Here is a 57,671-nt window from a genome sequence, read left to right on the forward strand (position 1 = left end):
TATCAATAAAAAAAATATTCCATTAACGCAAACTGCTCATAAAGAGATATATGATCCTGAGAGAGGCTTTAGGGCAAAAGAGCATAGAAATAAAGCCGAGGCTAATATAAGTTTTGAAATAAGACAAAACCCTGATGACTTGTCTTATTTGGAAATGAAATCTTTGGCTTATTTGTCTTCCACGATAATAGCGAATCAACAGGAACAACAAAGATTGCAACAAGATGCGAAAGAGTACAAACCGATCAGAGATGCTTTAGCACATACATCGCTACTTACATCTGTTGCCAAAAATAAACTTAACTCCACATATGAAAACATAAAAGCTAAAATTAAAAGTTTTTTGGCCATACCATAAAATGAACGTTCGATAAATGGAATTACAGAACATTGAAATCTCAAACAAGAACGGAGGCTTTTCGGCCTCCGTTTTTTGTTTGTAGCATGTTGCTAATTCAGCTGGATCAGTTCTGTGATTTTACGTTCATCGGGGGCGACGGTCGTTTTAACGACTCCCGTGGAATGGTCGATTTCTATCACGACACTGCGCCCGTCGGAATTGCGAACGCCGTTTATTATATACGCATTATATCCCAATGAAATACCAAGTTGGACATACTGGCCAATAGATGAATCGTCGTATTGCACTTCCGAGTAAGTCAGTGTTTCGAAATCGTACTTTTGAATTGTCCGGGTAGTGGTATTTAAATAGAACAGCGTGTTATTAATCATTCTCTCTTCTAAAGGATGCTCCCCGTATGACACTTCCGGTTCCGGGAATTGAGTCGGGGTAACGATACGCATGCTTTTGTCAGAACGATCACAAACTAATAATTCGACATTCTCCGGTGAATATCGACCGCCATGCGTAAGAATAAAATGGTTTTTACAACTGATGGCAGCACTATACCACCAAGAGCTTACATATCTGTTCTCTGCCCATATTTTACTATGGGTATATTCATTGTTAAGCGTCACCGGCGGAGTCGTAGAAAAATTGACATCCCTAATTCCTAATGTAATGGTCGATACACATTCAACGATTGTTGGATCACGTATGACAGTATGACATTCAAATAATTTTACCTGATTACCGTCTTGAAATAGAGTGCTCTCAGAATGTTCATGACGATCTTCATAATAACCCGGGGGCGTATAGAACTGGATGCTTTCGAAGCCTCCGTTCGGATAAAATACAGTTCCATAAACGGGATACCTAAATGTATTATCTGATATTGCGGGCAGGCCACTTAAATTACCGCTAAGTAATACATCGGTTTGATCAGTAAGCATGAATTGAGTTGCCCCAGTTCCGTTCGGAGTGATTTGCCGCAGATAAGTTTGTCCGTCTTTGGCTTCCACTTTACTAATAATCCCCGAAGAACTGCAAACGAACAGATCGCCGTTATGGTCTACTTTGGCGGTGTATTTCGAGTTTGTCGCAGGGAATTTGTCTTGCTCGCTATATGGTATATGAAATACCGCACCGTCTTTTCGCCGGATCAAGAAATTAGGACTGCCGACGTAATGCGGGAGATGGATGCTTTGTCCTTGCTCATCCCGAAAATCACAGTCATGGAATAACATATATTGTCCGCCGTCATAACTGGAAATCGTTTGCGGTACGACTTTCACATCGCTGCGGGCTTGCAGGCTATTACCGTTGTTATCATACGTGAAATAGAATACGACAGCAGTCATATTTCCGTTTTCGTCCACTTTGAAAACATCCGAAGGAGCCCCCGTGGACTTACTAACCGGACTTTCCGAAAGTACCAGATATTTGGCACCCGTCAGATCGACCCGACTCCAGCGCAGATTTTGAGTTTGATTACCGGGATCGTCTTTTGAGCAGGATGACAATAATGAGCCACCAAACAATAAAATAAGAAATAATCTTTTCATGTGATTTTTTGTTTTACGGTAAAATTATTGGTGTATTTCTTAAATTGTCTCACCTTCATTTAGCCGCATAAAAAACGCGGGCTAAACTGTATTTGCTTCCTCGGTATCGCCAAACACCTTGCAGACAAATAAGTAAAGCCCACGTCGTGAAACGTGAGCACTAACTTTACTCTTGTCTGCTTCAAATTGGCGATTTTAGGAAGCAAGAATAAAAGCTAACGCTTTGAATATGTATTATAAAACTTTTCTCTGTTTATTTCATTCGGTAACGGTTTCGATTACGCCTTAAAGATATAAAAACTTTTCGATCCGATCAGTACGGTCGTAATAACAGCAACTTGTATGTCCGGATTTTCCGGGCCGGGAGCTGATCAGTAACGACTACCCACAGAAAGCCGTTCAGCCGATCCCATTTAAGGGTACCCCCTCCGCAGGTGTGTGGATCATGCCTTGTTGCGGGAATGAACAAGATGTTGCCGGGATTTGCATCAGCCAATATTTCACGGTAGCTCTTTCCTCGTCCGTAATTGCCTTCACGAATTACACCCGAATCACCCTTACATAGCTGGGTGCTTACACGCATGTTTACACAACCGTCCGAAAAATCTCCTTTTTCTTCGGGTTGCACGTCTAAAGTATTTTTACAAATACGACAATCCGCCTGTAAAAATAGAGGTTTCCCGACGGAATGGTTTTGTAAGCTGTTTTCAGGTATTTTCGCGGTACAGAAAGAATAGTAAAATATATCCAGATATTACGCAGTGCCGGAATTTATAAGGCCCAGCGGCTGTTTTTTCGGCGAATCCGATTTATTTCTTCCAAACGGGAAAATTCTATATCGTGGAGCCATGTCCGAATCTGGTCGGACAAATGTACCTTAACCTCACGCGGTATTTTGCGTATCGGATACCACTTGTATCCTCCGGCAGTCGGTTTCTTTCCGGCGCAACACAGATAGATACTCGCTTCGGGAATACCCGTGTCCGACGCCGCGGTTGCGATATTGCGGAACATTCTTGCTGACTGGCTTTGCACACGGGTACGGACTCCCCGGAGCGCGGGTACGGCAATAACATAATCACGCAGAACGGATTTATCTTTTAATTGGCGGACACTTCTGCGATAACGTTCCCTGTCGGTACGGTGGCATTCCCTCAACGTGGCCCAACGTAAATTTTCCGCGCGGTTATCGTACGGGATTTGGTTGATGTGATAAATGTAATTGCATTTTCTCTTTCTCGGCAGGAAAGTTTCGGCTACGATCCGGCATACTTTACGGTATGAGGGTTTACCCCATTGATCGTACAGGCATACATGGGTACGGTTATTCGGATTGATAAGCCGTATGCCGCTGCGAAGACTTCTGATCTTTCCCATATTCGATACCTGATACAGTCCTTCGTATCCTTGTATATCTTTCCATTGTTCTGTTGTATTATGTTCTTTCATCTTAGGAATCTCCTTTATTGAAGTATGGAAACAAGTGTTTTTGCACAGCTATCATTTTTATTATCAGACGGAAAGCTTCGGAAATTTTGCCCGGAATTTACGTCGTAGCTCTCGCTCGTATTTATTGTTTATCAAAGGCAGGTAATTTTTCAACGTCTTGCGTCTGTCGGCTAACTCTTTGGTATAGCGTGCAGGATACTCGTTTTTAACCACGGCCGAATATAGGTCGAAGTCTTCAGAGAGTGCAAAAGTGACCTTTTGCACTTGCTCCATAGTTAATTTGGAACAATCTCCAGGCAATTTATTGAAAACGGTCGATTCGAACATATCTTCCATTTGGGACAGTAACTTTGCTTTAAATCTTTCATCCAATAATGTTGCGCCCGTTACCGTTCCCCACCCAAGTCGTTTTAACGCCTTACTTTTAAAACGCACTTCGAAGCGCACTAAGTTTTTGGGAACGGCTTTAGCTACCTCCCGCGGTTCGTGACTGCTATGGCTACTTTCAAAAGTTTTATCATATACTTTGATGTCATAGTCACAGTAATAACATTTCCGACCGTGGGGCTGATAAGTGTTTTTCAAAGGTGCTAACAGAATATAACGATTCTTCCCATAGCGATTAAATAAATCCCAATAATTTCGCGGGTCGTACCGTACTGTAAGATTGATTCCCAATTCAAGACTGGTGATTCGAAACCTTTCCAATGGGACTCCGATAAATTCAGAAAGGCACTGCAAGTGCCAAATAGCTTCGCTGCATGTAAAATCGCCGTAATTATTGCCTTTCGCAGATTTCTGTATTGACCCGCGGATGTGCATCATTGTCGGTGTCGGGAAAGTCAGGGTCAGAACACCTATCTTCAGTTTTAGCTTAGGATTCCACAGGTGGCCGACTCCGTATTCGAATAGATGCCGCTCAAACTCGGCCGGAAGAGCATCGAATGAAAACCCTTCTACAATAGCATGACAACGGTCAAACATAACTACAACCGGCTATTTGTCTCTTGGAATGCGGGATTATAGTTGTCGTGCAGGAATCGCTCGACATCGGCGGCCTTATACCGAATGGTGGCCCCGACCTGTGAAAACGCTATGCGGCCTTCGTCGCGGTAGCGTTGCAACGTCCGTCTGCTGACCTTCAACAGATCGCAGACTTCTGTGTTCGTTAAATACCGCTCCTGTATTGGAGACGGGTTTACCTGTTTGTGAAGTCCTTCCCGGATTTCATCGAGTTTGACCAAAATCTGGTCGTACTCCTGCTTCGCAATAATGATTGCTTCCATGTTTACTTGGATTTAGAATTAAACATGGTGCAAGAATATAGCGAAAAAATCAGATACTTGTTCGTTACGAATAAAATACCTGTGTAAGTATTTGTTATTTAGGTTGTTATGTTCTAATTTTCTTCGTAGTGCAATTTTACAGCGAATCGCTATCTCTGCAATAGGCTATCAATGAGTCTATTAACTTGTGTAAAAAACGCGCTTTTTTATCTTCTTGTCCTTTAATCTCCTTGCGAGCTTTAATACTTTCGATATAATTGTAAATATCTTTTATGACAAAGTTAAACGTATGAGCCATAGCGGATATTAATGCTTTTTCATCCTTGATGGCGGAATCATCATACTTTAAAATGTTTTCAGTCTTAGCCCCTGTTTCATATTCTACCTTATACTCCATTTTATATAATGCCAAGATTAACTCGACAAATTGCACAGGACCCCCATTCCACGAAACAGACATTTTATCGTTTTTACGGTGTGCCATATATGCAATTCGTGCATCACTGAGTAATGCAAGCGATGTATAATAGAAAGTGCTTTCATCATTAGCGAAACGTATGATATCATCCTTATGGGTTGTCATTACTCGGTTCACGTTATCTAACCATGCAACAGGATCGGATTGTTTGGAAGCCTGATACATGATAAACACCTTTCTGTAAGGATATTCAACTAACCATAATGTGCCCAATACAAGATTAATGTACATTAAGTTTTCCGTGTCCTCATCCAGCTTCATTTCCGTGGGGAAAAGTTCCTCTAAATCGTCTCGATATAAATCAAAAGCATTGCGGTCTTTATCATTTGGATATGAAATAATTCGCTCGTCAAATTTGATCGTGCAATGTTCCAATACCAAGGAGTTAGGGAATTCCTTTTCTCGTTCCATAGAAAATATTTTATTCTCATCAATTCGTTTATGCTGTGACATAATACAGCGTTTTTAAATTCAATCAAATGCTTCGGACATGGCTTTATCCAAGTCCTCATTTGCAATATTAAGATAAATCTGTGTGGTCTTCAAGGAATTGTGCGTTAAAATTCTGGACAGTTGGTAGAGTCCCATTTTGCGGCGGACTGACCGCACAGCGAATGTATGGCGGCTCGTGTGAAAATGGATATTTTTATCGATTCCGGCCTGCGCGGCGATTTTTTTGAGCAGGCGGTTGATGTAGGCCGTGCGCCGTTCGATCTCTTTTCGTAACTCGATGCCGGTATCGGCGGTGCGGATGAACGGAAAAACATAATCCGACGGTTTGTTATCCGGCATTTTATAACGTTGTAAAATGGCTTGCGCTTTGGACGGTAACAGAATATTCAGGCCCGATTTGGTTTTCTCCGTCGTAAGCGATAACCGTTCCCCCTCGACATTGCCCCATTTCAAACGCAACGCATCGCCGATACGGATTCCGGCGGCGTAACAAACGAACACATACAAATCCCGAACGTACCCGATCAGAGAACCTTCGGGATAGGACAAGGTTTCGATCCGTTCTAACTCTTCTTCGGTCAGGTATTCGACATCCGGCGTATCCCATTTGAACTTGAATTTCGGAAACGGATTCTGATCCGGTTGTACGATCTCCTCCCGGATCGCATCGTAAAACAGTTTGCGGATCAGTTTCAGATTGCTCAGGGCGGTATTGTTCGTATTTCCTTTGGTTACGGTCATATAGCGGTAATAGTCTTTCAGAAACGTTACGTCTATATCTCCGAAATAGAGTTCCCGCCCGGCGTATTCGTTCAGGTTACGCAGTAACGTCCGGTAGGTTTTGTAGGTCGTATACTTTTCTGCGGTATTGATGGACTTTAAATAATCTTCCGCATATTGGGTGAAGCTGGCGTGGTTGAATCGGGAAACCGCCCGTTTGACGGCTTGGGGATTATACGGCTTCGCACCGCCCGCCACATCGAGCAGATAATTCTGAACTTCGAGTTTCTGCGCCGCGATCAGGTTGTTGATCCGGGTCGAATTGGGCACCCGTTTCGACTTCCGGACTTTTTCGGCGACAGCATCCCAATCGTCGGGATGAATATAAATGCCTAATGCTTTGAATGCCGATTCGCGGTTGTTGGTGCTTCTCAGATACAGAGGGGCCAGCCCTTTTGCATTGATTTTGTCGATTCTCAGAATGGCTTTTACACTACTCATAACTCAATCTTTTTTAATTGTTTAACCGTTCGAAAGGTATAACAATGGGTATAACAAATTCGTCACTGGCAGGCTTTCCGAGACTTCGGATACGCCCTGCGAAAATTCGTATACGATTGAATTACGGGCAAATAGACTAAATCACTGACAATGAATGCTATAAGTTAATAACTGGTGGGTCAACAGAAAGGAAGCTCTTTTCAGGGCTTCCTTTTTTTGTACCTGGGTGGAATCAGGATTTTTCTCGTGTCCGTAAAAGGCCGCAGGGATCGCTGTAAACGATCCCTGCGGTTCCCCGAAAAAGGTTAAGTTTGGGTTAAGTGAAGTTGGGTTTATTTCGTTTCGACCAGGAATACCGATTGCGAAGGCTCCACGCGGAGTCTTACCAGGCTGACCCGGTCTTTTCCTTTTTTGGCATATTCCGGTTGTAAAGCGGTGACTTCGCCGGTATGCGGATTCCAGAGTTCGTAGCGTTTTTTGCCGCGCAGCGCGACGGCGGAATCGAACGCTTTCCCGTTGAGGTTCGCAAAATAATAAATGTCTTTTCCGGCGCGCTCTTTATGGATGTAGCGCATCGGTACGATACCTTCGGGAAATTCCACGTCGAACGTTTCCGACGGACGGGCCAGCGCGTTGCGCAATGCATCGGCACCGGGCTTGGCGAGGAAAACGACGCGGCCTCCCGCCGGATTCGTATGGGGCTCGCCGCTGCTGCGCAGCTTTTCCGGCAGCAGTTTGTCCATCAGGGCTACGACCTGCGCGTCTGCATTCGGCTCGGTCGACTTGACCGGCAATTGCGTTGTGAAGATCACCTGGCCGCCGGCTTCGAAGAAGGTCAATATTTTGGCTAGATTCGCGACGCTGATCGTCTTCGACGACGGAACGATCAGCGTGCGGAACGTGTTGTATTGTTTCGTGTTGGCCAGTGTCAGACCGTTCTTGTCGACTCGGCAGGCGTCCTGCAGCACTTCCGGGTGCAGAAACTGGAAATCGCGGCCGAGTTCGTTGGTCAGCCGCTGGCTGATCTGCACGTAATCCATGTCGGGGATCTTCACGCCTCCCGCGTAAGCTCCCAGCGGTCCGTCGAAGTAGTGCTCCCCCTGCATCGTTTCGATCGGATACAGCATCGCGACGTCGGTGACGAAGCGGTCGTCGTTGCGCAGCAGCATGTTCAGCCGCGCCAGGAAAGTGTTGAATTCGTACAGTCCCTGGTTGTACAGCCTGTTTCGGTGGGACAGCTCGGGCTCGAACGTAACGTCCCGGTCGTTGAACCATACCGCGTGCGGGATCAGCATGTTGATCCCCTTTGAGTATTGATCCATCGCTACGTTGTAGAGGGTGTCCCACGGGATGTTACCCATCGCTCCGTAGGTTTCCGACATGACCAGCGAATGATCCCAGTTGTAGGCCGCCGAGCTGACTATTTTGTAGAATTTCTCGGCCGGCCGGTCGCCTCCGATTTTGTCGATTCCCGGAACATCCTGGTATTTGAAGCATTTCATCAGGTCGGCGGAAGTTCCGACCGGGTTTTCGATCTCTTCGTTATCCTGATGTCCGGTCGCAACGATGCCGTGCGCTTTGCTCCACTCGCTGACCGCTTTCGGATAAGCCGCTGCGTAAAGCTCGGCCCGCAGACCGAACAGGGCGTTCCGCGCGGCCTGCGTTTCCGGGCCGATGTCGTACCAGAGCGCCGGATAGTACAGCGCCGGGCTGGAGCCGTATTTTTTTATGTAGGTCTCGTTGAATGTCGGCGTCCAGCAACGGGCCTGCGCGCGGTAGAGCGTCGGTTCGTCGAAAAACGTCGATGTGATCGTCGTCCCGAAAAATTCGGGCATCCGTTTGTAGTAAGCCTCGTGCGTCATCGAAATGTAGGCTTTGGCCGCCTCTTCGCTCAGATAATCCATGTTCGGATCGTCGTCCGCGACGCAGACGAACTGCATGATTTTCCAGTTCCCTTCGGGTACTTTCCAGACGATGGTTTCCTCGGTGATGTTGCCCGACAGGTCGATCCGTTCTTTCGTGTCGGCGTTCATGGCCACGGCGGCCATCAGTTGACCCGTTTTACTGACCGGGCTGACGTAGGTGGCCCCGCCCCGGGTTTCTTCTTCGATTTTGTCGAGCCGCTTCATCGTGAGGTTCGGGAAGCGGTTCCGAAACCGGGGAACTCCGTCCGCGTTGATCGCTCCGCCGCTGCCGCTCGGGAATCCGTATTCGTCGTACAGCGAGAGGGTCAGCCCCAGTTCGGCGGCCTTTTCGACGGCGTATTTATAACGTTCGAAATACTCTTCGGTCAGGTACTTGGGCGTCAGATTGGGGCCGAACGGCAAAATCGCCAATCCTCCGTAGCCGCATTTTTCCAGAAAGCCGGGCATTTGGGCGTCGATACCTTCTTTGGTAATGTCGGTATTGTTCCAGAACCACAGCGGATCGGGACGGAATTTCGTAGGGGGAGTTTTGAATTCGGACGGCTCCTGCGCCACGGCCGTAACGCAAAAAAACAGGCACAATAGGCTCAGACGAAAGGTTCTCATAAGATCGTATTTTTAGGATAATGCAAAATAAACGGATAAAAACGGGTCGAAGGTGCTATTTTTGACATTATAAGTCGATTTTTTGTTTTCGAAAAAGCAAACTTTCAATCGCGCGCGGTGTCAAAACTATCGTTTTTTAACGGGACTGGTAAAATGGTCGTGAAAAATAATGTTTGAAATTGTAAAAATAAACTCGGAAAAAATTTTTTATTTATGACTGAATTATTATCTTTGTTACGTATCTACACGCGTTTTACAGCCAGTTATCTATAAATTAAGGTGTAGAGGACTGGAAAATAGGATGGGTGAAGTGCGTCTTCCGGTGAAGAAGAGGCGATGGAGAAAGCGGGGCGGAGACGGATATTTTCCTTGGCGATTTTGGAAACCCGTGGGATTACGTGTTGGCCGCGAGGGATATGCGGCATTTGGTGAACGGAACGGAATAACCGGAAAACTATTGACTTAACGATTAACGCGACTCTATGAATAAACCTCGACCTTGGCTGTATTGGGCGGTATTGTCGGTTTTGTGTCTGCTGGGCGTGTCCTGCTGTAAACAACAGCAAAAGGACCCGTTTCGGTACAAGGTCGCGATCATCGGCAATCCGTCGAATCCTGATATCCGGTACGACGAGTCCCAGATGCAGGCCATCAAGGATCTGGGGTATAATACGTTGCAGTTGAACATCGCCTGGGGAGCCCGTCCGGCCGACGAACCGCTGAATCTGGAGGATATCCTTTATGTCGACGGAATCGGCAGCCGGGAAAAAGCCGATCAGCGTTTGCAGGCTATCAAAGAACGGGCTCGGATCGCCAAAAAATGGGGATTCCGGACGTTGTTCCATTTCGGCGCCCCGAGAGTCGATTCGCTGTATAAGATCCTGACGCCGGATCTGATCGACATCGCCACCGAAAAAAACAGCATTCAGAAAAAAGAGATCGTCGACAAATACGTTTCGTTGTTGAAAAGGCTGAAGCAAGAGGTTCCCGAGCTGGACGATATCGAAGTTTATACGTTCGATCAAGACGCATGGGTCGCCAACGAGTTCGGAAACGGCCCGACCGACCGGGATATCCCGTTGCACGAACGTATTCCCGCCTTTCTACAAGCTTTGACCGGAGCCTGGGCCGAAGTGAGTCCGGACGGGATGGTCTGGTGGGAACCGTGGGAAATTTCCGCGGGACAGATCTATGCCTGCATTCCGTCGCTTCCGACTCGGAACTTCGGGATGTTTCTGCATTCCAACATAGCGGAAGTACAACTGAGCCGGCCGGTGGATGTCTGGTTTAAAAATACGGTGCAGCTTTGCGCCGAACGCGGCATTCCGGTAGTCGGTGAAATTTTTATGGCCAGCGCTAACGAGGAGTTGCAGCCGCTGACGCATATCGCCGCGCCGCGTCTGGTCGCCGAAGAGTTGGATGCCGTGGGAAATGTCCCGAATATCCAGGGCGTAAAAGAGTATTTCGGACTTACTCCCGACCGTTACGATCCGAATCAGTTGATGGCCGGGATCAAACTGCATGACCTGGCTGTGCCGAACGAACAGGCGTTGGCGGAGTTGGCCGAGCCGTTCGGAACGGCTGCCGCGGATGTGCTTTCCGCTTGGGAAGCCAGCGCGACGGGACTTGCCGTGTTCCCGTGGGACGCTACATGGCGTTTCCGGTTGTTGACCGAGAATCCGGCCGGGATCGAAGTGTACCATCGCTGGGACATCGCCCATATCGAAGGGGCCGTAGCTCCTTCTCCGAGTTGGAAATCGACGCGCCGGAGTTTGTTTATGACCACCGAGAGCGAATCGCTCGACCCGTGGTTCTTCGAAGATATCGAACTGCGCTGTGAGACGAGTTCCGAAAAATTGCTGGCGGCGGCCGATCTTTACCGGAAAGCGCAACAGCAGGTGAACGACGAACCTTACGCCGCTTATTTGGCGGAAAATATAAAGGATATCGAAGTGCTCGAACAGATGATTACCGCTATCCGGTGCTACTGCCGCGAAGCGAATCTGGCTCACTTGATGCGCAAGCATGTCGTCGAAGGGAATCCTATTCCGCAGGCTTTGATCGATCGTTTCGAGGCGATTATGCAGGTGGATATCGCCAATCAGGCGAAAGGGTTCGCCGAAAACCGGTCGGGCAATACGCCGGCCGCGGAAATGCTCAAGCTTTTCCGGAAAGATCCGGCCGGATGGGTTACGGCTTACTTACATTACCGATAACGAAAACGAAAACGAATACTAAAATTTAAATGTTCATTAATCAGTTTTAATTATGAAAAAGTTAACTTACATTGCACAGTTGTCGGCAGTTGCGCTGCTGCTGGTACAGATGAGTAGCTGTGATAGTATGCCCGATCCGAGTCCGATCTCGGATAAGTATGCCCGCCCGGAAGAGGTGGTCGAAACGGGGATACCTGTCATTACCGATGGCGGGGCGGTAATCTACTCTCCTACGAACGACAATTTCCGTTATGCGGCTTCGATGATCGCAAATTCGGACGGTACGATGAGCGCATGGTATTCCACTCCGGGGGGACTGAACGGAAGTATGCCGGCGCGTACGAAACTGAACGGCAGCGGCGACGGCGGCGGCGCCAAGGGCTGGCATGGCGAAGGGGGCAACGGAGCGATTTACTATATGTTCGATCAATCGTTTTACGGTTGGGCGGTACACTGTCCGAACTGGGATAATCCGAATTCGTCGATGCGTTTCTCTCTTTACAACTGGGATACGAATTACCAGACGACCCTGACCGGTACGCCGATCGCAACCTACGAATTCGTGCATTACGACCAGGCCGGCGAAGCCGGTTGGCTGGAACTCAACGCCGATAACGGAGGTTATACCGAAGCGACCGGAAGTCTTAAATTCCCGATGGGGGCTTATCTGCTGTATATGGAGAGAACCGAAGGTACTCCGGGCGCCTGGGGCGGAGCCACGGCTAATGGCATGATCTGCTGGGTGAACGGAAGCGAAACATCCGGTATAACAGGGCACGAGAACTCCGTTCAATATACGGCTCCCGGCGACGTCGGATACTCGTCTCAGATTCGTTATTACAGCGCACCTACCGCTTCGATCAATGCCGTATGGTCTGAGGACGAAGTGATTGCGGTAGCTCCGACCAAGGATAAGGCGGATAAATACTATGCCAAGGATCCGTCGGTCGTGAAAGTCGGGGATTACTATTACATGGCCTATACCGGGTCGGCTACGCTGGACGAAAGCCTGGACAACAACGTGTTTGTTGCCCGGAGTGCGACGATCAACGGAAAAGACTGGGAAAAATGGAACGGTTCGTCGTGGGGAGGAGATCCGGCTCCTGCGGTCGATGCCGAGCTTTCGGCAACCGAAACGTTCTTCGGAGCCGGAGAACCGAGCCTGGTCGTGAAGGGAGATCAGATCTATCTGTACTACACGTACAGCGACAATGAACAGAAAATTTACAACGTTCGGCTGATGACGGCTGCCGCCAGCGATCCGAACTGGCCGGCATCTATGACCGATCAGGGCGAAGTAATCGACCGCACGGCCTTCAAAGGGCTGAACATCGATGGTTGCAGCGTAAGATATATCGAAGATCAGGATTGTTTTCAAGCCGTACACGGCGTGAATATCGCGGATGTGAACAGTTATTCGGTCGTATGGGTTTCGAAAGACGGCGTCTCGGGATGGGAACAGAAAGGCGTGCTTTCGAACAATATCCGCGTACGCGCCAAATATGCCCGTTTCATCTGCAACGAGCAGAGCCATATTACGTCGACGACTCCCCGCCTGATGATTTATCAGAATGGCGGACAGTATTCCAAGACGGCATGGCCGACCAGGATGGTGCCTTATTCTTTCGTGGAATAAAACCTGACGGTATTATAGCGGGGAGCAATTAATGGAGTGCACCGGTTGCTCCCCGTTTTTCAAAGGAAATTTGAATTTTTAACAAATAACTGTTTTATTATAATACCTAAAAACTATGAGAAAATTGTTCTATTTGATAGCTTGTCTATCACTTACCGGTCTCTTGGGTGCATGCAACGATGACAAGGAGAATGGTGACGGCGGCGAGCTTTCTTTCAAGTTTCCTCTGACTGAGTACGAATCAGCGAAAATCGGAGGGAAGAAAGTAATCGGTTTTTCGACCGTGGGAGATTGGACTGCTGAAGTGAAATACAAAGTGGCTCCTGCAACCGAGGACGACGAATGGCTGGAGATTTCTCCGAAAAGCGGGAATGCGGGCCATTGGTTCCTGACGCTCAACCTTAACGAGAATCCGGATTACGACGACCGCGAAGCCGAGGTAGTTATCACTTCGGGAGGAGAAACCAAAACGTTGAAAGTTACCCAGCTTTCTACGTCGGCGATGTTCTTGCCGCAAACCACTTATAATGTGGGCGAAAGCGGCGGACCGGTGGCTCTTACCGTACAGACGAACCGCCCGTTCAGCGTTGAGGCGGACGACGCTTGCAAGGATTGGATCATTGTGCCGGATTCCAAAGCGGTGATGAAAGATTCGGTCTTTACCGTAACGGTTCTGTCCAATCCTGCGTTGGATGCCCGTACGGGGTATGTGTATGTGACGGAAATCGTTGCCGATGAGAAGGAAGAGACCTTAACTCGCCGGATCGAAATCGTACAGAGAGGCGATTTCGGTTATTTCATCATGCGTGGATCGAGCTCGGATCTGACGGCTCCGAGTGTCGTGCAGACGGGCGAAAATGCATTCAATGCATTCTACCTGTTTAAGCAATACAGCGCTAACAGGGAAGAAATGCATGTGTGGAACGGAGATGCTCAAGGCCCTATTGATTTGTCTGCAAATGGAGAATTCGGGGTACGTTTCGTAGCTGCCGGACCATTTACCGACATGCAGGTGTCTTGTTGTACTTGGTCGCAACAGCATGGAGACGGAGTAATGACCGCTTCTTTGTATGTTTGGGATACGGATTATGCTACTACTGTTAAACGCAACCCCGTGAATCAGAAAAAAGATCTTTCATACGGGGATAATAGTTGGCCTAGTTTGTTGAATGCGGATCAAGGTAATACTTATCCTGCAGGAGAATATCTGGTTGTAATGCAATCGACGAAGCAAAGTTCGGGAGTTTGGTCTGCTTCCGCAGGAGCTAAAGACGGTTTCCAGGGATTCTTGGCAGGCCAAGCCGTATCGTCCAATTGCCCGAAGGTACGCATCTATTATGTCAGCGGCAGTAAGACAGGTGCGGCTTACCGTGAAACTAAGGATGGCGGTGTTACCTGGAGAGATCAGAGTTATGTGTTCTCTTTGAATGAAAGTTGGCTCGAAAAATGTTCTCCGACGGATTTGCGTGTGGTAAAATGTGACGGTTACTATTATGCGGCTTTTGCGGATGGTGGCAACGTTAAGTTAGCACGTACTGCGAATATTAAAGACTCTTGGGCTAAATGGGACGGCTCTGCTTGGGGAGATGGAGATTACGCTTCCGTGGTTGCGAGCGAGGTTCCTGTATCTGTGGTTGAGAATAACGGTCAGATTTATTTGTATACCATGAAGGGGAATAAGTTGGTCGTTCGTACGGCTGCCTCCGGAGACAACTGGCCCGCTGCGTTGAGCGCAAGCGCCGATGCCTGGACATTCGACAGCAATACGGATGTGGACGTGAAGTTTGTCAATGGGCAGTTCACGGCAACCTATGTCAAGAGCAATCAAACCTGTGTACTGCTGTCGGACGACGGTACGACCTTTACCGATGGCGGAGTAGCTTATGCAAGAATGTTCGACGGTAGTAAATCCGCACGCTACGCATCGGGTGTTACCGGCGAGACGCAGTACATGTCTTATGCATGTACTCAGGGATGGTACTTTAAGATTATCAGCAATGATTAATCGAAAAGTCATTTAGGTTAGTAGTTTTTTGGCGAAGCCGGATCAAATGATCCGGCTTCGCTTTTTTATTACGGTCTGTTCCGGATTTTTCGAAAGGAGCGTCAGGGATGGATCGGGATCGTTTCATCCTAATCGAGGTAAAACTCCGAAAATATTTGTTATTTTTGTAATATAAATTTAATAAAATGAAAAAAAATTTAATTGCTTTTTTGATCGTGTTCGTTTCCGTCGCCTGTTGGCAATGCGGCGACAAAGGAGAAGACGATCCTGCGCCGGATCCGAAAATCGAAATTACCGGTTCCCCGGAGGTGAATTTACCGGCGGCCGGAGGGAACGGGGTTATCTCTTTTACCACCAATGTGGCATGGAGCGCGAAAGTAAACGACACGAAAGCTTCCTCCTGGTGCAGTATATCGCCCGAGTCGGGGAAAGCAGGCGATGTGAAAATAACCGTTACGGCAAAAAAAGATTATGAATTGTACGACGACTTTTCAGCGGAAGTCGTCATTACGGCGGGAACCGCGAGCGAGACCGTTACGGTGACGCGCGGACAGAAAGATGCGCTGATTCTGACGCAGGATTTTTATACGGTTCCGTCTGCCGGCGAAACGATCGACGTGGAACTTCAACAGAACGTCGATTACGAAGTGCAGATCCCCGATACCGTTCAATGGATCACCCAGGTCGGATCGAAAGGCCTGTCGACCGACGTGCTGCATCTGAAAGTCGATCCTTTCGACAAGACCGACGCCATTCGGTACGCTTTCGTCCTCGTCAAAGACAAAAACAGCGATCTAAGCGCGAAAATTACCGTAAAGCAAGGAGCGAAATATGTTCCCACCATTTCCGACGGATGGGATATTTATAAGGCCGGCACTTACCGTTACGGGCCGTCGATCATGATTCATGACGACGGTTCGATCGATGCGTGGTTTGCCGCATCCGGCGGTCAGTACGGCGATTGGAATTACCTGTTCAATCAGAGCGGAACGCATGAGGCGCAAGGTATTACCGGCAATAATACGGTCGGACAGAAGTTTACCGCAAAGACTCCGTTCTGGAGTATCAGCGTAACCAGCCCGAATTGGAACGGGCAGCCCTGCGGCTTTACTTTTAATTTGTACAAGTGGAACGATGCGAGCATGAGTTACAGCCAGGTCGTTCAACAGACGCCGGTAGCGACTGCGACGTTCAAGGATTACGCGGACGGGGAAAAGATCGGGGTGACCAACGACGATAAGTTTCCGGCCGGGACTTATTTGTGGGAGCTGTCCAAAGGGCTGACCGAGCAATCGGGCGTTTGGCTGGCTACCGGAAGCGTTTCGGGCGTTACCAGTTACAAAAACGGGCAGGTCGTGAGCGGCCGGAACTGGCAGGCGCAGTACAGCGTGGACAAAACGAGCGGTTATAATTTTTGGGATCAGGCTTCTTACCAGCATTCGGACGACGGAGGCAAGACATGGACGAAGGAAGAGATGGTACTGTTGCCGACCGAATTTTCGTCCGATCATTTTTCCGTATGCGATCCGGGAGTTGCACGGTGGGGCGGTTATTACTATATCGGATATACCTCCACCGAAAATGAAGCGATGGTCGAAAACCATGTCTACGTAGCCCGCTCCAAATTCCCGAACGGGCCGTGGGAGAAATGGAACGGTTCCGGCTGGACAACCGGAACGGACGTACAACCGGTAATCCGTTACGACGGCAATCCCGTGAATTTCGGAGCCGGAGAACCGTCGATAGTCGTTCTCGACAATACGGTTTATTTCTATTATTCGTGGGACGACCAGAGCGTTACCACGCGTGTAGCGACTGCGTCGGCCGACGATCCGAACTGGCCCGGTCACCTCGTGTTCCATGGAACGGCGATGGATAAAGGCTCCATCGGCGGGGCGGATCACAGCGATGTAAAATACCGGGAGGATATCGGGAAATTCCAGGCCGTGCATACGGCGGCCCGAATGTCTGCCAATAGTTACATCGTGCTGTGGCAGTCCGACGACGGGATCAAGTTTGAGAAGATCGCCGAAATCAGGGAAGGATTGCAGCCGGGCGCGCATAACTGCGGTTGGAGCGGAGACGAGCAGGGGCACATAAAACTCGGTGTTCAGCAATATATCAGTTATGCCTATACGCTCGATTTTGGTCCGGAGTCATGGGGTAAATGGAATACCCGCTGGGCGAAACTGAACTGGTAAGCCGTAGGAGAGAATCGTATCCGTTTGTCCGGAGACTTCGTTTGGGAGTCTCCGGACTTTTTATGTAAAAATGCATTTCGTTTTTTTGCAAAAATATTTTTTTAGTTATCTTTGCATCGAATAATGCTGTATTCGTCTAACGGTTAGGACGGTAGATTCTCAGTCTACAAATAAGGGTTCGATTCCCTTATACAGTACGAAATTTCTTTCGCCATTCGTTGAAAATAGTCGTTAGGACAATTCCTTTTTATAGTATTTTAGTCTAAAATACTTATTTTTCGTTTATATTATTATATTTGTAAAGCTTGTAGTCGTATAGCTCTGGTTTTTTCGTACTAAGTCGAAGAAAGGTTTGGTACTGATTGTGACTCTGGTAGTTCTACCTGTACTCCGAGTTGGCCTTGCTAATTTGATTATCAGTGGATTAAATGTGATAAACGGAGAAGCGTCTAGTCGCTTCTGTCTTGTATTGTGATTATGAAGAAACTGATCGTAATTGTCTTTTGCTGCTTTTTTCTTTGTTGCCGGGATTCGTCAGACAAGGAAAACGGTACGGGGGAAAATTTGACAACGGTAACGATTGTACCGCAGGAACCTTTTCCGGTCGCCAAATTCATCGAGGATATCCGCGTTTTGCCGTTGGAGTCGGATGGAAAACATCTGATCGGGGCGGTGGATAACTTATTGTTTACCCGGGAGCGGATTGTCGTGTCGGATCAGAGGCTTTCGAAATGCGTTTATATATTCGATTATGACGGAAAAATCAAAGCGGTTATCGACAGGCAGGGCCGGGGGCCGGGAGAGTATATTTCACCGACTTACACGACTTTGACTCCGGATTCGAGCCGGATAGCCATCTATGATAATTTGGGGAGTAAAGTGTTGTTTTTCGATCTGGAAGGCAGATTCCTGGAACATAAAGAGGTAAGTTTCTGGTTTAGCGAGTTTGAGTATATAGACAAGGATCATGTCGTTTGTACTACTTACGGAGCGGATGATCCGGGGCTTAAAAAAGCGGATATGCAGGGGAATCTTATGATTTTTACCGACGGCGATTTCCGGATCGAGACGGGAGGCCTGCGAAATATGTATGGGGAGCATCCGAATTTTCCGTTTCGTCCTGAATTGAAGAAGATAAACGGAGACGTTTTTTTAACGCCGGCTTTCAGCGATACGGTTTACAAAGTCGGTACCGGTTCGCTTGAACCGTATTATCACGTGGATATATCGGCCATAGGCGGAGTTACCCATATGGATGCGGGAATAAGTCGGGATGAGTATGAGGATCTGGTAGATCATAATAATTTTTTTTCCGGAAGGTTTCTGGAGAACGACTCGTTCGCTTTGTTTATATTCACGGAGAACCGGGAGATCAAGGAGCGTATTTTCGACAAACGGACACAAAAAGTATATTCTTTGACGCGGGACAGCAAAGTCAATAATCCGTTTAGGATCAGTTGGTTCGATGTGGATCTGTTGCAGAGTAAAAGTATTTGCGATAACCGGTTTGTCGCTGTCGTTCCGGCGTATTATCTGTTAATGGGATATTCGAATTGTGCGGATGACTATCCTCAGTTGGCAGGTTTGAAGGAAGAAAGTAATCCAGTATTGGTGTTTTACAAACTTAAGGATCCGGATAAGACGGACTAATGGTTTTGATTAAACTTTAAATGATTAAAGAATCTGAAGTGACTCCTGTCATTATTTCGGAATATTCTGATATGCATTCATTTAAAGATGCAGTTGCCAATTTTGGCAGAGATCGTTTTCTTTTCTACAATGTTGAAAAATTTTCCGATGTCGACCGGAAGGGGGTTCCTTATTATTGCTTATTGATGCCGGATCGTACAGTACATGCTGTCTTCATTCCCGATAAGTTACATCCGCAAATCACGGACTTTTATTTCGAGAACGTTGTGAAACGTTTTTTTAGTAATACGGATAATGATTGAGAGGCCGCGTTAATCAAAATCATGGGGCTTATTGAATCTCCGAAAGTTATTCTTTATTTTCGGTGATGAATCGGCACAACTGTTCGCGGGCCCGGTGTATCTGGGTTTTGACCGTTCCCATCGGGAGCGAGAGTTTTGCGGCGATCTCTTCGTAAGAGAATTCACGGAAGAAACGGAGTTCGATCAATTCGCGGTAGCGCGGCGACATTTTCGCCAGCAATCCTTCCAACTGAACCTGGCTCTGGTGCGTGATCAGGTGCTCCTCGGGGGTCGGGCCTCCGAGGGAGCCGGATACGCCGATCCCTTCGCCGACATAGTCGATCGACACCGTATCGTCGCGCCGGCGCCGCGTGTAGTCGATGAACGTATTCCGTGCGATCGTATAGACCCATTGGCCGAACGTGAAACGGCTGCTGTAACGCTGCAGATTCAGGTATACTTTGACGAACGTCTCCTGCAGTAGGTCGTTGGTGTCGTCCACGTTACCCCCGGTGCGCTGCATGTAGAGCTGGTAGATCGAGTCGCGGTAACGGTTGAACAGGTGTTCGAAAGCGGTCGAATCCCCGTCCTGCACCCGCCCGATCAGTTCCTGATCGGTGGCAATTATGTAATCTTCTATCGCCATATCGCTTTGTTAGGCCGTATCCGGCGGCTCAACGTCATCAAAAAGCCGCCCAGCGGGGCCCAGAAATCATACAGGATGTAAGTTCCCCCAAATTTTTTTTCGCCGAGCCGCCGTCCGATCCGGCGCATTTTCAGTTCGACGATCAGCAGCCTCAGCAGAGCGGGCAGCAATGGAACCGCGATCCATCGGACAGGCAGCAACGCCGCCGCTGCCGCCGTTGTCGCGAAAAACAGGAACCGACTGGAGAGTTCGTTGCGGACTGCCCTTCGGGCCTTTGCCGGATAGTAACGAAAAGCGTGCCCGAAATATTTGCTGACGCCGTACCACCAGCCGAGGCCTCCGTACTGGATCTGGCGTACGGTCGCATTCGGATTCATCACGACGCTGACGTTGTCCGTGCGGACGATTTTCTGGATAAACAGGTCGTCGACGCCGATATTCATATTCAAGTGGTTGAACCCCCTGCTGTCGAAATAGAGGCTTTTCGTGTAACCGATGTTGTGCTCGGTGCCACGGAAGGTTTTCCCCCGCGTCGCGGCGGACAGGTAGCGCACCGAGGTCATCAGGCGACTGCAACGCATCCACCGGTTGGCCATGCCCTTTCTGGGTTCGATGCCGCAGTAACCGATGACCACGTCCCCGCAAATAAATCCTTTGGCCATCAGCGACAGCCATTTCTCGGAAACGGGGTAACTGTCCTGCGTCGTGAATATCAGGTGCTCGTAACGCGCCGCTTTGATCCCGACCGTCAGGGCCAGCTTGATGCTGTGTTCGTGATGGCTCTGCTGCCGGATGCAGGTTACGTGCAGGTTCGGCACGACAAGGCTTTTTTCCCGCAGGATCTCCCCGATCTCGTCGTCGTAGCTGCAATCGACCAGGACGACTTCGAATTCGTCGTATTGCTGTCCCAGCAACAATGGCAAGGTATGCTCGATGAAGTAGAAGGAGTTGCCGCGTACCACGACCACGACCGAAACCGGCGGCGAGGGAATGTCCTGACGGATGCCCCGGTTGTTGCGGAACCGCGGCAGCCGGCCGTAGCGCCTCAGGTAGTAATGCAGTTGGATGAAGAAAAAAACGAGCGCGGCCCCTATCAGTCCCACGACCCAGTAAGGATGGACGATACCCTTTGCCGTCAGGTCGTTATACAGGAGATCCAAGTATTCCACGATGCGATCGGTTTAAACGTATTTCGTTGATTCTGTCCCGGTTGCCAGAACGTCGTTTGTCGGACGGTTTTCACTCGGCGGTCGTCGCCGGCCCGGAAAACGGTTTACAAATGTACGGGATTTTGGGGGAATACCCAAACGGTTTCCCGATCCGCGAAAAAATATTTACCTTTGCCCTTCATGAATTTTGAACTCGTACATACCGATCCGCACAGTGCGGCGCGCGCCGGGGTAATCACGACCGGTCACGGGACGATCGAAACGCCGATTTTTATGCCCGTAGGAACGGTCGGAAGCGTCAAGGGCGTTTTCCACCGCGACTTGCAGCAGGAGGTGGGCGCGCAGATCATTTTGGGGAATACCTATCACCTGTACCTGCGGCCGGGCACCGAAATCCTCGAACGGGCCGGCGGCCTGCACCGTTTCTGCGGGTGGGAGCGGCCGATACTGACCGATAGCGGCGGTTTTCAGGTCTTTTCGCTGGCCGAGTGCCGCAAAATCACCGAGGAAGGGTGCCGTTTCAGTTCGCACATCGACGGGTCGAAACACCTGTTTACGCCGGAGAGCGTGATGGACGTGCAGCGGAGTATCGGGGCCGATATCATGATGGCGTTCGATGAATGTCCTCCCGGGGACGCTCCGTACGATTATGCGGCCAAATCGCTGAATCTGACCTGCCGGTGGCTCGAACGTTGTTTCGAGCGGTATGCCGCGACGCGGCCGAAGTACGGTTACCGCCAGTCGCTTTTTCCGATCGTGCAGGGATGTACCTATCCGGATCTGCGGACGCGTTCCGCCGAATTCGTGCAGCAGTTCGACGCCGACGGGTATGCGATCGGGGGACTGGCCGTCGGCGAGCCTGCGCCGGTAATGTACGAAATGATCGAACTGGTGAACGGAATCCTGCCGATCGACCGGCCGCGTTACCTGATGGGAGTCGGAACGCCGGTAAACCTGCTCGAAGCGATCGAGCGCGGCGTGGATATGTTCGATTGCGTGATGCCGACGCGCAACGGACGCAACGGGATGCTGTTTACCAGCGAGGGGATCATCAATATCCGCAACCAGAAGTGGCGCGACGATTTTTCGCCGATCGATCCGGCGGGCAACTGCTTCGCCGATACGGCGTACACGAAGGCTTACCTGCGCCACCTGACCGTCGCCGGCGAAATGCTGGCCGCGCAGATCGCGAGCCTGCACAACCTCGCCTTCTACCTGTGGCTGGTGAACGAAGCGCGCCGGCGCATCCTCGACGGAACTTTTTCGGCGTGGAAACCCGGAATGGTCGTTAAACTGTCGCAGCGATTGTAAATTTAGGCGGGAACCGGCCCTGAAATACCGGATTTTCGTTAACTTTGACCGCAGTTTGAAACGCATAGCAACAGCGCACGAATCACGAATATGAAATTCCCCGGAATCAAAATCATAGACCGTTACATCATCCGCAAGTTCCTGGGGACCTATTTTTTCGCCATTGCGCTGATCATCGTCGTGGTCGTGATCTTCGACGCGGCCGAAAAGATCGACGACTTCATCGAACTGAAGGCCCCGCTGTCGAAAATCGTCCTTCAGTATTATCTGAATTTCATACCGTTCTTTATCAATCAGTTCAGTGGGCTGTTCACGTTTATCGCGGTTATTTTCTTCACGTCGAAATTGGCTTATCAGACCGAGATCATCGCGATCTTGTCGGCCGGGATCAGTTTCCGGCGGCTGATGTGGCCTTATATCCTCAGCGCCGGGGCGATCACGCTGCTGAGCCTGGTGCTGAACCTGGTGGTGATTCCCGCGGCGAACGGCGAGCGACTGAAGTTCGAATTGAACTACATCAAGAATATCAAGGGGGCGAAGTACGATCCGCATATTTACCGGCAGATCGAGCCGGGCACGTTCGCTTATATCCGAGACTATACCGAGCAGACCCGGACTGCGGCGTTCTTCGTGCTCGAAACTTACGAGAACGGGACGATCGTATCTTCGCTCGAGGCTGCGAATGCGAAGTTCGATCCCGAAACGGGACGTTGGAGCGCTCCGAAAAGCGTCTACCGGAAATTTGAGGACGACAAGGAGATTTTTAATAACACGCAGGCGCTCGATACGCTTATAAACCTGAATACAAGCGAACTGGGGCGTGTGGAAGAACTGGTCAAGACAATGGATATCGTAACGCTCGGCCATTTTATCCAGCAGCAAAGGGCCAAGGGGTCGGATATGATCGCCCGCTTCGAGGTGGAACGGCACAACCGGTTCGCCTTTCCGGCCTCGACATTTATCCTGACGATCATCGGCGTGTCGCTGTCGTCGCGCAAAGTGCGCGGAGGAACCGGGCTTCACATCGGCATCGGCATCGTGCTGGCGTTCTCGTTCATCTTGTTCAGCAAGTTCGGCGAAGAGTTTGCTAAGGGCGGATTGCTGCCGCCCGGAATCGCCGTCTGGATCCCGAACATCATCTATTCGTTCATCGCATTCTACCTTTACAAGAAGGCTCCGAAATAGCGGACTATCCCGAACGGGGGTATTGAGAAACGAAAGCCTCCGGCACGTATCTGTGCCGGAGGCTTTCGTTTCGGGACTTTTCGTCGATATTATTCGGCCGCCGGATCCGGCAGCCGGTCGATCTCGTCGAACGTGAACCGGCGGATTTCGCAGTCGCCGATGCCGCGCAGTAAAACGAAGCTGACCGAGTCGGCCTCTTTTTTCTTGTCGTGCTTCAACGCTTTGACGAGCCGTTTGAAGTCGATCTCCGTACGAATCGGCAGGCCCATCCGTTCGAATACCCGCCGCACGCGGTCGGCTTCGTCCTGCGTCGCGGTTCCCAAGTGGGCCGACAAGCGGGCGATCATGACCGTGCCGATCGCGACCGCTTCGCCGTGCAGGAATTCGTTGCCGCACTTTTCGATGGCGTGGGCAAACGTATGTCCGAGGTTCAGCTTGCGTCGTTCGCCGCTTTCGCGTTCGTCGCGTTCGACGACGTCGGCTTTGACGCGGATGGCCCGCGTGATGGCTTCGTTCAGCAGCGATTGGTCGTTGCGGAATGCGTCGATCGGATGGTTTTCGAACAGTTCGAACAGGCCCCGGTCGGCGATCAGGCCCGCTTTGATGATCTCGGCCAGCCCGGCCCGGAACTCGCGGTCGGGCAGCGTTTGCAGCATCGACAGGTCGCACAGTACGAAATCGGGCTGATTGAACGTGCCGACCATATTTTTGTATCCTTCGTAGTTGACTCCGTTTTTGCCCCCGACGCTGGCGTCCACCTGGGCCAGCAGCGTCGTAGCGACGAATCCGAACCGTAGTCCGCGCATGTAGGTCGACGCGACGAACCCGGTGATATCGGTAACGATGCCGCCGCCGATGCCGACGATGAACGTCGTCCGGTCGGCTCCCCGTTCGAGCAATTCGGCGTAGAGTTTGTTGACCGTCGTCATGGTCTTAATCGTTTCCCCCAGGCCGATCAGACAATAGTCGTACCGGTTGATGATCTCCTTGTAACGGCGGTGTACATTCCCGTCGGTGATGATAATAACCCGTTTGCCTTCGGGCAGGTAATTGTCGAGCGAGTTGATCACGTCACCTACGACCACCTGCGAAGGCTTCCCTTCCCTGCGTTTAACCTCGATCACTTGTTTCATGTTCTGTGGATTTGTCCTGCGCCGCCCCGGCGTTTTCCGCCTGCGGCGTATCTCGGAATTATAATACAAAGATAAATTTTATTTCGTACCTTTGCTCCCGACAAAAATCCATTCTATGCAAAATTTACGCAATATTGCGATTATTGCCCACGTCGACCACGGCAAAACCACGCTCGTCGATAAAATGATCCTGCAGGGCAACCTTTTCCGTGACAATGAAAAAACCGGCGAACTGATCCTCGATAATAACGACCTCGAACGCGAGCGGGGGATTACGATCCTGTCGAAGAACGTGTCGGTGAATTATAAGGGAATAAAAATCAACATTATCGATACCCCGGGCCACTCGGATTTCGGCGGCGAGGTGGAGCGGGTGCTGAACATGGCCGACGGCGTGCTGCTGCTGGTGGACGCTTTCGAAGGGACGATGCCGCAGACGCGCTTCGTGTTGCAGAAGGCGCTGTCGCTCGGTAAAAAGCCGATCGTCGTGGTTAATAAGGTGGACAAGCCGAACTGCCGTCCCGAAGAGGTGTACGAGCAGGTGTTCGACCTGATGTTCACGCTGAACGCGACCGAAGATCAGCTCGATTTCGTGACGATCTACGGTAGTGCGAAACAGGGTTGGATGTCGCACGTATGGAAAGAACGCACCGGGGACATCACCCCGTTGCTCGATGCGATTATCGACAACATTCCGGCGCCGCAGCAAAAGGAGGGTACGCCGCAGTTACTGATCACGTCGCTGGAGTATTCGCCTTACGTCGGCCGGATCGCCGTCGGCAAGTTGACGCGCGGGACGCTGAAGTCGGGGATGCCGATCACGCTGGCCAAACGCGACGGTAAAACGATGGTCAAGACCCGAATCAAGGATCTGATGGTATTCGACGGATTGAGCAAAACCAAAGTCGAGCGGGTCGAATGCGGCGAGATTTGCGCGCTGGTCGGCATCGAAGGGTTCGAGATCGGCGATACGATCTGCGATTTCGAAAATCCGGAGCCGCTGGAACCGATCGCAATCGACGAACCGACGATGAGCATGTTGTTTACGATCAACGACTCGCCGTTCTTCGGCAAGGAGGGAAAATACGTGACGTCGCGCCACATCAAGGAGCGTCTCGACCGCGAACTCGAAAAGAACCTGGCGTTGCGCGTGGTGCCGGGCGCTTCGTCCGATAGTTTTATCGTGTACGGGCGCGGCGTGCTGCACCTGTCGGTGCTGATCGAAACGATGCGCCGCGAAGGATACGAATTGCAGGTCGGTCAGCCGAAAGTGATTATCAAGGAGATCGACGGGAAAAAGTGCGAACCGGTCGAAGAACTGACGATCGACATTCCGGAAGCGTATTCGGGCAAGGCGATCGAGCTGGTAACCAAACGCAAAGGGACGCTGCTCGACATGACTTCGATTTACGACCGCCAGCGGATCGTATTCGAAATTCCGTCGCGCGGAATCATCGGGCTGCGCAGCAACCTGCTGACCGCTACGGCCGGCGAAGCCGTCATGTCGCATCGGCTGAAAGGGTTCGAACCGTATAAAGGGGATATGGAGATGCGCCAAAACGGTTCGCTGATCGCGATGGAGACCGGTACGGCTTATGCCTATGCGATCAACAAGCTACAGGATCGCGGCACGTTTTTCGTATCGCCGCAGGACGAGATTTACGCCGGACAGGTAGTGGGCGAAAGCACGCGTCAGGAAGATATCGTAATCAACCTGACCAAGTCGAAAAAACTGACCAATATGCGCGCCAGCGGTTCGGACGACAAGGTGTCGATCGCGCCGCCGGTGATCTTCTCGCTGGAGGAAGCGCTCGAATACATCAAAGAAGACGAATATGTCGAAGTGACGCCGAAGTCGATCCGGCTGCGCAAGATTGTCCTGAACGAGACCGAACGCAAACGTCAGGCGAAATAAACGGTCGAAAACAAGATAACGAAAAGGCGGATCGTCGATCCGCCTTTTCGTATTTTCGGGAAAGGTTTATCCGAAATAGAGCAGCATGGTGCCAGCCAGTACGACGGCGAGAATCGCCGCTTTCACCTTGATCTGCCGTTCGTGGAACAGGATCGCTCCGACGACGAACGTGAATACGACGCCCGACCGGCGGATCGGCGAGAGTACCGACAGCAGCGCCTCGGGATCGCTCAACGCATAGAAGTACAAAAAATCCGATACGGTCAGCAGGAATCCGGTCAGAAAGATCGTCCACCGCCACTGCAACGGCGTGGTTTGTTTTCGTTTCGGATACCACATCAGCAGCACGATCACGATCATCATCAGCGACTGGTAGTAACAGGTGTAGGCCTGTATGGCCAGCCGGTCGTAACGGACGATCAGGAATTTGTCCCACAGCGCACTCGCCGCGCCCAGCAACGTCGAGGCGATCAGGAAATAGACCCACAGCATTTTTCGGCGCGGCGGTTCGCGGTCGTCCCGGCCGTCGCGTTTGTCGAGGTTCGACAAAACGACCAGCGCCGTCAGCACGACGATCACGCCGACCCACTGGCTGAAATTGAGCCGCTCGCCGAAAATCAGGATCGCCCCGAGTACGACGAAAACCGGGCGGCTCGCCTTGACCGACGACGAGATCGTCAGCGGCAGGTGCTTGGTCGCAAAGAAACCGAATATCCACGATCCGAGTACGATTGCCGCTTTCAGCAGAATCCCCCAGTGCGCGTCGGCGGATACGGGGGGAATGTAGAAGGCGGTGTCCAACAGCGTATCCGGTGAGAAAACGCTCACCAATTGCAACGGCAGGAACAGGGCGGCGCTCAGCAGAATGCTGAGCGCCAGCACCGGAATAACGGCGTTGTCTTTCAGCGCGCTTTTCTTCGCCACCTCGTCGAGACCGAGAAAAAGCGATGAAAAAAATGCCAGTGTCAGCCACATAACCGTTTCGTTTGAATTTTTATGCGGCAAAGATAGCTATTCCGTTCGAAAACGGGTGCGAAACGGAGATTCGGGATATAAAAGCTTTCGGCGCGAATTGCTTTTTTCCAGGTTTTTTTACCTTTGTATAAAGGTTTTCGGATCGAAGGAATCATAAAATATAGGAATTATGAAAAAAATCCAGTTCTTGTTTATCGCGACGTTCGGTGCTTTTTTTGCCTGCACAAGCGGGCAGCATACCGGGACGGCTCCGGCGCTGGTTCAGGTTTCGGCATTCGATACGGTGTTGGACGGCTCGGACGTGTCGCTCTACACGCTGCGAAACGACAGCGGCATGGTCGTCCAGGTCACCAATTACGGCGCGCGCGTGGTATCGTTGTGGGTGCCCGATGCGAAAGGGGATTTCCAGGACGTCGTCTGGGGATACGAGTCGATCCACGACTACCTGGACTCTCCCGACCGGTTTTGCGGCCCGGTGGTCGGCCGTTACGGCAACCGGATCGGTAAGGGACGGTTTACCCTGGATGGGAAATCGTACCAGTTGACGCTGAACGATGGGGAGAACCACCTGCACGGCGGCGCCGACGGTTTCTGGAACAAGGTATGGATCGCGCGGCCGTTCGAGAACGAACAGGGGGAACAGGCCGTCGAAATGAGCTACCGGTCTCCCGACGGCGAAGAGGGGTATCCGGGTAATCTGTCGATTGCCGTCACTTATACGTTGCAAAAAAACAATGCCTTGAAGATCGAATACCAGGCAATGACCGATGCGCCGACGATCCTCAACCCGACGAGTCACAACTATTTCAACCTGCATGGAAACACGGCTTCCAGTACCGATTCGCATGTGCTGACGATCCATGCCGACCGGTTTACGCCGACCGATGCGGGATTGATCCCGACCGGTGCGCTCGATTCGGTAGCCGGGACTCCGCTCGATTTCCGGGTGGCGCAGCCGATTGGCAGCCGAATCGACGCCGATTTCGAACCGATGAAACTGGCCCGCGGATACGATCACAACTGGGTGCTGAACAAACAGGGGAACGAGATGAGCGTGGCTGCCGAAGTGTACGAACCCGCGACGGGGATCGTGATGAAGGTCGAAACCGATCAGCCCGGCCTGCAGTTTTACAGCGGGAATTTTATGGACGGGACGGAGATCGGCAAACGAGGCGACCGGCACAATTTCCGCACGGGGATAGCCCTCGAGACCCAGAATTTTCCCGATGCGCCGAATCACGAGAATTTTCCGTCCGCCGTGTTGCGCCCGGGCGAGACTTATACGCAGACCTGCGTCTATGCTTTCAGCGTGAGAAAATAGATCTACCGATGGATTACGAAGCCGTTCCGGAATCGTCCGGAACGGCTTTTTTGTTCTTCGGGGGGCGCGGAACTTCGGGAACGCGAATCGCGCCAAAAGAAAACGGGCGCTTCGAAAAGTGCCCGTTTCGGTTGTTGAGATCAAAGCGCCTGCTATTTGTTGGCGGCTTTTTTATCGTAATGTTTTTGATAGCGGCTCATAAACTTATCGACGCGTCCTGCGGTGTCAACCAACTTCATCTTACCGGTGTAGAACGGGTGCGACGTGTTGGAAATTTCCATCTTATACACGGGATAGGTTTCGCCATTCACTTCGATGGTTTCTTTTGTCTGAACGGCGGACCTGCACAAAAACACATGATCATTCGACATATCCTTGAATGCCACCAAACGATAATTCTCAGGATGAATCCCCTTTTTCATGATGTTTTTTGTTTAAAAATAGTTAAAAATCAGTAAATTTCTACGATTGAGGATGCAAAGTTAGTAAATCAATCCGGTTTTCCAAAACAATGCATCCGTTTTTCCCCGAAAAACCGACCGCCGTTCCCGAAATCGCTTCCGAAGACGGCGCATTCGAAAGCATCGCCGTTGCGATCAACTACTTATAGCTGATGACCAGTACTTTGGAATACTCCCAGAATTTGCTTTTGTCCTTGATGACCAGCGATTCGAACACGCCGCTGTCGTTCATCACGAATTCGTACGACCCGGCCGGATGCGAACTGACGAGCGTCGCTTTCTTGTGTCCGATTTTCACGTCGTCGAAATTCCGGATATCGACCTGGGTGAAGCTGTCAAGGCTTCTGTTTTCGTTGATCTTCAGTGTTCTGCCGATGAATCCGCTCTTGTAGACGATCTCTTTCGAGAGCAGTTCCTTTTCCGATCCCACGATGTAATATCCGGTATTCAGGATGTTGTTCTGGGTTTTTACCTCCCCTTCGAGCGAGGTCTTTTCGGCGGTCAGTCCGCTGACCTGCGTATTGAGTCCCGAAACCTGCTCGGTCAGTTCGGCGACCTGGACGTGCATGTTTTCGAGATTTTGTTTCAGAATTTTGATTTCCTGGTCTTTCGATTCGATCTGGGCGTTCAGCTGCGCGATCAACTTCTCGAAACTGCCGATTTTGACGTTCGCTTTTTTAAGCTGGTCGGCCGACTGTTGCAACCGGGCGATCGTCTGCCGGTTGGCGATCAGCAGTTGGTTGATCGCTTCGATGTCCTCGTTGATCTGCGTGGTGGTTCCCTTCGGGATTTCGCCTTTGTCGATATTTTCGTTGATGATGTTTTCCCGGGATTTGATTGCGTTCAGATTCTCGGTAACGATGCTCAGCGACGAGAAAACTTCGTTGAGTACGGAATCTTTCTGGGCGACGACTACGGCCAGCGAATCGTTTTGGCTGGTCAGTCGCTCGGTTTTTTGTCCGCCCGTGCAGGACGCGAGCAGCAACAGCGCGAAGAGATATAAAATTTTTTTCATTACCCTGATGGATTAAGGTTTATTGGTTTTGATGTCGTATCCGGGCGTTACGGCCCGATCAGAAGGTGACTTTGATGCCCAACCCGAAATCGGCGGCGTGGAATCCGGTTTTTCCGATCACGTTCAGGTTCGGTTTATAATCCAAAGAGAATGCCAGAGGAATCGAAGCGACTTTGTATTCGAGTCCGACGATCCCGTTGATCCCGAACGTGAATTTGCCTTCGTGATGGTCCCACGACCCGATGTTGACGCCGGCGCCGTAATAGAAGTTGAATCCGCTGGCGATTACCGGCACGTTCCGTTCGTAGAGGGCGTACACGTTGAATCCCTGTGCGAAGTCGAGCATACCTTCGATCGAGTTGACCGGGTCGAAATTGTGCCGTACGGTGATGCCGGAGGCGGTTACGCCGCCGCGGACGCCGATTGCCCAGTTATAGTTCTGGGCGCTGAGCCCCGTAACGGCGGTCAGCGACAAGATCGTTAGCAGAACAGCTATCTTTTTCATAAAACACAGATGAACGGTTAGTACCGGCAAAATTAATAATTTTAGTCATATAATCTCCCGGAAGGGATAAAAAGGAGGTCGCGAGGGACGGGATCGTGCGGATTGCTTCCGTCTTCCGCTTCCGGGAGGAGCATGGAGACCCGGGAAATCCGCGCGCCCTGTTTCCCGCCCGGCTTGTTTTTCATGCGGTTATACGGTTACGTGCCGGAATTTCGGATCTTTTCGGCAAATGCAGTCCTCCAGGTGATCGTTGATAAACCCCGAAGCCTGCAAGTGGGCGTAACAAATCGTAGTCCCGAAGAATTTGAATCCTCGTTTTTTCATGTCCTTGCTCATGGCGTCGGATTCGGGAGAAGATGCCGGAATCTCGCTCAACGACCGGAAGGTGTTGACAATCGGTTTTCTGTCGGGGAAGAACGACAGGGTGTATTCGTAAAAACTGCCGAACTCCTTTTGTATGGCGAGCAGCAGCCTTGCATTGGTGATCGCCGCTTTGATTTTCAGACGGTTTCTCACAATGCCGTCGAATCGCATCAGCCGTTCGACGTCTTCATCGGTCATTTGCGCCACCCGCTCGGCATCGAAATCGCAAAAGGCTTTGCGATACCCCTCGCGCTTCCTGAGAATAGTTATCCAGCTCAATCCGGCTTGGGCGCTCTCCAGCACGAGAAACTCGAACAGCGTCTTGTCGTCGGTCACCAATTTTCCCCACTCCCGATCATGGTATTTCACATACAGCTCGTCGGTTCCGCACCAGCCGCAGCGTCCGTTTATGATGTCTTGCATAATCACAATGTTTGAATACGGCGAAGATAGCGGATTCGCAGCGTCGTGCCAAATTTCAACGGACGATTCTGTTAATTTACAAACAACGAATTTTCCTCCCGATCGCCCGGCTTCGGAGGGTGATCGTCCCCCTGCAAAACCCGGTTCCGAGACGCTTCCGGCCTTTTGAGTCATCCGATATACACTCGTTGCCAGCGTTCCGATATCGGGTGTCGCAAGACCGTTTCCGTTTTTATTTGCCGTTTCGTATACTTAAGTAATAGAGTTATGAATCTTTTGGAATTATTGCCGTCGAATCGGCTGGATTCCATTGTAGGGCAGGTATTTGACAGTTAGACCCGCCGGGAATATGCGGTGCGAATACGGCATTTTTTACGGTTTACCGATACGCACGGACTGAGAGGAAGCCGCGATACATATACTGTCTGGCGGGTAACTGGAACACCAACCCGCGAAGCAAGCAAAGTATTCGTCCGATCTGAAAACAAGTCGGACGTTTTTATAGAAACATGATGAGAAGACAGGCGAAAATCCATCACAGTATCGGCTTTCCAAAGATTGCGTGCGGCACACGCTCCGTCCGCGACCGGTCGGAACGTTTCGGCCGGAATCCGGCGTCACGCACACCCGCCCGTGCGCAAAACCGCGCAATACGGAATAAGTATTTGCACCTATTGAACTTACCGGCGCATCGGCGTATCTTTGCCCGGAATCGCAAACCGAACTTTATGAAACGAAATTTCTGGGGTAGTTTTCGCAACGAAGACTGGATGGCAACGATCATGGGCCTGTTGCTGGTGGTCGCCGTAATAACAGTGCCCGGCTGGATTCCCGCATTTCCCAAAACATTGTCTACCGCCGGTTCCTGGCTATCGGTCGCCGGCATGTTCTTAATCGCAGCCCTGTTTTCCGCGCTCGGTATCAAACTGATGGGCGACCGGCTGCGGGGTTTCATCCCCTCTTTCGCCGCCATATTCGTCCTCTCGGCCCTTTGTCAATACGTTTCGATGCTTCCGTCCATCAAAACGGCGGGACTCGAATCCGTCTTTTTCTCGGTGATTCTAGGACTACTGATCCGCAATACCGTCGGATTACCCAAATGGCTTTCCCCGGCCGTCAGAAGCGAATACTACATTAAAATCGGCCTGATCCTGCTCGGCACGTCCGTTCTGTTCGGAGAAATTCTGAAAGCCGGAGCTTTAGGTATGCTCCAGGCCGTCGTCGTCGTCTTTACCGTCTGGTATTTCACTTTCTGGCTCGCCAGAAAGCTAAAACTGGACAGCGAAATGGGCATTATGCTGGCGAGCGCCGTATCGATCTGCGGCGTATCGGCGGCGATAGCGACCTGCGGAGCCATCAAAGGCGACAGCAAAAAGCTGTCTTTCGTGGTTTCCATCGTCCTGGTCGTGGCCATCCCGATGATGTACCTGATGCCGCTTCTGGCAAAATGGATGGGACTTACGCCGGAAGTGGCGGGAGCATGGCTCGGGGGTACCATCGACACGACGGGAGCCGTAGTCGCCGCCGGCAAATTCCTGGGAGAAACGGCCGAGACGTACAGCGTCATCATCAAATCGTCCCAAAACGTACTGCTGGGAATCGCCGCATTCGCCATCTCGATCTACTGGTCGCTGCGCGGAACCAATCGCACCGAACGCCCCACCGCGAAAGTGATCTGGGATCGGTTTCCCAAGTTTGTCGTGGGTTTCGTAATCGCTTCGCTGGTCTTCAGTTTCTGTATGCCGCTGCAGGAGGCCAAAGCGCTCGGGGGATTGGCCAAAGGACTGCGCGAGGTCATGTTCTCGCTGGCTTTCGTGTGCATCGGGCTTGAGACCGATTTCCGGTTCATCTTCAAAAAAGAAAACAAAAGCAACATCGCCACCTTCTTCGTCGCCCAGGGATTCAATATCGTGGTCACGCTGGTAATGGCTTACCTGCTGTTCGGGTTGTGGGCCGGCTGATCGCCGACACAACGATTATGCTGCAACCCTTTGTAACGACGGTTCTCCAGAATCATTCGGTGAACCGTCGGTTTCGTACGATTCATTTTGTGCCGTGTCAGACCCGACGGGCGCGATCCGTCCAGCCGTAAAATTTCGGCGCGATCCTCCTTTTGCAAATCCCGGTGAAGCATCGGCTTTGGTAATTTATCTTCGAATCGTTAACTTGCATCGATTTTAAACAACCCAAAACCGACACGATGAAACGAATTTACCGATCGATCCTGCTGCTGGCCGCCGCGCTGCCTGCGGCGTTTCCCGCAGAAGCCCGTGAAATCATCGATATCAACCGCAACTGGCGTTTTACGCTGGACGACGACCGGACGTACGGCGAACCGGCCTTCGACGACAGCGGTTGGCAACGGCTCGACCTGCCGCACGACTGGAGCATCGCAGGCGCTTACGACAAACGGAATCCGAGCGGACCGCAAGGCGGCTTCATGCCGTGCGGAACCGGCTGGTACAGGCATTCCTTCGAAGCCCCCGCCGGTTCCGAAGGAAACCGCGTTTTCGTCCGTTTCGACGGCGTCTACATGAAATCCCAGGTATGGATCAACGGCCGCATGGTCGGCGAATACCCGAACGGATACAATTCGTTCGAATACGACATCACTCCTTTCGTCCGCCGCGATACGCTGAACGTGCTCGCCGTCCGCGTCGACAATTCGTTGCAACCCGGGTCGCGCTGGTACACCGGATCGGGCATCTACCGGAACGTTCACCTGATCGTCACGTCGCAGATGCACTTTACCGACGGAGGCGTTTTCATCACGACTCCGGAAGTTTCGGCGGAACGGGCCCGAATCGAAATCAACTACCACGTCATCAACCACAACTACCCCGAGACGCGGTTTACCTGGACCGACAATAAGTCGCTGTACGTCTGGCTGCGCGACGGCAACGCCGACGCCGCGCCGAAAACCGACGCCAACAACCGGGTGCAGAAGGAATGCACGCTCACTTCGATCCTTTACGACGCAGACGGCCAGGAAATAAAACGGGTCTCGACTAAACATCGGATCGGGGATTACAGCGAAGCCGATCTAAGGCAACAAATCGAAATCGACCGCCCGCATCTGTGGTCGGACCAGACCCCTTACCTTTATAAACTGGTCGGTACGATCTCCTACGACGGCCGCGAGGCCGACCGGGTAAGCTATCCGGTCGGAGTGCGTACGATTCGTTTTTCGCCCGAACGGGGTATGGAAGTCAACGGCCGGCAGGTCAAACTACAAGGGGTATGCCTGCACCAGAACGTAGGCTGTTTCGGCAGCGCCGTACCGCTCGGGGTATGGCAGGAAAGACTCGAAACGCTGAAAGCAATGGGCTGTAATGCTGTTCGGCTCAGCCATTACCCGTTCGCGCCCGAATTCTACGATCTGTGCGACTCGCTCGGTTTTTACGTGTCGAACGAAATTTTCGACGAATGGAACCGCGGGCAGGAATGGGGCTATTCGGAAAGTTCGTACGGAAAAATGCCCTATACCTACCACCTCTATTTCGATCAGTGGGGCGAAACCGACCTGCGTCGAATGATCCGCCGCGACCGGAACCACCCGTGCGTCGCGCTGTACGTGCTCGGCAACGAAATTCCGAACCAGCGCATCCAGGGAATCGAAATCGCACAAAAGCTGAAAGCCATCACCCGTGAGGAAGACCCCACGCGGCCGGTAACCGCCGCCTGCGACTTCTTCGTCGGAGCCAATATTTACGGCTTTATGGATCAGTTCGACATCGCGGGTTACAACTACATCGACCGCATCCATCCGGACAGCCTGTACGCCGCCGAACACGCCCGTTACCCGAACCGCATCCTGCTCGGCACGGAGACTTATCATAAAACCCGCAACCACGTATCGATACGCGACAACGCCAGCGCGATCGGCGAATTCGTCTGGGTGGGCTACGACTACCTCGGCGAAATCGTGTGGCCGGATTACCGCGGCTGGGACGAAGGAATGCTCGATATCGCCGGCTTCCCGAAACCGGAATACTACCTGCGCAAAAGCTACTGGTCGGACGAACCCGTCGTCCATATCGGCGTCCGCCAGGGCCCCGACCGCGATTTCGATTGGAGTCCGCGCAACGTAGCCGACCACTGGAACTGGCAGGGGCGGGATCAGGACACCCTGGAAGTTTACGCCTACTCGAACTGCGACGAAGTCGAGCTCCGGATCGGCCGGCGCAGCCTGGGCCGGAAGCCGGTCGGGCGGAACGACTATTACGCTTTGTGGAATGTCCCCTTCAAAGCCGGCACGATTTCGGCAACCGGTTACAGGCAAGGGAAAAAGGTTGCCGAACACCGGCTCCTCACGGCCGGGAAGCCATATGCGGTCGAAGTATCGCGCATTTTCCGCTACGACGACGTTATCCGAGTAGAACTCTGCGTCGTCGACAAGGAAGGAATCCGTATCCCCGATTCCGAGGCGGAGATTACCCCTGGAAACATCCCGTCCGAACGCCTGCTCGGATTCGATAACGGCAATCAATACGACCCGCAGGGCCTCAAATACGCGTCCGCAGAACGGGGACGCTGCTCGGGCGGCCGCATGGTCGTCTACTTAAAACCGGATTCCGCCACCGTGAAAGCGACCTTCGATTCCCCGGGACTGATTTCAGCCGAAGCCGAGATCTAAATCTGCCGGACGAACATTCTCCCGGCAAATGTTCTTTCGAGTAAAAGAGAAGGCTGCGATTGCGAACCGCAGCCTTCTCTTCGAAACGTCTTTCCGAAACATTGCCCATATACAGATCCGTCCGAAAACACACGACGCTCCTCCGCACCGTCGTCGCAAACCGCCCGTTTGCTCTCGCCGGAACGGAAACCGGATCGTCGGAATACCCCCGACAAGCCCCAAACGACGCTTAACCGAGACCATACGCAAAACCATCCGCATCCCCCGCCAGATCCATCGGCACGCCCCTCTCGGAACTTCTTCGTCCCTTTATTCCCGGATACTCACATAGACATTCACGGATAAAAAACGAAGGCCTCCCCGACAGCGGGGAGGCCTTCGTTTTTTATCCGTAAGTTTCTCTTACAAAGCGAGGAACTCGGTCGTTCCGAACAGTTTCGAGAACTCGACGTCCTTGGTAGCCTGAGCCTTCATAGCGGGATCTTTGGCGATAGCGCTCTTCAGGTTGGCAACAGCGGAAGAAGAATTACCTTCGCGCATAGCGATAACTGCTTTCAGGTAGTCGGCTTCAGCCGATTTTTCGTTCGACAGCAGCGATTTTGCTTTCGACAGGTTGCCGTTGAGAACTTCAGCGACTGCGAGGTTGTAACCGCTCAGCGCTTTGGCAGCCTCGGCATAGTTTCCTTCTGCCAGGTTAACCAGACCCATGTTGGCTTTCGAATCGGCCGTATTCAGAGCAGCGAAATATTTCTGAGCCGCAGCAGCGTCACCGCTCATCAGGGCTACGACGCCCAGGTTGTTGGTGATAGCGGCATCTTTGCTCATACCTGCAGCCTTTTCGAACAGGGCTTTAGCCTGAGAAACTTTACCGGCACGCGCATAAACCACACCTGCGTTATTGTAACCGCGAACGCTGTTGTATTTAGTAGCGGCAGCCTGGTAAGCTTTCAGCTGGGCAGCGGCATCGTCGGTCAACGTAGCGGCATACAGCATCTCTTCTTCGCTCAGTACGTCGATGTTCGAAGCGGCAGCTTCTTTGATCTCGGCATCGGTGCGGCCTTCGATATCCACATCGGCGATCAGCTTCGTACGACGCAACTGCGGCAGGATTTCCTTAGCCAGCACATCGAATACGGAAGTCATGTTCTTGATCTCTTCGTCGCGTTTCACCGGATTGTCGTACATGGCCAGAACCTGCAGAATCAGGTCTTTGTCTTTGATGTCCGAAGCAGAAACCAGTTCTTTGAAACCTTCCCAGTCTTCACCGTAAGCGGCGATATCGTATTTCGGGTTTACGCTTTCGAGCGTTTTGCTGATGGCTTTCTGACCGCTTTCGCTACGAGCCTTCGACAGTTCGTCGTTGAACTTAACCGGGCCGTCGGGAGAAGCGTAACCTTTTGCATATACGTTACCCAGCGTAGCGCGATCCTTGTCCGAGTACTCTTTTACGAAAGCTTCGAACATCTTCACCTGATCCTTGGTCAACTCGCCCGGACGAACGTTCGATTTGTTGATCAGGTACATGATTTCGGCATTCTGAGAAATGGTGGTCACTCTCTTGAAGTTGTCGGGCATGATCGACAGGTAAGCGGCATTGTCAGCCAGAGCCTGGATGGTGCTTACGCCTTCGGCAACCGGGATGGCTGCAAACGGAGTAAATTCCTTGCGTTTTTTGCAGCCTTTTGAGCACTTCGACTCGATACGCAGTTCGAGGGTCGAAAGTTTAGCGCGTTCGTCGTACGGGAACGACACGGCCTGCGTATAGGAACCGCCGGTCTTGTAAGGAATAACGGTGTAGTTATCCTTTACTTTTTCACCCTGGATGAATTTGGGAGTACCTACCAACTCTCCGCCTTCGAATACCAGAACCGGAGTAACCTTCAGTACGGCTTTCTTGTTGAAGTACTTAGCAGGGAAATCAACACGTACGTCCGTAACGACGTTGCTACCCTTCAGGGTCAGCACGGCAGGCGTTGCAGACACACTCACTCTGTCCACTTTTTTCAACATCTTGTTGTAGCAATTACAGCTGGCTAGCAGTATTGCTAAAGAAGCGAGCATGAAACTTTTTACTAAACTTTTCATAATCAGTGCTTTAAAAATTAATTAATTGTTTATCTCTGGTTTTAATCTATTAATCCTCAACGCCATAGTTGATATCCGCAAAAATAAGAATATATTTTAAATAACAATTAAAAAATCGACTTATTTTTGAACCCGATACCTCCCCTGGGTAGGATATCAGTCATCAAACTATTGTTTATCAGACTTTAAAAGAGCTTTTTTCGAAAGTTTCAGCTTGCCATTTTTAGGATCAACACCGATCAGTTTGACTTCGATCATATCGCCCTCCTTCAGGCCGGTTTCTTCCATCGTTTCGAAACGTTTGTTGGCGATTTCGGAGATGTGCAGCAGACCGTCTTTGCCCGGCATGATCTCCACAAATGCGCCGAAAGCGACGATCGAACGAATCTTTCCCCGGTAAATTTCGCCGACTTCCGGAATCGCCACGATCCCTTTGATACGGGCCATAGCCGCTTCGAGAGCCTCCTTGTTTTCGCCGAAAATGTCCACGTATCCCTTTTCGTCCTTTTCGGTGATCGTAATCGTCGTGCCGGTCGTCTTCTGAATCTCCTGAATCACTTTGCCTCCCGGGCCGATCACCGCACCGATAAATTCCTGCGGGATCACGATCTGCTCGATCCGCGGAACGAACGGTTTGAGTTCGGCGCGCGGTTCGGATATCGTTTCAAGTATCTTGCCAAGAATGTGCATACGGCCCTGTTTGGCCTGTTCGAGCGCATTGGCCAGCACTTCGTACGAAAGACCGTCCACCTTGATGTCCATCTGAGTAGCGGTAATACCGTCTTTGGTACCGGTCACCTTGAAGTCCATGTCGCCGAGGTGGTCTTCATCGCCCAAGATATCGGACAGCACGGCGTATTTTCCGGTTTTGGCGTCGGTAATCAGCCCCATGGCGATCCCGGAAACCGGTTTCTTGATCTTCACCCCGGCATCCATCAGCGCCAGCGTTCCGGCACACACGGTAGCCATCGAGGACGAACCGTTGGATTCCAGAATATCGGATACGACGCGAACGGCGTACGGATTCTCTTCGCCCACCGGTACCATCGGCTTCAGCGCGCGCCATGCCAGGTTGCCATGGCCGATCTCGCGACGCGACAGGCCGCGTGCGGGACGCGCTTCGCCGGTCGAGAACGGCGGGAAGTTATAATGCAGCACGAACTGTTCGGTGCCTTTCACGAGCACGTCGTCGATCTGCTTCTCATCGAGTTTCGTCCCGAGCGTTACAGTCGTCAGCGACTGGGTTTCGCCGCGCGTGAAAACAGCCGAACCGTGCGCCGCGGGCAGGTAATCCACCTCGCACCAGATCGGACGGATCTCGGTGGTCTTACGGCCGTCCAGACGTATCCCCTCGTCGAGAATCATGTTGCGCATCGCTTTTTTCAGCACGTCATCGTGGAAATAACGCTTGATCAATGCGCCTTTTTCCGCCAGGAATTCTTCGCTGAACTGCGCTTCGAATTCGGCTTCCAGCGCATCGAATTTCTCCGAACGCTCGTGTTTCGCAGTCATCGACTTCGCGATCTCGTAAGCTTTGTCGTACGTGGCGGCGATCACCTGTTGGCGCAATTCCTCGTCGTTGCTTTCGTGGCAGTAGGTGCGTTTCACGTCCTTACCCAACTCTTTTGAAAGTTCGATCTGCGCGGCACAGTGCTTTTTGATCTCTTCATGAGCGAATTTGATGGCGTCGAGCATGACCGCTTCGGACACCTCTTTCATCTCGCCTTCGACCATCAGGATGTTGTCGATCGTAGCGCCCACCATGATGTCCAGATCGGCGTCGGCGTTCTGCGAGAACGTCGGATTGATCACGAACTCCCCGTTGATCCGCGACACGCGCACCTCGGAAATCGGGCCGCCGAACGGAACGTCCGAAACGGCCAGCGCAGCCGACGCGGCCAGCCCGGCCAGCGCATCGGGCATGATATCTTTATCGGCGGAAATCAAGTTGACGGTAACGAATACTTCCGCATGGAAATCGGAAGGGAACAGCGGCCGCAGCGCGCGGTCGATCAAACGCGATACGAGAATTTCGTAATCCGACGCACGGCCTTCCCGTTTCAGGAACCCGCCGGGGAAACGACCGCAGGATGCGTATTTTTCCTTGTATTCGACCGACAGCGGCATAAAATCGCAGTCGTCCTTAGCCTCTTTGGCTGCCGTCACCGTGGCGAGCAACATGGTGTTGCCCTGTTTGACAACAACCGAACCGTCGGCTTGTTTTGCTAATTTTCCGGTTTCGATGATTATCTCGCGACCTCCGCTCAATGAAATCACCTTTTGTGTTGCATTATACATGTTTTTATCCTTCTAAGTGTCTGTGAAAAACTAAATTCAACGGGCAATCCGCACTCTCCGAAAAAGAACCGTTTTAATGAGAATAAAGCTGCCCTACGAGAGGGCAGCCTATTCCGTCGGTAACCCGGAAAATTACTTCCTGAGTTCCAGAGCTTTTACTACGGCTCTATATCTTTCAATATCAACCTTTTTCAAATAATCAAGAAGCTGACGGCGTTTTCCGACCAGACGCAGCAGCGAGCGCTGCGTACCGAAGTCTTTCTTGTTTTTTTTGAGGTGCTCGGTGAGGTGGTTGATACGGTAAGAAAATAACGCTACCTGGCTCTCGGGAGAACCGGTGTCGGTATTAGACTTTCCGTAGGTTGCAAAAAGCTCCTGCTTTTTGTCTGCATTTAAATAACCCATTGTTTTGAATTTAAAAGGTTTGTATTCCGCCTTGGCTACCCTCCTTCCTCAAAAGAGAGTCTTCTCAAAGCGACTGCAAATCTAACGTTTTTTTACGAAGCAACCAACTAATAATCAAAGAAAGATCGCATTTTTTACAGAAAATCCGTTTTCGGCGACCGAGGGGAGATCGTTTCAGGATTCCGAAGGGTCTGAAAAGTCCTGTTTGCAATAGAGTTGCCCGTTCCCGACGCGTACGACCCGCACTTTTTCGCCCCGTCCGATAAAAAGTCCGTTTTCGGCGACCGCATCGTAATAAATCCCGTCGAGCACGATCTTTCCGGACGGACGCAGAACGGCGGTGACCGTCCCGGTGCGGCCGACCAGGCCGTCCTGCGGCAACCGGTGGCCGACATAACCCTGTTCGGGAGTCAGGTCGGTCGTCAGCACGATCCGGCTGCGCAACCGCGAATCGCCCGTCAAAAAGCGGCGGCCGAAATAAAGCGCGGCGACGAATGCCGCGACGGAACCGACGATAACGACCAGAAACGGCCGGACGATCCGCCCGGCGGACAGTTCTCCGGAAAAGACGTGCCGCAAAACATCGTTGTCAATCGCGGCGAACGCAAGCCCCGTCACAACCGCCACGATCCCGGCGATCCCCGCAATGCCGAACCCCGGCAGCACGAAAATCTCGACGGCGATCAGCAGCAGCCCGACGACAAAAAGGATCGGTTCCCAATTCTGCACCATCCCCTCGAGGTAAAGCGGCGAAAAATAAAGCACGGCTCCGAGCACGGCGGCAACCAGCGGGAAACCCACTCCGGGGGTCTGCAACTCGAAGTAGATCCCGCCGACGATCAGCATGATGAAAATTCCCTGCGCGAACGGGTTCATCAACCAGCCGAGCACGCGGTCGAGCGTCGTCGGATTGTATTCATGAAGCGTATAATCGACGACTCCGGCATTCGACAGCACCTCGGCGACCGAAACGGCCTTGCCTTCGCTGTAATGCCGGGCGAGGGCCTCGTCGGCCGTCAGCGTCAGGACGCCGACCGTCGTACTGTCCCCGGCGGTCGTCCCGACCATCGCTTCGGCGATCGCCGGATCGCGCCGCCAGCGCCAGACGGTATCCGTTCCGTCTACCCGCTCCACGACCTTGCCGTGGGCTTCGGCTGTCGACCGCATTGTCGCGCGCATGAAACTCTGGTACTTGTCCGGCATCGGCCGCCCCTGCTGATCGACCACCGACGCGGCGCCGATATTGCCGCCCGGACGAATGTAAATGCGATCGGCCGCCAGCGCGATCAACGCGCCGGCCGAAGCGGCCTGGTTGTCGATCCACACCCATACCGGAATCCGGGAATTGAGCAGCATCGTGCGGATCGAATCGGCCGCCGCGACGACTCCGCCGTACGTATTCATTTGGATAACCACCAGGTCGGCTCCCATCTCGTCCGCCTGCGCGAGGCATTTCCCGGTCAGCCGTTCGACCGACGGCATGATGTCTTCGCGGATCGGGAAGGTATAGACCAACTTCCGCCCCGTAGAATCGGCCGCGCGCCCGGAAAACGTCCCGAGCAACAGCGCCAAAACGATCCCGACGTATTTCATCCGGTTTGTTCTCATAGGCATGAAGACTGTAAAGTTCATATTTCGGACACTCCTAAAGCCATTTCTTCCACCGGAAAAACAGGTACGTAAGCGCAGACACGAGCACCATCAGCCCCAGCGCGAACTCATAGCCGTACTGCCAGCGCAACTCCTGGATGCTCTCGAAATTCATTCCGTAGATGCTGGCGATCATCGTCGGAGGCATGAAAAACAGCGCGGCGACGGTAAAGATCTTGGTCACGTTACTCTGTTCGATATTAATCAGACCGAGCGCGGTATCCTGCATGTAGTCGAGCCGTTCGGAACTGAAATCGGCATGATTGATCAGCGAATTGACGTCCTTGATCATCAGTTGCAGCTTCGGATAGATGTCGTTCGGGAAACGTTCGCTGCGCAGGATGCCCGACAGGATACGCTGCCGGTCGAAGATGTTTTCGCGGATCAACATCGTATTCTCCTGCATGTGGCTGATCTGCTTGAGGGTTTCCTTGTCGATATGTTCGCTGAGGTTCATGTTTTTGCTCAGCGTGGCGATGTTTTTGGCCAGGGCTTCGACCAAGTCGGCATCGAAATCGATCCGCACCTCGAGGATCGAGATCAGCAGGTGGTAGCCGGTCGAGTAGGCCCGGTAGTTCATCTGCAGCCGTTTCGCGCTTTCGGTAAACGTCCTGAATTCGCTGGTGCGCACCGACACCAACACGCCTTCGGTAATGATGAACGAAACGGGCTCGATACTGAACGCCTCGGGATTCGGAATGAAAAAGTTCGAATTGCAGATGATCGCATTCTCGGTTTCCGAATATTTGGACGAACTCTCGATCTCCTCGACCTGCTGACGCGTCTGTAGGTTGATCTCCAAAAAGTTCTCCACGGCTTTCTGCTCTTTGATCGTCGGAGAAAGCAGGTCGATCCACAAAATATCGTCGTAACCGAGATCGTCGAAAAGCCTGACGTCCGCGTTGCGAACGATTTTGTTATATTGCTTCAGGTAAATAGTAATCATTGTTCTTGAGCTTTAGAGGGTGAATAGTCGGGTCGCTTCCGTCCCCTCCGGGGGCGCGTCAACCGGAAGTTCAACCGGGATTGATCGGAGGGTCGATCTTCCTGCCCTCCTGCCAGTAAAGCGCCGTCGCACGGCGCTTCTGCTCATCAAAAACAAAATCGATATTCCGCGTCAGGTAATCGTAAGCATAACTTCTGTCGCCGTAACCGTAACAAGCGATCGCTTCGGGAATGTGCCGGACGCCGTAATCGAGCGCCTCGGCGAGCCGTTCGACGGTCCGGTCGTCCACGCCGGAACGCGCCACCCACGCCGCGAAAGCGAAAGGAAGCCCCGTCATTTCACGCCATGCGTCGGCCAGATCGTAACGATACCGGAACTTTTCCTCATGGTCGAACACCTTGTCGCCGATGATCAGATACCCCGTCCGCGGCTGCGGAGCGTTCAGTGCAGAGAAATCTTTCAGTTCTTTCCATTCGGGACGGATCCCCCACAACTTCGACGCGAGGATGCGCGCCAGTCTCACCGAAGTCAGCGAATGGCTGTCGAGATAAATCGTATCGAGCCGATCCAGCGGAGAATCAGCCGCCAACACCACCGTGCGAACCGAACGGCTCGCACCGATGCAGAACGGCGTAACGATGCGGATATCGGGAATCGACGGGACGGCCGCTACGGGAATCAGCGCGATTTCCGCGCCGCCGTCGCGCAACAGGGAAGCGCATCCCCGGGGCGGGGAGAGCAAAAGATCGGCATACAGGTCAATTCCCGCATGCTCGATACCATATATAAAAGGTATGGTATTGAGGTAAGATACCGCAACTATTCGGTTCCGCATCATCATCCATACAGCTTCAAAATTCGTTGAACAATATCCGCACCGCCTTCAAACGGATGCGGGTCAGGCTGTTGGCAGAGTGCTTTCTCGGTGACAAACCACTTTCCCGTGACGCGAAGGTAACCAAAAAACGGCAATGTACAAGGCGCGGCGACAAAAAAAAGAGACGCCGTCCGCAATGGACGGCGTCTCGGGGTCGAAACGGACGGACGGTTAGCATTGAACTTTGCCGGCCGATCCCAGTACATTAATCAGTTTGTGTTCGTACAATTTTTTCAGGCTTTCGCGGGCCGGGCCCAGGTATTTGCGCGGGTCAAACTCGGCCGGCTTGGTAGCCAGCACTTCACGAACGGCAGCGGTCATCGCCAGACGGCCGTCGGAGTCGATGTTGATCTTGCAAACGGCGCTTTCGGCAGCCTTGCGGAGCTGTTCTTCGGGAATACCGATCGCATCTTTCAGCGCGCCGCCGTATTTGTTGATAACGGCGACCAGATCCTGCGGAACCGACGAAGATCCGTGCAACACGATCGGGAAGCCAGGAATGCGCTTTTCGATCTCCTGAAGAATATCGAAACGCAACGGGGGCGGAACCAGAACGCCGTTGGCGTCGCGGGTGCACTGCTCCGGCGTAAATTTATTGGCGCCGTGCGACGTTCCGATCGAGATAGCCAGCGAATCGACGCCGGTACGCGATACGAAATCGACTACCTGGTCGGGTTCGGTGTAGGTGTGGTGTTCGGCCTTCACGTCGTCCTCGATACCGGCCAGTACGCCGAGCTCGCCTTCGACGGTCACGTCGAACTGGTGCGCGTAGTCGACCACTTTCTTGGTCAGCGCGATATTCTCTTCGTAGGGCAGGTGCGAACCGTCGATCATCACCGACGAGAAACCCATGTCGATGCACGACTTGCAGAGTTCGAACGAATCGCCGTGGTCGAGGTGCAGCACGATCTGCGGATGAGCGCAACCCAGTTCCTTGGCATATTCCACCGCACCCTGAGCCATATAACGAAGCAGGGTCTGATTGGCATACTTACGGGCACCGCTCGACACCTGCAGGATCACCGGCGATTTCGTTTCGACGGTAGCCTGAATAATGGCCTGCATCTGCTCCATGTTATTGAAGTTGAATGCAGCGATGGCGTATTTGCCCTCGATGGCCTTTTTAAACATCTCTCTCGTGTTCACAAGACCCAAATCTTTGTAATTTACCATGACAACTTATTTTTAGGTTAACAAATTCGGAAATTCTCCGTTTACGGCGGCCGCCTCGCAACGTCGTTGCGCCGACCGTCCGTCCGGCGCAATCGCATCCGGACGCTTTCCCGGTCGATTCCGTCCGATCCGGGTTTCAAATTTAATCATTTTCCGGCGCAATCCGACGAGTTTCGTAAAAAAATTTAAAATTCCCGTTCGCCGAATCCGCAGCGGACTTACAACCGGGCACGCAGCAATTTGCCCTCGTCCTCGTAACCCGGCTTGCCGAGCAGCGCGAACATATTCTTCTTGTACGCCTCCACGCCCGGCTGATCGAACGGATTGACGCCCAACGTATAACCGCTGATACCGCATGATTTTTCGAAGAAGTAGAGCAGGGCGCCGAGGTAGTACTCGTTCAACTCGGGAATTTCGATCCGGATATTCGGCACACCGCCGTCCACGTGGGCCAGCATCGTCCCCATCTCGGCCATCAGATTCACTTCGCCGATCCGTTTGCCGGCCAGGTAGTTCAGTCCGTCCAGGTTATCCGGATCGGAATCGATCTTCAGACTGTGCCGCGGCTTTTCGACGCTGATAACCGTCTCTATCAGCGTGCGTTCGCCCTGTTGGATATACTGTCCCATCGAGTGCAGGTCGGCGGTCAGCGTCACGCTGGCCGGGAAGATACCTTTGCCTTCTTTCCCTTCGCTCTCCCCGTAAAGCTGCTTCCACCATTCGGACACGTACTGGAGCCTCGGATCGTAGCTGGCCAGTATCTCGATCTTATACCCCTTTTTGTACAACGCGTTCCGCGCAGCCGCATACTGAACGGCCGGATTTTCGTCGAACGGAACGTCGGCAGCCGTCATTTTCGCCATATCCTGCGCGCCGCGCACCAATTCGCCGATGTTGATTCCGGCAACGGCCAGCGGCAGCAAGCCGACCGGCGTCAGCACCGAATAGCGTCCGCCGATGTCGTCCGGAATCACGAACGTAGCGTAGCCCTCCTGCGTGGCCAGCGTCCGCAGTGCGCCGCGTTTGGCATCGGTCACGGCAACGATCCGTTTGGCGGCTTCCGCTTTGCCATAACGGGTCTCGATCTCCTCTTTGACGATCCGGAAAGCAACGGCCGGCTCGGTCGTCGTCCCGGACTTGGAGATCACGATGGCAGCCAGCTTGTACGGCTTCGTAGCGGCCAGCAGCTCATACAGATAGTCCTCGCTGAGATTCTGCCCGGCGAACAGCACGATCGGCTTATCCTGTTTCTTGTGCAGCAGTTGGAACGGATCGCTCATGGCTTCCAGCACGGCTTTCGCCCCGAGGTAAGAGCCCCCGATCCCGATCACCACGATCACTTCGGCCAGCGAAGCCAGCGATTTCGCGCAATCGTTAACGGCGTCCAGTTGGGCGGGGGTAATCTGCTCGGGCAGGTCCACCCACCCCAGAAAATCGTTCCCGTCGCCGCTGCCGTCGGACAACATGCGGTTCGACACTTCGACCCGTTCTTTTATCAATTCGAGATCCACGGGTTCGAGAATCCCGTAGATTTTGTCGATAGAAACTTTAATAATACTCATGATAATTATGTTTTGATGGATTTTACATGCCTTTACAGCAGCCGTCCGGTCAACCGGCCGACCGAGACCGACGGCGAAGCGCCGTCATAGAGAACGTCGTACACCATCCGCGCAATCGGCATATCCACGCCGCGCTGCCGGTTGATTTTCATAATGCATTCGGCCGCGTAATACCCTTCGGCCACCATGCTCATCTCCATCTGCGCCGAATGCACCGAATAGCCCTTGCCGATCATCAGTCCGAACCGACGGTTGCGACTGAACTGCGAATAGGAAGTAACCAACAGGTCGCCCAGATAAGCCGATGCGAACGTATTCCGGTTGCTGGGATAAGTCTGCGACATGAAACGCGACATCTCCATCGCCCCGTTCGAAATCAGCACGGCCAGAAAATTATCCCCGTAACCGAGGCCGACCGCGATCCCGACCGCAATCGCATAAATATTTTTCAGCACGGAAGCATATTCTATGCCGTATATGTCGGTCGAATGACCGACGTTTATATAATCGGTCCGAATTTTATCGCCCAGGATGCGCGAGTTTTCGAGCGTCTTGCAAACGACCGTCAGGTAGGAGAGCCGTTCGAGCGCCACCTCTTCGGCATGGCACGGGCCGGACACGATCCCGATCTGATCGAACGGAACGTCGTACCGGCGGTTGACGTACTCGGCCACCGTGATCAGATCGTCGGGAACGATGCCTTTGATCGCAGAGACGATGAATTTATCGCCGAGCGGTTCGGTCAGGGGTTCGAGCGTCGTTTTCAGGTAAACGGACGGAGCTGCCAGCACGACGATCTCCGCATCGCGCGCCACCTCGTCGAGACTGTCCGACAGGTGCAGGCTCCCCGGATCGAAACGGACGTCCCGCAGGTAGCGCGGGTTGGTCCCGTGCTTACGCACATGCTCCAGGACATCCCGGTTGCGGATGTACCAGCCGACGTTCCGTTCGTTTTCGAGAAGTATCTTGACCAGAGCCGTAGCCCAACTGCCGTGACCGACCACCGCACACCGCGCGTTCCGATCGATGTTGTACGCCATGATTTTATTCGCTTTCAAACCACAAATTTACAAATTATTTAAAATTTTCGCTATTCCGGAGCCGTTTTATCCGGAAACAGCCGCATAAATCGCACCCGGAACCGCACCGCCACCGCCCGGCGACCAAAAACTTCATTTTACGGACCGTCCGCCGCACCGGCAAAACGGCCGGAAACAAAAAAAAGAGACACAATCCATTTTTTGAAGTATAAACTCAAGCTGTAAACTCTTTTTTTGTATCTTTGTACGATTGATAAATACTAAACCATACAAGACGGTGAAAAAGATAAAAGGAGCACTTATTTCGGTCTACTACAAAGACGGCCTGGAACAGATTGTCAGAAAATTAGCGGAGGACGGCGTAACGATCTATTCGACCGGCGGAACCCTTTCGTTCATCGAGGGACTCGGTCTGAAAGCCGTGTCGGTCGAGAGCCTGACGGGGTATCCGTCGATCCTCGGCGGACGCGTGAAAACGCTCCATCCGAAAGTTTTCGGAGGGATCCTCTCCCGCCGCGACAATCCGCAGGACGCCGAACAGACCGCTCAATACGAGATCCCGGAAATCGACGCGGTGATCGTCGACCTCTATCCCTTCGAACAAACCGTCGCTTCGGGGGCCGAAGAGCAGGCCGTGATCGAAAAAATCGACATCGGGGGCATCTCGCTGATCCGCGCCGCAGCGAAAAACTTCAAGGACGTGGTGATCGTACCGTCGGTCGACCAATACGCCGAATTCTACGAAATCATTACCGCCCAACAATGCGCTACGACGCTCGAACAGCGCCGTCGTTTCGCAGCCTATGCGTTCGACGTCAGCTCGCACTACGATTCGGCCATCTTCAACTATTTCAACCGCCAAGAACAGATCGGCTCGTTCAAGCTGAGTTTCAACGGCGGAACGCCGCTGCGCTACGGGGAGAATCCCCACCAGTCGGCCGTCTTCTACGGCGACCTCGAACGACTGTTCGACAAACTGCACGGCAAGGACATCTCGTACAACAACATGCTCGACATCGACGCGGCGATCAACCTGATCGAAGAGTTCGACGAACCGACCTTCGTAATCATGAAACACAACAACGCCTGCGGCGTGGCGACGCGCCCGACGCTGTCCGAAGCGTGGAAAGACGCGCTGGCCGGCGACCCGGTTTCGGCTTTCGGCGGCGTGCTGATCTGTAACCGCGAAGTGGATGCGACGACCGCCGAAGAGATCAACAAGCTTTTCTTCGAAGTGATCCTGGCGCCCTCGTACACCGACGAGGCGCTCGCCGTCCTGGAATGCAAGAAAAACCGCATCATTCTGCGGCTGAAAGATACGACGCGCTGTCCGAAACAGTTCCGTTCGCTGCTGAACGGCGTAGCGGTGCAGGATCGCGACCTGAAAGTCGGAGGCGTAGACGGCGAACCGCGCTACGCGACCGAGAAACAGGCCGCGCCCGAACAGCTCAAAGACTTGATCTTCGCGAACAAGATCGTAAAACATTCCAAGAGCAACGCGATCGTACTGGCCAAGGCCGGTATGCTGATCGCCAGCGGCATCGGCCAAACCTCGCGCGTGGATGCGCTGAAACAGGCCATCGCGAAAGCCAAAAGTTTCGGGTTCGACCTGACGGGGGCCGTGATGGCGTCGGATGCGTTCTTCCCGTTCGGCGACTGCGTCGAAATCGCCCACAAGGAGGGCATCGACGCCGTGATTCAGCCGGGCGGCTCGGTACGCGACCAGGAGAGCATCGACTACTGCAACGCGAACGGCATGGCAATGTTGTTCACCGGTCTCAGACATTTCAAGCACTAACAAACCCTCTCACTATAAAGACCTAACGATTATGGGCTTATTTTCATTGACACAGGAGTTGGCCATCGACCTCGGCACGGCCAACACGATCATAATCAGCAACGGGAAAATCGTCGTGGACGAGCCGTCGATCGTGGCGCTCGACCAGCATACCGGCAAGGCGATGGCGATCGGCAAAAAAGCGCGCCAGATGCACGGCAAAACCCATCAGAATATCAAGACGGTACGCCCGTTGAAAGACGGCGTGATCGCCGATTTCAACGCCGCGGAGATCATGCTGCGCGGTCTGATCAAAATGGTCAAGAGCAACGGACGGCTGTTCAGTCCGTCGCTGAAAATGGTGATCTGCATCCCGTCCGGCTCGACCAACGTGGAGATCCGGGCCGTGCGCGATTCGGCCGAACACGCCGGCGGCCGCGAAGTGTATATGATCTACGAACCGATGGCCGCCGCGCTCGGCGCCGGACTCGACGTCGAAGCCCCCGAAGGCAACATGGTAGTCGACATCGGAGGCGGTACGACCGAAATCGCTTGCATCTCGCTCGGAGGAATCGTCTGCAGCGAGAGTATCAACGTTGCCGGAGACGTCTTTACCGAAGACATACAGACCTATATCCGTCAGCAGCACAACATGCGCATCGGCGAACGGACGGCCGAGGACATCAAGATCGCGGTCGGGGCAGCGCTGTCGGAATTGGAGGAAGAGCCTGAAGACTTCGAAGTGACGGGGCCGAACATCCTGACGTCGTTGCCGTCGGTACTGAGCGTCTCGTACAGCGAAATGGCCTACGCGCTCGAAAAATCGCTCGTCAAAATCGACGCGGCAATTATGAAGGTACTCGAAATGGTTCCGCCCGAATTGTATGCCGACATCGCCCGAAACGGGATTTACCTCGCCGGCGGCGGAGCGTTGCTCAAAGGGCTCGACCGGAGGCTGTCCGAGAAAACCAATATCCCGTTCCACATCGCCGAAGACCCGCTGCGCGCCGTAGCGCGGGGCACGGGCATTGCGCTGAAGAACATCGGACGTTTTTCGTTCTTGATGCGATAACCCTTTAACACGAACCGCCGCAAGAGAATGATCAAGTTTTTCCTGTTCATCAAGAAGATCCATTTCGTATTGATCTTCATCATTCTCGAAGCGTTTGCGATACACTATTACGCAAACAGCACCAGCTACACGAAAGCGAAGCTGATTACCGCCTCCAACTATGTTGTAGGCGGTATCTATTCGCAGATATCGGGACTGAACAGCTACCTGCACCTGAAAAAGGAGAATGCAGCGCTGACTGCCCGGGTAGCACTGCTGGAAAACGAACTCGACGGTTTGCGGCGCGACGGCAGCGACCCGGCCGTACCGCCGGACTCGCTGCTTTTCACCGAAGATTCTGTCGCCGGCCGACGGCAGTTCGCTTACTTCCCGGCTCGGGTCATCAACAACTCGATCATCCGGCAGGAGAACTACATCACGCTGAACCGCGGCGTCGAAGACGGCTTGCAGCCCGATATGGCGGTCGTGGCCGACAGGGGCATCGCGGGTTACGTAATGAACTGTTCGGATCATTTCGCCGTGTGTATGTCGGTGCTGAACCGCGGCTTCAAAACGAGCGGAAAGATCAAAGGAACCGACTATTTCGGATCGGTTTCGTGGGACGGCGCGAGTTACGAATACGTCATGCTGACCGAAATCGCAAAATACGCGCAGATCCATGTCGGCGACACGATCGTGACGACCTCGCACTCGTCACGGTTTCCGCCGGGACTCATGATCGGCACGGTGGCGGACTTCGAACTGAACAACGCGACCTATTACGACGTCCGGGTAAAACTGCATACCGACATCGCCGCACTGAACAACGTAGTGGTGATCAAATACCTGGACGCCGAAGAGCGCGAAACGCTGGAAAACGACGTTTCGATGACTTCGGCCGCTGTGCAATAAAGCGGCCAAACACACTGCAAACGACGAAGAAACGATGTACAGAACGCTGGAATATACGATCCTATTCGTGGTAATGGCCCTGTTGCAGGTTTTCCTGTTCAGCCGGATCGGGGTCAGCGTCTACATTCATCCGCTGGCCTACGTCGCCTTTATCATCCTGCTGCCGATGGAGATCGCGCCGCTGCTGTTGCTGACGCTCGGACTGTTGATGGGCGTCACGATGGACGTTTTCATGGGAACGGCCGGAATCAACACGATCGCCACGCTGTTCGTCGCATTCTGCCGCCCGACGCTGCTGAACCTGCTGGCCGGCAAAGACGAGGTGAAGGACGGCGGAATTCCGAACGTCAACCGGCTCGGGATCAAAAAATTCATCAAATACGCCTCCTTCATGGTGCTGCTGCACAGCACGGTATTCTTTATTTTCGAAACGCTGTCGCTGCACTTCTTCTACCTTACGCTGCTGCGGATCCTCCTGAGTTCGGCGGTTACGCTGCTGCTGGTGTATTTCTGCCAACGCCTGTTCTCGGTCAACCGTCAAAAACCGTAACGCCGTGGATACCCCCCGCCGAATCAAAACCTTACAGGGAGTCGTCATCGTCATCGCGGCGATCGTCCTGCTGCGGTTGTTCTATATCCAGGTGCTCGACGGCAGCTACAAGACGAATGCAGACAACAACGTCCTGCGCTACATGGTGCAGTACCCGCCCCGGGGCGAAGTTTACGACCGAAACGGACGCTTCCTGGTACAGAGCAAAGAGGCTTACGACCTGATGGCGACCCCGCGCGAAGTGCGGCCGTTCGACACCGCGCTGATGAGCCGCATCCTGGGCGTACCGGTCGAACAGATCCGCAAGGAGCTGATCAAAGCGTCCAATTTCTCGCGCCGTAGGGCGTCGGTCATCGTCAAACAGTTGCCCAAAGAGACCAAACTGCGCCTCGAAGAGCACCAATTCCCCGGATTCTTCACCGTTTACCGCACCGTCCGGTCGTACCCGACTAAAATGGCGGGCAACCTGCTGGGATACGTCGGCGAAGTGGACGACCGGATCCTGGAACGCGACCCGTACTACCGCAGCGGCGACTACATCGGGCGCAGCGGCATCGAACAGGCCTACGAAGAAGTGCTGCGCGGAGAGAAAGGAGTGAAAATCGAAATGGTGGACGTGCACGGTATCCCGAAAGGCTCCTATGCGAACGGTATTTACGACACGCTGCCGTCTCCGGGCGTGGCGATCACCTGTACGATCGACGCGCGGCTGCAAGCGCTGGCCGAAGAGTTGATGGAAGGCAAAGTGGGCAGCGTCGTCGCGATCGAGCCGGAAACGGGCGAAATCCTCGTGATGGCCAACAGTCCGACCTACGACCCGGACGAACTGGTGGGCCGCGATCGCGGCAACAACTACATGAAACTGCTCAACGACCCGCGGCGGCCGCTTTACAACCGCGCGGTCATGTCGTTCTACCCCCCCGGTTCAACGTTCAAAGTGATCCAGGGACTCATTGGAATGCAGGAGGGCGTGCTGTCGCCGTCGCAAACCTATCCCTGTCACGGAGGATACCCGTACGGGCGCGGCGTCAAATGCCACGCGCACGGATCGCCGCTCGACCTGGAGGCAGCCATCGCGAACTCCTGCAACGCCTACTTCTGCTACGTTTTCCGGAATATCATCGAAAACAAAAAATACAAAAACATCGAGGAAGGTTTCGGCGTGTGGGCGGACTATGTTCGCAGTTTCGGGTACGGCCGCAAACTCGGAACGGACTTTACCGGCGAACTGAACGGGAACGTCCCCTCCTCCGAATTTTACGACAAGGCCTACCGGGGCCGATGGAACGGACTGACCGTGATCTCGCTGTCGATCGGGCAGGGCGAGCTGGGCTGCACCCCGTTGCAGATGGCCAACATGGTGGCTACGGTCGCCAACCGGGGCCATTACCGCACTCCGCACGTGGTCAAGCGGATACACGACCGCGACTCGATCGACGCGCGGTTCTACGTCAACCACACCACCCGGGTGGACGCCCGCTGGTTCGAACCGATCGTCGAAGGGATGTACCAAGCGGTCAACGGCGGCGGAACGGGCCGGATCGCGATGGTGCCGGGCCTGGATATCTGCGGCAAGACCGGTACGGCTCAGAATCCGCACGGGGCCGACAACAGCACATTCTTTTGCTTCGCCCCGCGAAACAACCCGAAGATAGCCGTCTCGGTCTACATCGAAAACGGGGGATTCGGCGCCACCGTCGCAGCCCCGATCGCCAGCCTGCTGACCGAGCTTTACCTCACCGATACGATCCAGCGCGCGCCGCTGGTGGAATACGTCAAAAACAAACAGATCGCCTACCCGTATTATGAGAGACAACAGCGAAAATAGACTCGCCGTGGGCGGCGTGGACTGGGTGGCGGTGCTGGCATACGTTCTGCTGGTGCTGATGGGCTGGCTGAATATTTACGCCGCCGTCTACGACGACGCGCATGCCAGCATCTTCGACGTCGGCCAGCGTTACGGGATGCAACTGGTCTGGATCGGGGCGTCGGCATTCATCGCGGTGTCGATCCTGCTGATCGACGACAAGTATTACCACGTGCTGGCCTACCCGCTGTATTGGATCATGATCCTGGTACTGGTCGGCGTGCTGCTGTTCGGCAAGGAGGTCAACGGCGCGAAAGCGTGGATCATGCTGGGCCCGGTGGCGATCCAGCCGACCGAGTTCGCGAAATTCACCACCGCGCTGGCGCTGGCCCGTTACATGAGTTCCTACACGTTCGACATCCGCAAGCCGGGCGATCTACTGCGCGCGGGCATGATCGTCGGACTGCCGGTGCTGATCGTAATCCTGCAGAACGACACCGGTTCGGCCCTCGTATACGGCTCGTTCCTGTTCATGTTTTACCGCGAAGGGTTCAACGGCTGGGTCTACGTGGCGCTGATCATGATTATCTCGCTGTTCGTCTTTTCGTTCCTGCTCGAACCGGTCACGCTGCTGATCGTGCTGATCCTCGTCTGCGCGATCGGCGAAGGGGTGTCGAACGGCAACTGGAAAAGCAAAGTCATCTACCTGGCCGGATTGGCGCTCGGCTCGATCCTGCTCTACCTGCTGTTCAACGCCGTCCTGCGGATCGGCATGAGCTGGCACACGGCCATTTTGATCGCCGCCGTGCTGTCGGTCGGAGCCGTGGTCGCCTACGCTTACCGGTACAAAATACACAATATACTGACGTTCATCTTGCTCTTCTTCGGATCGCTCGGATTCACCTACACGATCGATTACGTTTTCCAGCACCTACAGATACACCAACAAAAGCGAATCCTCGATCTGCTGGGCCTGGAATCCGACCTGAAAGGCTGGGGCTACAACGTAAACCAGTCGAAAATCGCGATCGGATCGGGCGGTTTCAGCGGCAAAGGCTTTCTCGAAGGGACGCAAACGAAATTCAATTTCGTCCCCGAACAAAGTACCGACTTCATCTTCTGCACGGTCGGCGAAGAGTGGGGATTCCTGGGCAGCGCCGTCATCGTCGTCCTGTTCACCGTCCTGATCCTGCGGATCATCCGGATGGGCGAGCGTCAGATGGAACCCTTCGGCCGGATCTATTGCTACTGCGTGGCGTCGATCTTTCTGTTCCACGTAGCGGTCAATATCGGCATGACGATTGGTATCATGCCGGTAATCGGCATTCCGTTGCCGTTTTTCAGCTATGGCGGCTCGTCGCTGATCGCCTTCACGATCCTGCTCTTCGTAGCGATCAAGCTGGACGCATCCAAACACGAACTGTTAACATAACCCTAATCAGCCATACACCATGTCGAATTCCCTGAAAGGACTCACGCAGGACGAAGTAATCCGAAGCCGCGAACAATACGGCGCCAACCTGCTCACCCCGCCGAAACGCAAATCGCTGTGGCGCCTGTTCATCGAAAAATTCAACGATCCGGTCATCCGCATCCTGCTGGTGGCGGCCGCGCTGTCGCTCGGAATCGGTTTCATACATAATGAATTCGCCGAAGCGATCGGCATTTTCTGCGCGATCTTCCTGGCTACCGGCGTCGCATTCTGGTTCGAATACGACGCGATGAAGAAATTCGACGTGCTGAACAGCACCAACGACGACACGCCGGTGAAAGCCGTCCGCGACGGAGCCGTCGCCGAGATCCCGAAAAAAGAGGTCGTGGTCGGCGACATCGTCCTACTCGAAAGCGGCGAAGAGGTGCCTGCCGACGGAATTCTGCAGGAAGCCGTGTCGCTGAAGATCAACGAATCGACGCTGACCGGGGAACCGCAGATCGGCAAAACGACCGACCCGGCCCATTTCGACAAAGAATCGACTTATCCGTCCGACCACGTCATGCGCGGAACGACCGTGGTCGAAGGCCATGGCGTCATGCAGGTGACCGCCGTAGGGGACGCCACCGAATTCGGCAAAGTCGCCGAACAAGCTACTGTCGAAAGCGACGAAGAGACCCCGCTGAACCTGCAACTGCAACGCCTGTCGAAGCTGATCGGACGCGTCGGCATCTCGCTGGCGATCGTCACGTTCGCAGCGCTGATCGTCAAAGGTATGCTGACGGGCGACTTGTTGACGGCCGACTGGCTGACAGTCGCAACCGAAGTGTTGCAATACTTCATGGTAGCCGTCACGCTGATCGTCGTGGCCGTGCCGGAAGGACTGCCGATGAGCGTCACGCTGTCGCTCGCGGTCAACATGCGGCGGATGCTCCGTACGAATAACCTCGTCCGGAAAATGCACGCCAGCGAAACGATGGGAGCGATCACGGTGATCTGCACCGACAAGACCGGCACGCTGACCCGCAATGAAATGCGCGTTTACGAAACCAAATTCTCCGAGGACGGGATCGACCCGCTGATCCGCGAAGGAATCGCCGCGAACTCGACCGCCTTCCTGGACGCGAACGGCAAAGTGATCGGCAACCCGACCGAAGGGGCATTGCTGCTGTGGCTCAAAGACCGGAGCGCCGACTACGCCGCGCTGCGCGACGCCGCGGAGACGGTCGATCAAATGACCTTCACCACCGAACGCAAATTCATGGCGACACTGGTCGACTCGGCTTCCGGCAAACGCATTCTCTACATAAAAGGCGCTCCCGAAATCATCCTGGCCAAGTGCGCCGGTTTCGGGGCGAAAGCCGAAGTGGAAAAGCAACTGTCCGCCTACCAGAACATGGCGATGCGGACGCTCGGATTCGCTTACGCCGTATGCGACGGCGTGGATACCTGCGACGAAGCGCTCGAACGCTGCCCGCTGCATTTCATCGGGATCGCCGCCATCTCCGACCCGGTACGCGACGACGTGCCGGCCGCTGTGGCAGAGTGCTTGTCCGCAGGTATCGACGTGAAAATCGTTACCGGCGACACCCCGGCGACGGCCAAAGAGATCGGTCGACAGATCGGCCTGTGGACGGCGGAAGACACCGACCGCAACCACATCTCCGGCTCCGAATTCGCCGCGCTGAGCGACGAGGAACTGCTCGAACGGGTACAGTCGTTGAAGATCATGTCGC

Annotated in this window: 44 protein-coding genes and 1 tRNA gene (2 of these 45 cut by a window edge); 21 read left to right on the forward strand and 24 right to left on the reverse strand. The window is 53.0% G+C overall.

The genetic code is table 11. The features are described from left to right. Positions 1-358, forward strand: the end of a protein-coding gene (locus C1A08_RS11135; protein ID WP_101573513.1) for an ATP-binding protein. Its footprint begins 1,316 nt before the window's first position; the window shows 358 of its 1,674 coding nt (coding positions 1,317-1,674); its start codon lies beyond the left edge, outside the window; it ends in the stop codon at positions 356-358. A 92-nt stretch (positions 359-450) separates the two neighbouring features. Here the strand turns inward: C1A08_RS11135 and C1A08_RS13140 are convergent, their stop codons facing one another. The 7 genes from C1A08_RS13140 to C1A08_RS11175 form a co-directional block, all read right to left on the reverse strand. Next, positions 451-1,905 (reverse strand): hypothetical protein, encoded by a 1,455-nt coding sequence (locus C1A08_RS13140; protein WP_145996571.1) that lies wholly within the window; start codon positions 1,903-1,905, stop codon positions 451-453. Positions 1,906-2,676: 771 nt separating this feature from the next. Next, positions 2,677-3,354 (reverse strand): NUMOD4 domain-containing protein, encoded by a 678-nt coding sequence (locus C1A08_RS11150; protein WP_101573517.1) that lies wholly within the window; start codon positions 3,352-3,354, stop codon positions 2,677-2,679. 63 nt (positions 3,355-3,417) lie between these two features. Beyond that, the gene (locus tag C1A08_RS11155; RefSeq protein ID WP_101573519.1) at positions 3,418-4,338 is read right to left on the reverse strand and encodes a hypothetical protein; all 921 of its coding nucleotides are present in this window, start codon (positions 4,336-4,338) and stop codon (positions 3,418-3,420) included. A gap of 2 nt (positions 4,339-4,340) precedes the next feature. After that, complete coding sequence (locus C1A08_RS11160) at positions 4,341-4,640, reverse strand: helix-turn-helix domain-containing protein (RefSeq protein ID WP_101573521.1); 300 nt, start codon at positions 4,638-4,640, stop codon at positions 4,341-4,343. 136 nt (positions 4,641-4,776) lie between these two features. Continuing rightward, positions 4,777-5,571: a hypothetical protein gene (locus C1A08_RS11165; RefSeq protein ID WP_101573523.1), complete on the reverse strand. Its 795-nt coding sequence runs from the start codon at positions 5,569-5,571 to the stop codon at positions 4,777-4,779. A gap of 18 nt (positions 5,572-5,589) precedes the next feature. Continuing rightward, positions 5,590-6,792: a site-specific integrase gene (locus C1A08_RS11170; RefSeq protein WP_101573525.1), complete on the reverse strand. Its 1,203-nt coding sequence runs from the start codon at positions 6,790-6,792 to the stop codon at positions 5,590-5,592. A gap of 332 nt (positions 6,793-7,124) precedes the next feature. Further along, the gene (locus C1A08_RS11175) at positions 7,125-9,323 is read right to left on the reverse strand and encodes a glycosyl hydrolase (RefSeq protein ID WP_101573527.1); all 2,199 of its coding nucleotides are present in this window, start codon (positions 9,321-9,323) and stop codon (positions 7,125-7,127) included. 482 nt (positions 9,324-9,805) lie between these two features. On the opposite strand from C1A08_RS11175, the gene C1A08_RS11180 reads away from it, so the two are divergent. The 7 genes from C1A08_RS11180 to C1A08_RS11210 all read left to right on the forward strand — a co-directional run bounded on the left by C1A08_RS11180 (position 9,806) and on the right by C1A08_RS11210 (position 19,333). Continuing rightward, positions 9,806-11,539, forward strand: a complete 1,734-nt coding sequence (locus C1A08_RS11180) for a hypothetical protein (protein ID WP_101573529.1) — start codon at positions 9,806-9,808, stop codon at positions 11,537-11,539. Positions 11,540-11,591: 52 nt separating this feature from the next. After that, the gene (locus tag C1A08_RS11185; protein WP_145996572.1) at positions 11,592-13,175 is read left to right on the forward strand and encodes a hypothetical protein; all 1,584 of its coding nucleotides are present in this window, start codon (positions 11,592-11,594) and stop codon (positions 13,173-13,175) included. A gap of 115 nt (positions 13,176-13,290) precedes the next feature. Beyond that, complete coding sequence (locus C1A08_RS11190; RefSeq protein WP_101573533.1) at positions 13,291-15,180, forward strand: BACON domain-containing protein; 1,890 nt, start codon at positions 13,291-13,293, stop codon at positions 15,178-15,180. A 185-nt stretch (positions 15,181-15,365) separates the two neighbouring features. Beyond that, positions 15,366-17,381 carry a BACON domain-containing protein gene (locus C1A08_RS11195; RefSeq protein ID WP_101573535.1) on the forward strand — a complete coding sequence of 672 codons (2,016 nt, stop codon included), beginning with the start codon at positions 15,366-15,368 and terminating at the stop codon, positions 17,379-17,381. 125 nt (positions 17,382-17,506) lie between these two features. Next, a tRNA-Glu gene (locus tag C1A08_RS11200) sits at positions 17,507-17,578 on the forward strand. A 280-nt stretch (positions 17,579-17,858) separates the two neighbouring features. After that, on the forward strand, positions 17,859-19,031 hold the full coding sequence (locus tag C1A08_RS11205) for a 6-bladed beta-propeller (RefSeq protein ID WP_055203139.1): 1,173 nt from the start codon (positions 17,859-17,861) through the stop codon (positions 19,029-19,031). A 20-nt stretch (positions 19,032-19,051) separates the two neighbouring features. Then, a complete protein-coding gene (locus tag C1A08_RS11210) occupies positions 19,052-19,333 on the forward strand; it encodes a hypothetical protein (RefSeq protein ID WP_101573536.1) in 282 nt (93 codons plus the stop codon). 46 nt (positions 19,334-19,379) lie between these two features. On the opposite strand, the gene C1A08_RS11215 is transcribed toward C1A08_RS11210, so the two are convergent. Together C1A08_RS11215 and C1A08_RS11220 are read right to left on the reverse strand one after the other, a co-directional pair. After that, positions 19,380-19,958, reverse strand: coding sequence for an RNA polymerase sigma factor (locus C1A08_RS11215; RefSeq protein WP_055203143.1), 579 nt, complete (start codon positions 19,956-19,958; stop codon positions 19,380-19,382). Then, positions 19,949-21,127 (reverse strand): glycosyltransferase, encoded by a 1,179-nt coding sequence (locus C1A08_RS11220; protein ID WP_101573538.1) that lies wholly within the window; start codon positions 21,125-21,127, stop codon positions 19,949-19,951. Before C1A08_RS11220 ends, C1A08_RS11215 begins: the two co-directional genes overlap by 10 nt. Positions 21,128-21,307: 180 nt before the next feature. Between C1A08_RS11220 and tgt the strand changes: the two genes are divergently transcribed. Both tgt and C1A08_RS11230 read left to right on the forward strand, forming a co-directional pair. Continuing rightward, a complete protein-coding gene (gene tgt, locus C1A08_RS11225; RefSeq protein WP_101573540.1) occupies positions 21,308-22,438 on the forward strand; it encodes a tRNA guanosine(34) transglycosylase Tgt in 1,131 nt (376 codons plus the stop codon). 90 nt (positions 22,439-22,528) lie between these two features. Continuing rightward, complete coding sequence (locus C1A08_RS11230) at positions 22,529-23,623, forward strand: LptF/LptG family permease (protein WP_055203148.1); 1,095 nt, start codon at positions 22,529-22,531, stop codon at positions 23,621-23,623. Between the two features lie 89 nt (positions 23,624-23,712). On the opposite strand, the gene aroB is transcribed toward C1A08_RS11230, so the two are convergent. Further along, complete coding sequence (gene aroB / locus C1A08_RS11235; RefSeq protein ID WP_055203149.1) at positions 23,713-24,756, reverse strand: 3-dehydroquinate synthase; 1,044 nt, start codon at positions 24,754-24,756, stop codon at positions 23,713-23,715. A 115-nt stretch (positions 24,757-24,871) separates the two neighbouring features. On the opposite strand from aroB, the gene typA reads away from it, so the two are divergent. Then, positions 24,872-26,671, forward strand: a complete 1,800-nt coding sequence (gene typA, locus C1A08_RS11240) for a translational GTPase TypA (protein ID WP_101573542.1) — start codon at positions 24,872-24,874, stop codon at positions 26,669-26,671. Positions 26,672-26,737: 66 nt separating this feature from the next. Here typA and C1A08_RS11245 read toward each other — a convergent pair whose 3' ends face one another. Continuing rightward, the gene (locus C1A08_RS11245) at positions 26,738-27,646 is read right to left on the reverse strand and encodes an EamA family transporter (RefSeq protein WP_101573543.1); all 909 of its coding nucleotides are present in this window, start codon (positions 27,644-27,646) and stop codon (positions 26,738-26,740) included. Positions 27,647-27,815: 169 nt separating this feature from the next. Between C1A08_RS11245 and C1A08_RS11250 the strand changes: the two genes are divergently transcribed. Continuing rightward, positions 27,816-28,967: an aldose epimerase family protein gene (locus tag C1A08_RS11250; protein ID WP_101573546.1), complete on the forward strand. Its 1,152-nt coding sequence runs from the start codon at positions 27,816-27,818 to the stop codon at positions 28,965-28,967. A 152-nt stretch (positions 28,968-29,119) separates the two neighbouring features. On the opposite strand, the gene C1A08_RS11255 is transcribed toward C1A08_RS11250, so the two are convergent. From C1A08_RS11255 to C1A08_RS11270, 4 genes are all read right to left on the reverse strand, one after another. Next, the gene (locus C1A08_RS11255; protein WP_055203156.1) at positions 29,120-29,389 is read right to left on the reverse strand and encodes a type B 50S ribosomal protein L31; all 270 of its coding nucleotides are present in this window, start codon (positions 29,387-29,389) and stop codon (positions 29,120-29,122) included. A gap of 178 nt (positions 29,390-29,567) precedes the next feature. Next, positions 29,568-30,443 (reverse strand): hypothetical protein, encoded by an 876-nt coding sequence (locus C1A08_RS11260; protein WP_228385730.1) that lies wholly within the window; start codon positions 30,441-30,443, stop codon positions 29,568-29,570. 58 nt (positions 30,444-30,501) lie between these two features. After that, on the reverse strand, positions 30,502-30,948 hold the full coding sequence (locus C1A08_RS11265) for a hypothetical protein (protein WP_055203593.1): 447 nt from the start codon (positions 30,946-30,948) through the stop codon (positions 30,502-30,504). Between the two features lie 189 nt (positions 30,949-31,137). Next, on the reverse strand, positions 31,138-31,734 hold the full coding sequence (locus C1A08_RS11270; RefSeq protein WP_101573548.1) for a DNA-3-methyladenine glycosylase I: 597 nt from the start codon (positions 31,732-31,734) through the stop codon (positions 31,138-31,140). A gap of 728 nt (positions 31,735-32,462) precedes the next feature. Between C1A08_RS11270 and C1A08_RS11275 the strand changes: the two genes are divergently transcribed. Then, positions 32,463-33,695, forward strand: a complete 1,233-nt coding sequence (locus C1A08_RS11275; protein WP_101573550.1) for a YeiH family protein — start codon at positions 32,463-32,465, stop codon at positions 33,693-33,695. A gap of 239 nt (positions 33,696-33,934) precedes the next feature. Continuing rightward, positions 33,935-36,370 (forward strand): sugar-binding domain-containing protein, encoded by a 2,436-nt coding sequence (locus C1A08_RS11280; RefSeq protein ID WP_101573552.1) that lies wholly within the window; start codon positions 33,935-33,937, stop codon positions 36,368-36,370. Positions 36,371-36,772: 402 nt separating this feature from the next. Here the strand turns inward: C1A08_RS11280 and C1A08_RS11285 are convergent, their stop codons facing one another. The 9 genes from C1A08_RS11285 to C1A08_RS11325 form a co-directional block, all read right to left on the reverse strand. Continuing rightward, complete coding sequence (locus tag C1A08_RS11285) at positions 36,773-38,359, reverse strand: tetratricopeptide repeat protein (protein ID WP_228385731.1); 1,587 nt, start codon at positions 38,357-38,359, stop codon at positions 36,773-36,775. A gap of 264 nt (positions 38,360-38,623) precedes the next feature. Then, entirely contained in the window at positions 38,624-40,753 is a 2,130-nt protein-coding gene (gene pnp / locus C1A08_RS11290) for a polyribonucleotide nucleotidyltransferase (protein ID WP_101573554.1), read from the reverse strand. 132 nt (positions 40,754-40,885) lie between these two features. Next, entirely contained in the window at positions 40,886-41,158 is a 273-nt protein-coding gene (gene rpsO / locus C1A08_RS11295; RefSeq protein ID WP_055203075.1) for a 30S ribosomal protein S15, read from the reverse strand. 174 nt (positions 41,159-41,332) lie between these two features. After that, a complete protein-coding gene (locus C1A08_RS11300; protein WP_228385732.1) occupies positions 41,333-42,772 on the reverse strand; it encodes an NfeD family protein in 1,440 nt (479 codons plus the stop codon). Between the two features lie 31 nt (positions 42,773-42,803). Then, on the reverse strand, positions 42,804-43,754 hold the full coding sequence (locus C1A08_RS11305; protein WP_055203071.1) for a CorA family divalent cation transporter: 951 nt from the start codon (positions 43,752-43,754) through the stop codon (positions 42,804-42,806). Positions 43,755-43,824: 70 nt separating this feature from the next. Further along, complete coding sequence (locus C1A08_RS11310; protein ID WP_101573558.1) at positions 43,825-44,595, reverse strand: menaquinone biosynthetic enzyme MqnA/MqnD family protein; 771 nt, start codon at positions 44,593-44,595, stop codon at positions 43,825-43,827. A 207-nt stretch (positions 44,596-44,802) separates the two neighbouring features. Next, the gene (locus C1A08_RS11315; protein ID WP_055203068.1) at positions 44,803-45,804 is read right to left on the reverse strand and encodes a class II fructose-bisphosphate aldolase; all 1,002 of its coding nucleotides are present in this window, start codon (positions 45,802-45,804) and stop codon (positions 44,803-44,805) included. 218 nt (positions 45,805-46,022) lie between these two features. Further along, entirely contained in the window at positions 46,023-47,366 is a 1,344-nt protein-coding gene (locus C1A08_RS11320; protein WP_101573560.1) for a glucose-6-phosphate isomerase, read from the reverse strand. A gap of 32 nt (positions 47,367-47,398) precedes the next feature. Further along, the gene (locus tag C1A08_RS11325) at positions 47,399-48,406 is read right to left on the reverse strand and encodes an NAD(P)H-dependent glycerol-3-phosphate dehydrogenase (protein WP_055203583.1); all 1,008 of its coding nucleotides are present in this window, start codon (positions 48,404-48,406) and stop codon (positions 47,399-47,401) included. A 277-nt stretch (positions 48,407-48,683) separates the two neighbouring features. Between C1A08_RS11325 and purH the strand changes: the two genes are divergently transcribed. The 7 genes in view from purH to C1A08_RS11360 are tightly spaced (at most 34 nt apart) and all read left to right on the forward strand, a layout consistent with a single transcriptional unit that may run on beyond the window. Next, the gene (purH, locus tag C1A08_RS11330) at positions 48,684-50,204 is read left to right on the forward strand and encodes a bifunctional phosphoribosylaminoimidazolecarboxamide formyltransferase/IMP cyclohydrolase (protein ID WP_055203582.1); all 1,521 of its coding nucleotides are present in this window, start codon (positions 48,684-48,686) and stop codon (positions 50,202-50,204) included. A 31-nt stretch (positions 50,205-50,235) separates the two neighbouring features. Continuing rightward, complete coding sequence (locus tag C1A08_RS11335; RefSeq protein ID WP_055203064.1) at positions 50,236-51,255, forward strand: rod shape-determining protein; 1,020 nt, start codon at positions 50,236-50,238, stop codon at positions 51,253-51,255. Between the two features lie 27 nt (positions 51,256-51,282). Next, positions 51,283-52,146: a rod shape-determining protein MreC gene (mreC, locus tag C1A08_RS11340; protein WP_101573561.1), complete on the forward strand. Its 864-nt coding sequence runs from the start codon at positions 51,283-51,285 to the stop codon at positions 52,144-52,146. Positions 52,147-52,180: 34 nt separating this feature from the next. Next, the gene (locus C1A08_RS11345; RefSeq protein ID WP_055203060.1) at positions 52,181-52,696 is read left to right on the forward strand and encodes a hypothetical protein; all 516 of its coding nucleotides are present in this window, start codon (positions 52,181-52,183) and stop codon (positions 52,694-52,696) included. A gap of 4 nt (positions 52,697-52,700) precedes the next feature. Beyond that, positions 52,701-54,524: a penicillin-binding protein 2 gene (mrdA, locus tag C1A08_RS11350; RefSeq protein WP_055203058.1), complete on the forward strand. Its 1,824-nt coding sequence runs from the start codon at positions 52,701-52,703 to the stop codon at positions 54,522-54,524. Further along, a complete protein-coding gene (gene rodA, locus C1A08_RS11355) occupies positions 54,502-55,935 on the forward strand; it encodes a rod shape-determining protein RodA (RefSeq protein ID WP_101573563.1) in 1,434 nt (477 codons plus the stop codon). Before mrdA ends, rodA begins: the two co-directional genes overlap by 23 nt. Positions 55,936-55,954: 19 nt before the next feature. Next, positions 55,955-57,671, forward strand: the 5' portion of a protein-coding gene (locus tag C1A08_RS11360; RefSeq protein ID WP_101573565.1) for a calcium-translocating P-type ATPase, PMCA-type. 857 nt of this gene lie beyond the right edge of the window; only the first 1,717 of its 2,574 coding nucleotides appear in the window; the start codon lies at positions 55,955-55,957; the stop codon falls past the right edge of the window.

This window comes from Alistipes sp. cv1, assembly GCF_900240235.1.
In the GTDB taxonomy this organism is placed as follows: Bacteria; Bacteroidota; Bacteroidia; order Bacteroidales; family Rikenellaceae; genus Alistipes_A; species Alistipes_A hominis.

Bases quoted from the DNA above. Each gene is read 5' to 3' on its own strand.
- C1A08_RS11205 (WP_055203139.1), top strand. From the start codon at position 17,859: ATGAAGAAACTGATCGTAATTGTCTTTTGCTGCTTTTTTCTTTGTTGC.
- C1A08_RS11260 (WP_228385730.1), bottom strand. From the start codon at position 30,443: ATGAAAAAAATTTTATATCTCTTCGCGCTGTTGCTGCTCGCGTCCTGC.
- C1A08_RS11315 (WP_055203068.1), bottom strand. From the start codon at position 45,804: ATGGTAAATTACAAAGATTTGGGTCTTGTGAACACGAGAGAGATGTTT.
- aroB (WP_055203149.1), bottom strand. From the start codon at position 24,756: ATGAAACAAGTGATCGAGGTTAAACGCAGGGAAGGGAAGCCTTCGCAG.
- C1A08_RS11255 (WP_055203156.1), bottom strand. From the start codon at position 29,389: ATGAAAAAGGGGATTCATCCTGAGAATTATCGTTTGGTGGCATTCAAG.
- C1A08_RS11155 (WP_101573519.1), bottom strand. From the start codon at position 4,338: ATGTTTGACCGTTGTCATGCTATTGTAGAAGGGTTTTCATTCGATGCT.
- tgt (WP_101573540.1), top strand. From the start codon at position 21,308: ATGAATTTTGAACTCGTACATACCGATCCGCACAGTGCGGCGCGCGCC.
- C1A08_RS11345 (WP_055203060.1), top strand. From the start codon at position 52,181: ATGTACAGAACGCTGGAATATACGATCCTATTCGTGGTAATGGCCCTG.
- C1A08_RS11185 (WP_145996572.1), top strand. From the start codon at position 11,592: ATGAAAAAGTTAACTTACATTGCACAGTTGTCGGCAGTTGCGCTGCTG.
- C1A08_RS11170 (WP_101573525.1), bottom strand. From the start codon at position 6,792: ATGAGTAGTGTAAAAGCCATTCTGAGAATCGACAAAATCAATGCAAAA.
- typA (WP_101573542.1), top strand. From the start codon at position 24,872: ATGCAAAATTTACGCAATATTGCGATTATTGCCCACGTCGACCACGGC.
- C1A08_RS11265 (WP_055203593.1), bottom strand. From the start codon at position 30,948: ATGAAAAAGATAGCTGTTCTGCTAACGATCTTGTCGCTGACCGCCGTT.
- C1A08_RS11300 (WP_228385732.1), bottom strand. From the start codon at position 42,772: ATGCCTATGAGAACAAACCGGATGAAATACGTCGGGATCGTTTTGGCG.
- rodA (WP_101573563.1), top strand. From the start codon at position 54,502: ATGAGAGACAACAGCGAAAATAGACTCGCCGTGGGCGGCGTGGACTGG.
- rpsO (WP_055203075.1), bottom strand. From the start codon at position 41,158: ATGGGTTATTTAAATGCAGACAAAAAGCAGGAGCTTTTTGCAACCTAC.
- C1A08_RS11325 (WP_055203583.1), bottom strand. From the start codon at position 48,406: ATGGCGTACAACATCGATCGGAACGCGCGGTGTGCGGTGGTCGGTCAC.
- C1A08_RS11210 (WP_101573536.1), top strand. From the start codon at position 19,052: ATGATTAAAGAATCTGAAGTGACTCCTGTCATTATTTCGGAATATTCT.
- C1A08_RS11305 (WP_055203071.1), bottom strand. From the start codon at position 43,754: ATGATTACTATTTACCTGAAGCAATATAACAAAATCGTTCGCAACGCG.
- C1A08_RS11275 (WP_101573550.1), top strand. From the start codon at position 32,463: ATGAAACGAAATTTCTGGGGTAGTTTTCGCAACGAAGACTGGATGGCA.
- C1A08_RS13140 (WP_145996571.1), bottom strand. From the start codon at position 1,905: ATGAAAAGATTATTTCTTATTTTATTGTTTGGTGGCTCATTATTGTCA.
- C1A08_RS11215 (WP_055203143.1), bottom strand. From the start codon at position 19,958: ATGGCGATAGAAGATTACATAATTGCCACCGATCAGGAACTGATCGGG.
- C1A08_RS11250 (WP_101573546.1), top strand. From the start codon at position 27,816: ATGAAAAAAATCCAGTTCTTGTTTATCGCGACGTTCGGTGCTTTTTTT.
- C1A08_RS11280 (WP_101573552.1), top strand. From the start codon at position 33,935: ATGAAACGAATTTACCGATCGATCCTGCTGCTGGCCGCCGCGCTGCCT.
- C1A08_RS11190 (WP_101573533.1), top strand. From the start codon at position 13,291: ATGAGAAAATTGTTCTATTTGATAGCTTGTCTATCACTTACCGGTCTC.
- C1A08_RS11175 (WP_101573527.1), bottom strand. From the start codon at position 9,323: ATGAGAACCTTTCGTCTGAGCCTATTGTGCCTGTTTTTTTGCGTTACG.
- C1A08_RS11335 (WP_055203064.1), top strand. From the start codon at position 50,236: ATGGGCTTATTTTCATTGACACAGGAGTTGGCCATCGACCTCGGCACG.
- C1A08_RS11245 (WP_101573543.1), bottom strand. From the start codon at position 27,646: ATGTGGCTGACACTGGCATTTTTTTCATCGCTTTTTCTCGGTCTCGAC.
- C1A08_RS11165 (WP_101573523.1), bottom strand. From the start codon at position 5,571: ATGTCACAGCATAAACGAATTGATGAGAATAAAATATTTTCTATGGAA.
- C1A08_RS11310 (WP_101573558.1), bottom strand. From the start codon at position 44,595: ATGATGATGCGGAACCGAATAGTTGCGGTATCTTACCTCAATACCATA.
- C1A08_RS11270 (WP_101573548.1), bottom strand. From the start codon at position 31,734: ATGCAAGACATCATAAACGGACGCTGCGGCTGGTGCGGAACCGACGAG.
- mreC (WP_101573561.1), top strand. From the start codon at position 51,283: ATGATCAAGTTTTTCCTGTTCATCAAGAAGATCCATTTCGTATTGATC.
- C1A08_RS11150 (WP_101573517.1), bottom strand. From the start codon at position 3,354: ATGAAAGAACATAATACAACAGAACAATGGAAAGATATACAAGGATAC.
- C1A08_RS11195 (WP_101573535.1), top strand. From the start codon at position 15,366: ATGAAAAAAAATTTAATTGCTTTTTTGATCGTGTTCGTTTCCGTCGCC.
- C1A08_RS11230 (WP_055203148.1), top strand. From the start codon at position 22,529: ATGAAATTCCCCGGAATCAAAATCATAGACCGTTACATCATCCGCAAG.
- C1A08_RS11180 (WP_101573529.1), top strand. From the start codon at position 9,806: ATGAATAAACCTCGACCTTGGCTGTATTGGGCGGTATTGTCGGTTTTG.
- C1A08_RS11160 (WP_101573521.1), bottom strand. From the start codon at position 4,640: ATGGAAGCAATCATTATTGCGAAGCAGGAGTACGACCAGATTTTGGTC.
- C1A08_RS11320 (WP_101573560.1), bottom strand. From the start codon at position 47,366: ATGAGTATTATTAAAGTTTCTATCGACAAAATCTACGGGATTCTCGAA.
- pnp (WP_101573554.1), bottom strand. From the start codon at position 40,753: ATGTATAATGCAACACAAAAGGTGATTTCATTGAGCGGAGGTCGCGAG.